Consider the following 57,671-nt stretch of genomic DNA (forward strand, 5'->3'; position numbering starts at 1 on the left):
ATTATTTCCTCCGCTTCCTCATCTTGTAATTGCAATATCAGTCACTAATATACACCATTTCTTATGTAGAAGCAACTCTTGATGCCCCATTCATTATACTGCCATAGACTTTTCCATCATAGACAATACAGTTTCTTCCATTCTTTTTGGCAAGATAAAGTGCATTATCCGCTTCCTGATATAGTTTCTTAAAATCATTATTATAAGCCGGAACAAATCCTGCGATTCCCATACTTACAGTAACATACTTTGAAACACCGTAATATGCATGTTCTATATGTTTCTGATCCAGATTATTTCTTATCTTCATAGCAAGTGAAATAAGACTTTCCTCATCCATATCCTGCACAAAAACAATGAACTCTTCTCCACCTGTTCTTGTAACCACATCCGTACTTCTCTGTGCTGAATTTTTTAGTATGCCAGCAACTGTTTTTAAGCACTCATCTCCTTTGGGATGTCCAAATGTATCATTATATTTTTTAAAATAATCCACATCAACTGCAATCATTGCCACAGATAATCTGTTTCTCTCGCAAAAAGGCCATATTGCTTTAATTCTTGCATCAAGTCCTCTCCTATTATAAAGACCTGTTAGTGCATCATGCTCAGAATAATCTTTCTTCCTTTTAAGCTGCATATTAACGCGGACTCTCTGTACTGCAAGATTATGCTGATATGCAACCAGCAGTATAGTTGCAGCCTGAATAATACAGACATCAAAAAACATTCTTAAATCCATACTGCTTACTATAGATAGTAAAATAACCACAACTGTCTGGAACATTAATATTCCTATACATTCTGCCTTAGTAAATGCAGGTATAAAAACTATGTATACACATGCTGCCAGATAAAACAGTATGCTCCCTGACTGTGCAATATCACATACAGCGCCAAACATAAGATACACAAATGTAACATAAAAATAAGCTGTATATATAGCATGAAATCTGTCAAACTCATCAAGACTATACTGCTTTCTTAAAACAAACATAAATAAAAGCTGAAAGACCTCCATAAGACCAGCCACAACAATATATGTATTTCTTGCAAAAACTCCACTCCAATTTCCAATACATGCAGCAATTACCGATACGGGCACAGCTACAGACAGTAAAACAGAAGATAAATACGCCCTCTTCATATTAATATCAGAAACCCCTCGGTTTAATTCGATCATTTTTCCCTTCGCACCCATACAATCCACTCTCCCCATTAATGAATTAAAACATCATGCTTTTAATAATACAACTTTATATACATTAAAACAATAGAAAATATGAAATAAGCAGTCATGCACAATACAACATGCACAACTGCTTATTTTTTCATAATTACAGATTAGTATATCCCATAAGGTAGTAATCAACTGCTCTTGCACAGTCTCTTCCCTGTCTTATAGCTTTAACAACAAGCGACTGTCCTGTATGCATATCTCCTGCTGTAAATACTCCCGGTACACTTGTTTCAAATCCGTCTGCTGCTGTCTTTACATTAGTTCTTTCTGTAAGCTCAACGCCAAATGCATCTGTAACATATTTCTGTGAGCCCAGGAAACCTGCTGCTATCAGTACAAGCTCACATGGAAGCTCTGCTTCTGTTCCCTCCACAGGGACCATCATTCTTCTTCCTGTCTTTTCATCAGTCTTAGACTCAAGCTTTACTGTAACAACACTTGTAAGATTACCCTTCTTATCCTTCTTGAATTCCTTAACTGTAGTTGTATATATTCTTGGATCATGTCCGAATACTGCAATTGCTTCTTCCTGACCGTAATCTGTCTTGCAGACTAAAGGCCACTGTGGCCAAGGATTGTTCTCCGCACGCTCATCTGGTGCTTTTGGCATCATCTCAAGCTGTGTTACCGACTTACAGCCATGTCTTATACATGTTCCGACACAGTCATTACCTGTATCACCACCACCGATAACGATAACATTTTTATCCTTTGCAGAAATGTATCTGCCATCCTTAAGTCCTGAATCAAGAAGACTCTTTGTAGTTGCTGTAAGGAAATCTACTGCAAAGTATATTCCATTGGCATCTCTTCCAGGAGCATTGATATCTCTTGGATTAGCAGCACCACACGCAAGTACTACAGCATCATAATCTGCCATAAGCTTCTTAGCCTTAATGTTCTCACCAACATTTGCATTAGTTACGAACTCAATGCCTTCTTCCTTCATAATATCAAGCTTTCTGTCAATTATATGCTTTTCAAGCTTCATATTAGGAATGCCATATCTTAAAAGTCCACCGATACGGTCAGCTCTTTCATATACAGTAACACTGTGTCCTCTCTGATTTAACTGGTCTGCTACAGCAAGTCCGGCAGGACCTGAACCCACTACAGCAATTCTTTTCTTAGTTCTTACCTTAGGAGGATTTGCTTTCGCATAACCTTTGGCATACGCATGTTCAATGATTGCCATTTCATTCTCTTTAGTACATACTGCCTTGCCATTAAGTCCGCATGTACATGCCTTTTCACAGAGTGCAGGACACACACGGCTTGTAAATTCAGGGAAGTTACTTGTCTTATGTAACCTGTGATATGCCTGTTCCCAGTTTCCTGTGTAAAGAAGATCATTCCATTCCGGAATAAGATTATTAAGAGGACATCCGCTAGTCATTCCCTTTATTGTCATACCAGACTGGCAGAATGGCACGCCACAGTCCATGCAGCGTGAACTCTGCTTTCTCTGCTCATCTTCTGACAGAGGTGTATGAAATTCATTAAAATTCTTTATTCTTTCCTTAGGTGAAACCGCTGTGGCTTCAACTCTTTCATAGTCTAAAAATCCTGTTGGCTTTCCCATGGTTAGCTCCTTTCATGTATGTTATAAACTTGCACTGTCCTTTTTCTACATCTTGCGCACCCTACTTGGTAGCCGCATAGAATGCTTCTATCTGAGCCTGTTCGCTGCTAAGTCCTTTTTCTTCCATCTGTACTATCATGTTAAGCATCTTCTTATAATCATGTGGCATGATTTTCTTGAACTTTGGAAGATATTCTCCGAAGTTGTCAAGTATTTCCTTGCCCTTCTTAGAATTAGTATAAGCAACATGTTCTGTTATAAGCTGCTTTAACTCAAGGACATCATATTTGTTAGAAACTGCTTCCATTGAAACGAGCTGCTTATTAACTCTCTTGTAAAGGCTTGTGTCTTCATCAAGAACATAAGCAATTCCACCGCTCATACCAGCAGCAAAGTTCTTGCCAGTCTTGCCTAATACTACTACTGTACCACCTGTCATATATTCACAGCCGTGGTCACCAGTTCCCTCAACAACTGCTGTTGCACCTGAATTTCTTACACAGAATCTTTCTCCGGCAACACCATTGATGAACGCCTTACCACTTGTAGCACCATATAATGCAACATTACCGATGATGATATTCTCATCTTCCTTATAAGTACTTCCTGTTGGTGGATATACAATAAGCTTTCCACCTGAAAGTCCCTTTCCAAAGTAATCGTTACTATCACCTACAAGTTCAAGTGTAAGTCCCTTAGGAATAAATGCACCAAAGCTCTGTCCGCCTGCGCCATTACATTTTACTGTATATGTATCATCATCAAGCTTATCATCAAATCTTCTTGTAATCTCAGCGCCAAGAAGTGTTCCTAATGTACGGTCTGTATTGGCAACATCGATTTCAAGACTTCTCTTGCTTCCTGTCTCCATGGCAGATTCGAACTTCTTAAGTAAAATCTTTTCATCAACTGTCTTCTCAAGTTCGAAATCAAATACATTTTTCTTATCATAATGTATCTTTGTCTGCTTAACATATGGATTATCAAGAATCTGTGATAAATCAATCTCTGCTGAACGTCCGCTCTTGGCAACATTCTTCTGCTCAAGCAGATCTGTTCTTCCTACCAGCTCATCAAGTGTCTTAATTCCTAAGTCAGCCATTATCTCACGGAGTTCCTGTGCAATGAATCTCATGAAATTAACAACATATTCAGGCTTACCTGTAAATCTCTTGCGAAGCTCAGGATTCTGTGTTGCAACACCAACAGGGCATGTATCAAGGTTACATACTCTCATCATTACGCATCCCATAGTTACAAGTGGAGCTGTTGCAAATCCGAATTCCTCTGCACCAAGCATTGCTGCGATAGCAACGTCTCTTCCGCTCATTAACTTACCATCTGTCTCAATAATAACCTTATTACGCAGTCCGTTCATTGTAAGTGTCTGATGAGCCTCTGCAAGACCTAATTCCCAAGGAAGTCCGGCATTATGTATAGAGCTTCTTGGAGCTGCACCAGTACCTCCGTCATAACCAGAAATAAGAATTACCTGTGCGCCCGCCTTGGCAACACCTGATGCAACTGTACCAACACCAGCTTCTGAAACAAGCTTGACTGATATTCTTGCATTCTTGTTAGCATTCTTAAGGTCGTATATAAGCTGTGCCAGATCCTCAATTGAATATATATCATGATGTGGTGGTGGTGAAATAAGCGCAACACCCGGAGTTGAAAGACGAGTCTTTGCAATCCAAGGATACACCTTCTTTCCTGGAAGATGTCCACCTTCACCCGGCTTAGCGCCCTGTGCCATCTTAATCTGAATCTCCTGTGCGCTTACAAGGTATCTTGAAGTAACGCCGAATCTTCCTGATGCAACCTGCTTGATTGCAGAGCATCTGTTAAGACCATCCGGACCAACCTTTAATCTGTCAATGTCCTCTCCACCTTCACCTGAGTTAGACTTACCATGAAGCATGTTCATGGCAATAGCCATAGTTTCATGTGCCTCTCTTGATATTGAACCATATGACATAGCACCAGTCTTGAATCTTCTTACGATAGAATCAACACTTTCAACCTCATCAATGCTGATTCCCTTCTTAGGGAACTTAATGTTCATAAGACCTCTTAAGTTCTTAACACCCTCTTCCTTATTAACAAGAGCTGTATATTCCTTAAATGTCTTGTAATCTCCTGTTCTTGTAGCAAGCTGTAACAAATGTATTGTCTGTGGGTTATACAGATGTTCTTCCTTGCCGCTTCTCATCTTATGAGCGCCTGAGCTGTCAAGAGTAGTATCTGTAGAAAGTCCAAGTGGATCAAATGCCTTAGAGTGAAGTGTCTCAACATCTTCCTGAATATCATTTAGTGACACGCCTTCAATTCTTGAAACTGTACCCTTAAAGTATTTATCTATAACATCTGAATTAATTCCAATTGCCTCAAATATCTTAGCACCCTGATATGACTGGATTGTTGAAATACCCATCTTGGCAGCAATCTTAACAATACCTGTGATAATTGCCTTATTGTAATCATCAACTGCTGCATAATAATCCTTGTCAAGCATATTAAGGTCGATAAGCTCCTGAATACTCTCCTGTGCAAGATATGGGTTAATTGCAGAAGCACCATATCCAAGAAGAGTTGCAAAATGATGGACATCTCTTGGCTCACCACTCTCTAAGATTACAGCCATGCTTGTTCTCTTCTTAGTCTGTACAAGATACTGCTGTAATGCAGCAACCGCAAGTAATGAAGGAATAGCAACATGGTTCTCATCAACACCTCTGTCTGAAAGAATAATAATATTAGCACCTTCTCTGTGTGCTCTGTCAACCTCAACAAATAAGTGGTCGATAGCTCTTTCAAGTGAAGTGTTCTTATAATATATAATAGGAATAGTCTCTACCTTAAATCCTTCAACATTCATATTCTTAATCTTAAGAAGGTCTGTGTTAGTAAGGATTGGATCATTAATTCTTAACTGTTTGCAGTTTTCAGCCTTTTCCTCAAGAATATTACCCTCTGTTCCAAGATAAACAGTTGTTGATGTAACAACCTTCTCTCTTATTGAATCAATTGGTGGGTTAGTAACCTGTGCAAATAACTGTTTGAAATAATTAAACAGTGGCTGATGCTTGTTAGAAAGTACTGCAAGTGGTGTATCAATACCCATTGCTCCTGTCTGCTCTGTTCCATTAAGCGCCATAGGAAGTATTGAAGTCTTGAAGTCCTCGTATGTATAACCAAATGCTTTCTGGAGTCTTGCTCTTTCTTCCTTAGTATGAACAGGAACCTTCTTGTTAGGAATCTTTAAATCCTTAAGCTGGATAAGATTACTGTCAAGCCACTCACCATAAGGATTCTTAGTTGCATACTCTTCCTTAAGCTTATCATCCTCTATAAGTTCACCCTTAACGGTATCTATAAGAAGCATTTTACCAGGTCTTAATCTGTCCTTTAACTTAATTCTACTCTCTGGGATTGGGAGTGCACCAACCTCTGAAGAAAGAATAAGATAACCATCGTTAGTGATATAATATCTTGAAGGACGAAGACCATTACGGTCAAGCACTGCTCCAAAGTAGTCTCCATCTGTAAATGCGATAGAAGCCGGACCATCCCAAGGCTCCATCATTGTTGCATAATACTGGTAGAAGTCCTTCTTCTCCTGTGCCATTGCACCATTATTAATCCATGGTTCTGGAATTGTAATCATAACAGCAAGTGGAAGCGGCATGCCATTCATAACAAAGAACTCAAGTGTGTTATCTAACATTGCTGAATCTGAACCATTAGTATTAACAACCGGAGTAATCTTTGACATTTCATCTTCAAGATATGGAGATGTCATTGTCTCTTCTCTTGCTAACATTCTGTCGGCATTACCCTTGATAGTATTAATCTCACCGTTATGTACCATGAATCTGTTAGGATGAGCTCTCTCCCAGCTTGGGTTAGTGTTAGTTGAGAATCTTGAATGAACAAGTGCAATAGCTGACTCATAATCAGGATTTTCAAGGTCGCCAAAGAACTGACGAAGCTGTCCTACAAGGAACATACCTTTGTATACAATCGTTCTGCTTGATAATGAACATACGTAAGTTGTATCTTCTGCTGTCTGCTCAAATACTCGTCTTGCAACATAAAGTCTTCTGTCGAACTCAATTCCTTTAGCTGCATTGGCAGGTCTTTTTACAAATCCCTGCATGATATATGGCATACAGTCAACCGCCTTTTTACCAAGGACATTAGGAAATGTTGGAACATCTCTCCAACCTAAGAATTCAAGTCCTTCCTTCTCAACAATGATTTCGAACATCTTCTTGGCTCTGTTTCTTGCCAGTTCATCCTGTGGGAAGAAAAACATTCCAACGCCATAATCGCGCTCATCTCCAAGCTCAATTCCTAATGGCTTTACGGCTTTCTTAAAGAATTTGTGTGATATCTGAAGAAGGATACCAACACCATCACCAGTCTTTCCTTCTGCATCTTTACCAGCTCTATGCTCAAGATTTTCTACAATGCTTAAAGCATCAGATACTGTCTGATGTGTCTTAATTCCATTAATACTTACAATAGCTCCGATACCACAGGCATCATGCTCAAGTTCAGATCTATAAAGACCAGGCTGTTTGATTTCATTTTCCATAAGTCTAATCATCCTTTCGTATATTCTAAAGCTTTGCTTGCACATAATATACTCCTGTTTTATAGGTTTTGTAAATATTTTTTTGTTCTAATTGTCTGATAATATGACTATTAGTGTTATTCATTATAATTATCAGACATTTTAGAGAATTGTTGCAATATTATCTCTTAAAACACAGATATTAACATTATTTATTATAATCTGATTTTTGCTTAATCTCTGCCTGTTTTTTAGATAAAAGTTGAATTGTTTCTAAATTGTGTCTCATTTTTACCTATTCGTATAAAATTAGTAAAAAAATAAAGTGACAAAACCCTGCATATTAATTTACAAGGTTTTATCACTTTATATTATTAATGATTATCAATTAGTTATTAACAGGTACTCCTCCTATCAGGAAATCAACTGCTTTCTCCTTAACAGAAAACTGTATTTCTGTATGTTCTCCTCCATATTCACCATCAAGTGTCCATGATACAGGCTGTGGTGATTCAAACCTTACAGACTCGGTCTTCCATGTACATACCCAGTCACATTTGCTTAGGTCTTTAGTTATAAAAGCATTAATAAGCGATTGGACTGCTATAGGATTGTTAAGCTCTCTTATCATGGTAACTTCAAATAATCCATCCTGCAGATTAACATCATTGCCGGTAAGATTCTTTATTCCACCAACTGAATCTGTATTGCTTATCATTCCATATACAAAATTGCCCTCAACATTCATCTCCTCAGAATATACACGCATATACTGTGGTTTAATAGTTGATAAGCTTCTGACTGCTTCAATTACATAAGCCTGATGTCCAAGTATATTCTTAAGATTCTGTGGAGTTCCATAAGAAACCCTTGTAAACGCCCCAAATGCAGCAACATAATTAAATGAGCGTTCTCCATTTACAATTCCTACATCACAAGGAAAACGTTTACCCTTTGCTATATTAACAGCGGCCTTCGTCATATTTCTTGGAATTCCCAGACTCGCAGCAAAATCATTCGTTGTTCCACTAGGAATATACCCTATCGGCGGCTTCTCTCCTTTATACTTAAGAACAGCCGCAACCGTTTCATTAAGAGTACCATCTCCACCACTACATGTTATGACATCATACCTGCCTTCATTATCTAAAATGTGCTGATAACCATCAAGCGGTGCCTTAGTCGGATATACAGTAATCTCATATCCAGCCTTAGAAAACACCTGTATTATCTTCATCAGCTGATTCTTAATCTGAGCTTTTCCTGAGTTTGGATTAAAAACAAACAGCATCTTCATCATAATCACCTGTCCCATTTATCACATAATGCATTAATCTGATCTGTAAACTTAGCCAGATCTTTATTCGTACCACCCTCATTGTGTGTAATAACTGTCATGAGACGCTTTCCAGCAGCAACAAGTCTGTCAAATACAGTTTTACCACGCTGTGTACTCGTCGTTCTTCTAGTCTTTCTTTCCTTAACTCCTTCAGAGATAACTCTGTCTGCAATAAAATCATAACTTCCGCCTGTATATGGTGCCATGGCATCATAACCATATTCTTCTTTAAGGCATTCCGTAAACTCGTCACACACACTGTCTTCGCCATGCACAACAAACACCTTTTTAGGCTTTGTGTCAAATGCATTAATCCAACAAAGAAGCCCATCTTTATCAGCATGACCACTTGAACCCTTAAGCTGTACAATCTCTGCCTTTATCTGTATCGGTTCACCAAACAGTTTAATCTCCTCTGCGCCATCAACTATTATACGGCCTGTTGTTCCAACAGCCTGATAACCGACAAATACAATTGTACACTCTGGTCTCCACAAATTATGCTTCAGGTGATGTCTTATTCTTCCCGCTTCACACATACCTGATGAAGAAATAATAACCTTAGGATTAGGATCAAAGTTAATCTGCTTTGATTCATCACCCGTAGTTGCATACTTAAGTCCTGGAAATGAAAGCGGATTAATCCCCTTTCTTACAAGCTCGACTGCTTCATCATCAAAGCAGCTCTCAACATTCTTAATAAATATGTTAGTTGCCTCAATTGCAAGCGGACTGTCCATATATACATCAAAGTCCCTGCCAACAAGATTATCTTCTTTAATCTTTCTTATAATATAGAGAAGCTCCTGTGTCCTTCCGACAGCGAATGAAGGAATAACAACATTACCTCCTCTTTCAAATGTTCTCTTGAATATATTCGTTAAATCTTCAACATAGTTAGGAGTTCCACCGTGGCTTCTGTTACCATAGGTTGATTCCATGACTACATAATCAGCGTCTGTAACATGCTTCGGGTCTTTAATTATAGGCTTGTTAATATTACCTATATCACCCGAAAACACAATCTTCTCTGTTACATCACCATTCTCTGTCTTCTCTGTTGCCCATACCTCAATACTTGCTGAACCAAGAAGATGTCCTACATCTGTAAATCTTATCTTAATTCCTTCTGCAATATCATATACCCTGTCATACTCACAGCCTACGAACTGCTTGCAGACATTAACTGCTGCATCCATATCATACAATGGAACGAATTCCTTAAGCTTTCCACCTGATCTTGCAGCCTTTCTGTTTCTCCATTCAGCTTCAAACATCTGGATATGTGCGCTGTCTCTTAACATTATCTCACATAACTGTGCTGTAGCCGATGTTGAATACACCTGCCCCCTGAATCCATTCACATACATAAGTGGAATAAGACCTGAATGGTCAATGTGTGCGTGTGTCAGCAATATGCAATCCACATCAGATGCCACAACCGGAAGCTCCTGATTCTCATATACATCATTACCCTGTTCCATACCGCAGTCTACAAGAATATTAAGACCTGCCGCCTGTAAGAAATGACAGCTTCCTGTTACCTCATGATCCGCGCCTAAAAATGTTAGTTTCATAATATGCCTCATTTCCGCGTCAACGCTATTTTTTCACGATATTTCTGATGTAATTGTAACATTTTCCTATGTAAAATTAAATACAATCATATATAAAAATTGTATTAATTCTCTGTATATTCTATATCCGTAAATGTAACATCCGCATTTCTCGAAACGAAGAATCCTGCGTATACATGCTTAGGGTCTACGGCTGTCAGCTTAAAATCAAATCCGCCTGTTAAGAACTCTCCATCGCCTAATTTTACTGCATAGCCGTCCGGATTAGACTTTATACATACTTCTACGGTATCACCCGGCTTAAGCTCTCTTCCTGTCACGCTTCCCTGCATAAGCTCGCTGTTCTTTCTTGCAAAACAACTCCATGCCTGGTCTTTATAAGTAAGGTTAAGCGGTGCTGCCGCTACATAATCGCCAAGTACATCGGGCATTTTCTTATCAATATACATGTCATCTCTTACCATAAGCCCAAATGACACCTGATTGTTATAGAAATAATCATTAATTGTCATCTTAGCCTTAAGGGTAAAGTTCACATTTACAGGAATCTTCTTATAGTACATTGCAATTCCGTCTGTAACAGCAGATATCTTGCCATCATTATTCTTAACCGCGATGTGTATTCCCCCTGGAACTTCTTCAAGTATATAATTATCAGATTCCGTTGGCAGAGTTGTAACATCCCCGAATACTGTGCCTTTGAATCCATATGCATCTTTAAAGTTCTTGCTGTCAGCAAGCTCATCGCTAAACTCTACCGGCTTGTATGAAGCATTTTTTTCAAGATATCTGTTCTTGTCTGGAAGCGGTTCATCTGCCCTTATATTAACTATATTCTCTGAAAGTCCTGATATTCCAGCCTTTTCAAGCTCCTGCATAACAAGGAACGCATTAACCCTGCCGCCCCATATATTAGTGTGTGTATTGTCAACACTTACTTCTTTATTAGATGGCCATGCGTGAAGATAAATTGTCTCTTCTGGTCCTAACTCATCATATAAAGCCTTTGTCTTTTCGGTCATATCAACACAGACGATTCCAAGGTCTCTTGCAAGGTCACGGACTGCCTGTGAATAATCCCCTCCCTTAAACTGTGCAGCGTCATCAGTTATGTGAAGCTCCTGCTTTGTCCACTCTCCTGTTGCAGTTCTTCTTACAATAGGCGTACACAGTATTGGTGTACATGAAACATCAAGTGCCGGCTTTATATAATTATCATATAATGATGCTGCAAATGTGCCTTTCTTATCCCTGCCGCCTATCGGGCTTGTATATCTTCCTGTCTCTGTTTTCTCATCATTATGTCCGAATCCGATTATAAGAAAATCTCCTGCTTTCATGCCTGCAAGAAGTTCCTTATAATTCTCTTCCTTAGTAAAGCTTAAGCTGCTTCTTCCTGAAAGTGCAAGATTATTAACCTGCACCATGCTGTTAAGATAACAGCCAAGCTTTGTTCCGTATCCATATCTTGGATAATAGTATTTGTCATCAAAAGAACTTAATGTTGAATCACCAACAACCCATAATGTACTCATCGTATGTCACCTCGTTTTAAATATATGTGTTATCATCAATATGTTTTATTAAGGTAGTTTTCGCGGAGGTGTTCTTCCATCGCAGCTATCTCTTTCTCGAACTCTCTGGCAGATATAAGCAGGCATCCCTGTCCTCTTATAATTACCTGTTCTACGCCATCTGATGTTGCCACCGTTACATTATATTTCTTTCCATTCTCATGTGCAAATTTTTCTATATAATGGTCAGCAGTTTCCGCTGTCTTCGTAAATACAACATGAATATTATGAAAATCTATAAACTCCTCATCATGTCCCGGAACTCTGTATGCGTCAAATACCGCAATCAGTTCACAACCCTTCATTGCCTGATAATTACACAATATATCAAGCAGCCTGCCTCTTGCACTGTCAAGATTGACCTGTGCAAGCTCTGAAAGTTCTTTAAATGCATGTATTATATTATATCCATCAACAAGAAGGAAGCTTTTCTTAGCCGGATTATATTCAGGTGCTTTAGGATGATTCTTAACATTTGCATTACCGCCTGTAACATATCTTCCAACTGCAGTGTCAGCTTTTCTTTTCGATAACTTTCTTCTCTCGTTATCTCCTCTGCTGTTAGAAAAATATGTTTCATTCAAGATTCTGTCTACCTCGTCTGTTCCAATCCACTCGTCAGACACTGTTCTTGAAGCCTGCTTTGCAGTCAGCTTAACCTCCCTGTCAGACTGTCCACCGGCAACCCCGGAATCCGTCACGGCTATCTCGACATGTGCATGCTCTCTTACTTCATTCCACGGCACAACATATCCCGAACCGCCTGCACAGAATACTGAATCTACCGGGTTTCTTGTATCACGCTCAGGCTCATAGCCGAATTTTTCAATAACCTCTTCTGTATTATGGCATGGTCTGTAACCTGCCATCTTAAGTGCAAGCCTGCCTGTTCCTTTTGTATAGGCATTGACCTCTGCCTGATAGTTACCAATCACTGAAACCGGACCTTCACCTGTGATAACAACATTATCACCATCAGCCTCCTGCATGTTAAATGCTGCACCCATTCTCTCGAAGTCGGTCATTGCCCTGCCGACATAATCTCTCTTTACCTCAAGTGAAAATACGTAGAATGGCTCTAACAATACTGATTCTGCCTGCATAAGCCCCTGCCTTACAGCTCTGTAGGTTGCCTGCCTGAAATCTCCGCCTTCCGTATGCTTTGGATGCGCCCTTCCTGCAACCAGCGTAATCTTCATGTCCGTGAGTTCAGAACCTGTAAGCACTCCTCTATGCATTTTTTCACACAAATGTGTATACACAAGCCTCTGCCAGTTCTTATCAAGTATATCCTCACTGCAATGACATTCGTATCTCATGCCGCTTCCCGGCTCTCCCGGTTCAAGCAGCAGATGAACCTCCGCATAATGTCTTAAAGGCTCGAAATGTCCGATTCCATATGCCTTATTCTTAATTGTCTCTTTATATACAATGCTTCCTTCACCAAATGTTACATCTACACCAAATCTTGTCCTGATAATATTGGTCAGCACCTCGATAAGCACCGGACCCATTACGCTTACATGTATTTCTTTGAAGTTCTCATCCCATTCAACATGAAGCTCAGGTTCTTCCTCCTCTAGTGTACGAAGCTTTGAAAGAAGTGCCACCGGATCTGTCCCTGCCGGAAGATTAAGCTTGTAATTAAGTACCGGCTCAAGCACAGGTATATTATCCTCTCCGCCTGCTCCAATAAACTGACCTGCCTTAGTCTCTGAAAGTCCTGTCACAGCACAGACAGTTCCGGCAACTGCTTCATTAATGCTTGTAAATTTATCTCCTGCATAGACTCTTATCTGGTTGACCTTCTCATTGCCAATAAGCATTTTTGATTTTAAAGAACCACCGCATACTTTAAGATGTGTAAGTCTTTCTCCTCTGTCATCTCTTGTAATCTTATACACCTTTGCCGAGAACTCTTCTCCGTAATCAGGACAGCTTACATATGTATCAATTCCATTTATAAGTTCCTCAACTCCGTTCATTCTGAGTGCCGAACCAAAATATACAGGAAACATTTTTCTTTCCATAATCATGCGGCTCATAAGGGCATCATCAACATGTGCAGATTCAAGAAACTGCTCAAGCGCCTCTTCATGGCACATTGCAACTTCTTCGTAATCTATATTATTAAAATCCACGCATGACTCTGACAGCCTGTTCTTTAGCTGCTCCATAATTCTTGCCCTGTTCGTTCCCTGCTGGTCCATCTTATTGACAAATATAAATACCGGAATTCCAAGTCTTTTAAGCAGACTCCACAAAGTCTCTGTATGTCCCTGTACTCCGTCCATTCCGCTTATTACAAGAACCGCTGCGTCAAGCACCCACAACGTTCTCTCTGTCTCAGCCGAAAAATCAACGTGTCCCGGTGTATCAAGCAGCGTGTATGAACTTCCATTGTAATTATAAGCCGCCTGCTTTGAGAATATGGTGATTCCTCTTGCTCTCTCCATATCCCCTGTATCAAGAAATGTATCCTGATTATCAACTCGTCCTAATTTTCTTATGCTTCCCGCACTATATAGTATCGCCTCTGACAGCGTCGTCTTTCCTGCATCAACATGTGCCAGCATGCCGATTGTTATCGGATTACTATGTGCCATATCATTTCCTTTCTCCAAGTTTTATTCCATACCTTCTTTAAGCCATCTCGCAATATTAGTAAAATCAATCTTAAGTTCTCCATTATATATATTCACCGGAACCGGCTTATCAAATCCATATATCACCGGATACACATCACTCTCAAAGAAATACACAAGGACCTTCTCCTGCGCAAAGTCCAGTATCCAGTATTCACGCACTCCAGCCTCCATATACTTGGAAAGCTTCAATGCATAATCCTTCTTCTTGGTAGACGAAGAAACGACCTCCACAACAAAATCCGGTGCACCATATATACCAAATCTCTTAATCTTAGATATATCGCATACTATTCCTACGTCCGGCTGAACCATAGTCCTCTCATCACAATCAAGCTGTACATCTACAGGTGCTATAAATGGACGACAGTTTCCACCAAGTTCCATAATATAATTAGCAATCTGCCTGTGAATCTCTCCACCAATCGACTGATGTCCGAAAGTAGGCGAAGCCATATCGTAAAAGTATCCGTCAATCAGCTCCACTCTCTGTTCATCAGGCAGTGCCCTGTAATCATCAATAGTGTATTCACCATTCTTTCTTGCCTTATATAATCCACCCGGCTCCCTTACTTCCAACTGTTCATTAAAAACCTGTTCCAGTGCTGTAAGAGTATCATATCGCGGACTCTCTGTTTCCCCAGAAAAAATCTTCTGCACTGTTCCCAGAGGCACCCCAGACAATTCAGCTATCTTGGCATATGAATATCCTTTTTCCTTCTTCTTCTCTTTCATCTCATTAATTGTCATATAACCCTCTCCAATCAAAACATGAGTATCCGTACATGATTAAATATAATTTCTATACTCATTATAAGAGTTGTATATCCATTAGTCAACCAAAATATAGTAAATAAATATCCGTTTTGTAACCGTTTTATTTCCAAGCTTACTGGTTGTAACTTAAATAATGTTAAATATCGCACTTAAGCTTAGCTCACTCACCACATGATTATTCAATAACCTACTAGATTGCCTTATCATCATAATTTCGTAGGTCATTTTTGCACTAAAAAAGAGTTTTATATTCTAAAAAACATACTAAATGACTCAAGTTCCATTAAATAGTAGGTTATTTCTTGGATTTTTCGTTGCGAATTGCTTGAAAAGCAGAAAAAACACCTACTAATCATGCGTAAAATGCAGTTATAGTAGGTGTTGGTATAGAAATTATTAAAGGTTATTCAACACGCCCATAAGGCTTGCAAGATTAACATCTACAATAGTAACCTGAAATTATATACTCTGATGGTTTAAATGTTTTTATGCCTTTTTTGAAAAGAATACCTTAGGCAGCATTTTATTAGGTCCAGGAAGCAGATTGCATACCATTTTCTTATAATCAGCATCACTCTTTCTATCCCCACTGCCCTAAATTATCTTTTTATCAGGCTTACTTTTTGCGTTAAAAACTGCAAGAAAATACTTGTCATCTACAAAGTAGAAATTATTTAAGATTATTCAAACTTATCTGTGCTAGGAAATGCCATATCCATCTACAAAGTAGAAATTATTTAAGGTTATTCAAACATGGCAGAAGATACGGCCAGAGCAATATCTACAAAGTAGAAATTATTTAAGGCTATTCAAACTAACACATATTGTATTGATCATGGAAATCTACAAAGTAGAAATTATTTAAGGTTATTCAAACAAATTATAAAGTAACAACACAAGTAAAATCTACAAAGTAGAAATTATTTAAGGTTATTCAAACATAAACCAATGAGAAAATTACTTGGATATATCTACAAAGTAGAAATTATTTAAGGTTATTCAAACCTGTAGCAAGGGCAGTAACCAATTACTATCTACAAAGTAGAAATTATTTAAGGTTATTCAAACACAACTATTATATAATTATCGGGTGATCTACAAAGTAGAAATTATTTAAGGTTATTCAAACTGAGCCAGTACCAGACACTAAGTATCAATCTACAAAGTAGAAATTATTTAAGGTTATTCAAACTCTTAATTCGTCAAATTAAACAAATTATTAAGCATATAACCTTAAAAAACAATTTATTTGTGTATTTTTTCATATTTTATTGAATAACCTTTAAATAATAATTTATCAAAGCCCATGTTTGCATTATGTAATAATAATAAAATCTTTTTCATCATTTTTTGCATATCCAAACCTTAGTACTTCACAACTTGAAGATAATTTAAAGATCATAACACTGTCTTCCTGACTAAATCTCTTCTCATACTTATTCTTCAAATCACTGATTATATTATCTAATATTCTAGTGCTATTGTCAATTTCAAAAACCGAATACTGTATCCTGTGACCGAATTTAGACAAATATTTTGCAAAAATTGTTCTTAAATTTTAAGCACCATCTATTATTAATAACTTCGAAATCATTTTCTTTACATTGTCCAAGATTTATTGATTTTCTTACCTGATAATCAACAACCGGTCTTATTGGTTCCATCAAGTCACAAACCAATGATTTTCTCATGTAAAAGCATTTATGAAATACCCCGTAATATGTGTCAAATCCATAAACCTGCAATATGGCATCCACAATATTAAACAGCATGGTATGTAAGATTGTCCTGACTTCCATATAACTTATGAAAATATATAGAAGCCGGACAAAATATAAAATCATTTAAGTTAGAAATAATTATGATATCATCCATTATTCATACCTTTTATTCTGTATAAAATCCAACCATTCAGCATGAGGTAATTTCAGGCAGTTCCTGTCAAAACCATCTTCTGTCCACTCAGACTTTATCTTTAACACCTCATATAATCCCTTAAGCGCTATACAATATGCACCATTTGCATCTGCATCTTTTGGCATCTTGCATTCTTTATCATCTGATTCTTTATAATTATCTGAGTCAAAAAATTCTCCTTCATCATTGATTACAGGTGATATTATTTTATCGTAACTTATTCCATTCTCCTGTTCCTCGGCTTCAGTATAACTGTTTCTCATCTGAACTGTAAGTTTATATAAAGATAACAGTTGTGCAAAGAATTCAGACTTTTTATCTTCATCCATCTTCTCCATATCTATCCTTATATCATGTCCATCAGCATAATTAATTTCATTATCTTCTAATAATAATTTTATTGTTTCTGTAAGATTTATTGATTTTGTTTTGCCTGTTCTCCTTGCATTGTTGAATTCACTCTGCAGTCTCTCACCATTGGTATATACTGTCCATTGTGTCTTACCCATGGTAATGTTGTAGGTATCAAAATTATTATAATCAAATCCGAAACTGAACATGTCTTTTTCGGCACAATATCTTATTTCATCAAATTGCATAAAGAACTGTTTTCTTGAAGCATTTGTTGAAATGCTCTTAAAATTAAATGCACTGATAAATCCGGTTGACGGATCTATTTTTGATGTAAATGCAGCAGGTACATAAAATATTACTCCACATTGTTTCCCAAGATTTTTTATATTATCTGGTACATATGTCAATTGATATCCTTTTAACAGTCCCCCTGGTTCATCTACAGATTTTTCTTTAGAAGCAAAATAATTCAGCTTATTAATAAGCATACTCTCGAACTTCTGGTATACCTGTCGTTCAACTTTAAAACGACCTCGCTTAAATCCATAATTCAAATCTTCCATAGCAATTATTGCATTATACTCAACTATAAGCATTGCTATCTCATGAACTACCCCCGAAATATATCCTTCTTTCAACTCTTTAATATTTCCTATAGATTTCCAGTTCTTTCTCGCATATTCTCTGGTCTTTTCCTTCTCAACCAGCTTCTTCTTATAATCATAATTATTCAATATATTATAACTTTTCTGTTTAACTATATTTCCATGAGAATCTATAACAGAAATATATATAAGATTACGCTCACCCCTGTCAATTCCAATAACATGTATATCATCATTTTGTGCTATATATTTTACAACCATATCATTTACATTATTTCGTGCTGTCACTTTATAGTTAATAGTAATTGGCGTATGTATAAAATATTTATCAACTGTATATCTGTAATCTTTAACAATATCCTTTTGGGCAGTCCTGACCTCTACTTTATCAAGATATTCCTTTGCAGCTTCTGACAAGTCACTTTCTTTAATATATCCATTATACATTTTATAAATTTCATTATATATATCATCTGGAATCGGTATTCTTACAACATCACCATTATCAAGCTGATTTTTATATGTCTTATTAACTAATACAGAATCTTTTTTATGCTTAACTGGATTTTTTACGCTTGCCCTTCTGTAAAACAATTCAGCCTGTCCATTTAATTTAATAATGATATCCTTAAGATTTTCTTCACTAAAAATGTTCTTGAAATACATAGTGTGAAGATTTTCTTTTCCTGTACTGTTCTCTGCGAAGTCCTTATTATAAATCTGAAATAAATATATCTTGCCTTCCTCATCAAGCTTATTAATATCAGCTTCACTTATATAAGTCCAGTCAATTCTATACCCCTGCATTTCAACTTCACGGTAGAATTCACTTATATCGCTATAACTATCAGTTGCAGAGAATTTAAATTCATATTTTCTCCATTCCGCATGTTTCTCTATGCTGTTCTTAAAATAATCAATTAAATCCCTACAAAAACTGATATCAAAATTCTCACTTGTCTTAATATGTTTGTGTGCATTATAACCGGAAATTATATAATCAGATGGCTTAAATGTTTCTATTCCTTTCTTTGATAAGAACACTTTAGGAAGCATTTTATTCGCCCCCGGCAACAGATTATATACCATCTTCTTATAATCATTATCGTTCTTTTTATCAGAATTTCCCTGTATAATCTTTTTATCGGGTTTATTTTTAGCATTAAAAATTGCCAGATAATACTTATTATCTCTTATTAAAATTATTGCATTATTATCAAACTCTTTACTCTGCGACCAACCATTAGCAAGTGTAGGACTTTGAAAATTAAGTTTTATTTTCTTAGAATTGTATGGTTTCTGTGTAACATAATTTCTCACCCTGTTATATAATGGCACTATATTTTCTAATATATTATAGATATCGTCTATATCTGAATAAAACATTTCATCTCTATCCAGTACTTCATCAACAATAAATGCCTTTGCCCAATGATACATGTTCATATACATATCAAGCCTTTTCTTCATTTCATCAGCTTTTTCTTCGCTCTCAATCAGACTTATATGATCATCGTATTCCAAATGTGCTGTTTCTGTATCAGTTATTATATTACTAATTTCCCTTATATATTGCTTAGCATTAGAATTTTTAAATTCATTTCGTTCTTTTTCATCTATATATTTCTCAACTAAATCATTAACATCATTAATACTCTTATATTTATCTTCTTTTACAGCTTTTTTAACTTTTTCTTCTTTAGACTTACCTTTTGCATGTATATTTTCATCATAAAAATTTTCAACGCAACCTGTAATTAAATTCCAGTTACCACTCATAAAACATGATAATGTCTCATAAAAATCTTTTGATATATATATTCTTTTCTCATCTAATTCATCATATTTATTAACGATATCTTTCAGTTTTCCAATTATATTGCCTTTTTCTGTTTCATCAATAAACGCATTAACAGCATTATATACGCTCATATCATCTTCAAACATTTTAGGTACTTCAAATGAAGTTGATGTATACGCAAGGATTTGCTTATGCAGCTTACGCATTTTGAATAAATTGTAATTATTCTTTGTCTGCTGGCAATAAAGATTCATATGTGCATTAACCACACCACATATTTCATTGTAAAAGTCTATTCCTGACTGAATTAATACCATGTTATAAAAATCCGGATTAAATATCTGATTCAATTCCCAATCACCCATTTTATCCTGATTATTTTTTTCAATTACTTCTATTTCATCCAATGCCTTTTCTGAGATTTTCTTATATGATGTCATATTAGCAAGAAAAATCAAAGAATTTTCATGCACAATTCTATAAGCTATAGATGTAGAAACAGCCTCTTTAGTAAATACATTTTTTCTCTTTTCAAAAAAATCCGTAAAATATGTGCTAAAACCATTAAACAATGCTAATGTTTCCAGTTTGCCAGCTTTGTCTTTAACATCATATTGATTATAATTTTTAATAAAATCTGGCAGTATCTCTTTCAAAAGCTTTGCGTTAAATATATTTTTGTAATTAGAATCTGATTGCAGATGTGTGCATATCTGTTCTCTCATTTTGCTCTGCTCTTTTTCTAATGCTTTCTTATTATCTTTTGATGGACTTGACTGAACCAAATTCATTAATTCAAAAAGCAGAGTAAAATCTAGATCAGTTACACCTGATAATGATTTATCTATATATTCTCTATAATAATCATCCATTATATTTTTTAACTCTGTGCTTTTCTCTTGTCTTAACTCATCTTCCTGGATAAGTCCATTCTGTATTATATGCTCCTGTGTATGCCCAACAGGTCTTAATTCATTCCTTAGTGTCTTTGCTACTGGTATAACCCCCACAAACTCTCTGTAAACTATGCTACGATTTCCATTCATATAAATATCCTCCTTTACTATGTTCAATTTTTATAAAGTGATGTAATATATACTCGATTATATTTAAAAAAATAACGCTTCCTATGCGTTACCTTTTAACAAATCACTTTAATCTACCTAAAAGTAGAAATTAATTTTATTATATTAACTTCTTATATATCCGTCAATATTATTCTTTAAATATATTTTATAGATTATATTGACATATTCTCTCTGTATTGTTATTATATATTACACATTGGTGCATCATTTTATATTTTAACTATATCTCACATATGAAACATTTAAGAAAGGCGACATATGAATAATAGCAACCGCACTACTCACCAGAAAGATGTCTCCCTTAAGACTTTCTGGCGTGATAATGAACATTTTGCAGATCTTTTCAATGCTACTGTCTTTAATGGTAAACAGGTGCTTAAACCTGACAAACTTACAGAAATGGACACTGATGTCTCTGCTACAATTCATTCCAAAAGTTACAATGAATCTATTACCAGAAACAGAGATGTAGTAAAGAAGATGTCTGATGGCGTTGAGTTCAATATTCTTGGTCTTGAGATTCAAGACAAGACCCATTATGCCATGCCTCTAAGAACTATGACTTATGATGCACTCGGCTACATAAAAGAATATAATGATATCAAAAAACATCATAAGCTGAATAAAGATTCTTTCAGTTCTCATGAAGAATTTCTTTCTGGAATTAACAAGTCTGACCGTTTCCACCCTATAATAACGCTCGTTCTTTACTATGGTGAGTCGTTATGGGATGGTCCTACCTGCCTGTCTGACATGATGATTTCCATGCCTGATAATATCAAGGCTTACTTCTCCGACTATAAGTTAAATCTGGTTCAGATACTTGATTCTGATAAATATACATTTTATAATGAAGATGTAAGAGATGTGTTTAATATTATAAGGAACATATATAATGATGATTTCGATTCAATATATCGTGAATATGAATCCCGCAATGTAGATATTGATGTAATGGAACTGATATGTAACATAACCTCAGTTCCAAAGCTTATGGACTTATGTACAGATACTGAACAAGGAGGGACTGTCAATATGTGTGAAGCAATGAAACGATTTCAGGCTGAATGTGAAAGCAAAGGTATGAAAGAAGGTATCGATTCCGAAAAAGTCAACTCTATCATCTCCATGCTAGAATTCGGCATAACCAAAGAACAGATATTAACCAGGTACACTAAAGAGGATTTAGAAAGAGCAGAAGCTGCTATCGCTAATGAGAACTAACACCATACTAATAATATTAAAGCCAGTTAATCTAGCAATTAAGATTAACTGGCTTATTTTATCTGATACCTTTATAGATTTCTGGTCTTCTGTCCCTGAACAGGCCCCAGCTCACGCGAAGGTCGGCATCTGCGTCAAGGTCGGATTCCCCATAGACAATTTCTTCCTTGTCTCTTGATGCCTGTGTCACTATCTCGCCTGTTGCATCTGTTACAAATGAAGAACCATAGAATAAAAGTGATGATTCCTGATAACCATTAGCTTCAGATGGTGTAACCTTCTCCTCACCAATACGGTTGGCAGCTACTACAGGAACTATATTGCACGCTGAATGTCCCTGCATACATCTTCTCCAGTGCGGCATGCTGTCAACCTCAAGAATCGGCTCTGAGCCAATCGCTGTCGGATAGAAAAGGATTTCTGCTCCCTGTACCGCCATTCCTCTGGCTGTCTCTGGAAACCACTGATCCCAGCATATTCCTACTCCAATTCTCGCATATCTTGTATCCCACACCTTAAAACCTGTATCTCCCGGTGTGAAATAGAACTTTTCCTGATAATAATGGTCATCAGGAATATGTGTTTTTCTGTATATTCCAAGAACACTTCCATCTGCGTCAATAACTGCAACAGTGTTATAGAACACATTTATATCTCTTTCATAAAAGCTTATTGGAAGCACAACTTTAAGTTCGGCTGCCAGCTTCTGAAAATGCTTCACAGCCGGATTCTCATCAACAGGTGTTGCAAATGCGTAATAATCATAATTTCTCTCCTGACAGAAATACTGTCTTTCAAAAAGCTCAGGAAGCAGTATTATCTGTGCACCGTTAGCTGCCGCTTCACGAACCATCTTATCAGCCTTTGCAATGTTCTCTTCTACCGACCGTGAACACTGCATCTGTATGCCTGCATACTTTACATTTCTCACACTATTTTACCTCCGGAATCTGTTGTGTAATACAGTGGATATTACCTCCACCGACTATTATATCTCGCGCATATATCCCAACTATCTTTCTGTCTGGAAATGCTTCTTTAAGCACATTTATTGCAAGGCTGTCCGCCTCGTCATCAAATTGCGGCACTATAACTGAGTCATTGGCAATATAGAAATTAACATAAGACGCAGCAAGACGCTCGCCTGCTTCTCTCATGTCCTCGCCTTCCTCAAATTCAAAGCCATTAAGTTCTTCCTCAGTTATGCACACAGGTTTCTTAGGAATAAGCATTTTTCTTACTTTAATGTGTCTTCCTTTGGCATCAGTTACATTTTCAAGAACAGAAAGACAAGCCTTGCTCATCTCGTACTGCGGGTCATTCTCATCATCCGTCCACGCAAGCACAACTTCTCCTGGTGCTGTGAATGCACACACATTATCCACATGCTCGTTAGTCTCATCGTTGTATATTCCACATGGAAGCCAGATTATCTTGCTTACATTGCAGTACTGTTTTAATTTATTCTCAATCTGTTCCCTGCTAAGCTGTGGATTTCTTCCCTTACTCAACAGACAGCTTTCAGTAACAAGCATTGTTCCTTCGCCATCTGTATGTATTGAACCACCTTCAAGAACAAATGGTGCTGCATTATATCCCTGACAGCCAAGATAAGACATAAACTGTCCGGCTACAAGGTTGTCATTGTCCCAGGCCGCGTACAGTCCGTCATATGTTCCGCCCCACGCATTAAATTCCCAGTTAATTCCACGCAAATCACGCGCTTCATATGGTGTATCCACATTTCCACTCACAACGAATGTAGGACCTGTATCTCTTGCCCATGCATCGTCTGTATCCATGACTACAAGTCTGACCGTTTCCGGGAGCATCTTTGCTGCTTCCTCTTTTCTACCTTCTGATACAATCATGTATACCTGCTCGCTTTCACTGATTACAGACGCTATCTGTGCAAATGCTTTCTTAGCCGCCTTTGCTCCATAAGCCCAGGAACCCGGTCTTTCCGGCCATATCATAATGCAGCCCTGATGTCTTTCAAATTCAGCAGGCATGCGAAAACCATCTGCTGCCGGAGTACTGTTAATATAATCCATATCTATAATCTCCCTTTGAAATCTTCATAGCCAAAATGCTTCCATACCTTACATTCTCCATCACTATCCATAATTACAATATCCGGCAGCTGGATTCCGTTAAATGTATTGTTCTTAACCATTGAATATATAGCCATATCTTCAAATACGAGTCTGTCCCCGACATTGATTTCCCTGCCGAATTGATAATCACCTATGATATCTCCTGCAAGACATGTATAAGATGACAGTCTGTATCTGTATCTTCCATTCTTCGCCGGTTTCCATATACCTTCTTTTACGTCCATATCAAAATCAATCTCTATGTCCTTATCAATTCCATACTCATCTTCCATGTCCGATATTTTCAATCCACCACGAAGAGGTGGTGTATATGGCATTTCCAGTACATCTGGCATATGACACGCTGCAGATGCATCAAGTATAAGAGTTGTTATTCCATTTTCAACCTTATCAAGCACTGTAGTCACAAGATATCCTGCATTAAGTGCAACAGCTTCCCCCGGTTCAACATACACCTGCACATCATATTTCTTTTTTACATGACTGATACATTTTTCAAGAGTTTCAATGTCGTAATCTTCACGGGTTATATGATGTCCGCCGCCAAAATTAACCCACTTCATATCTTTCATGAGAAATCCGAATTTCTCTTCAACAGCCTTTAATGTTGCCTCTAAGTCATCTGAATTCTGCTCACATAATGTATGAAAATGTATTCCTTCCATACCTGATAACACATCAGGTTCTTCCTCAAGTGCAGCTTTCAGGTTCTTAAGTGTAACTCCAAGTCTGCTGCCCGGCGCGCATGGGTCATATATTGCATGGTCACCCTGTGTAGAAAACTCTGGATTAACTCGAAGTCCAAAGCTTACTCCAGCCTCAATACATCTGGCTTTATGCTTCTTTAACTGTGAAACTGAGTTAAAGACAACATGGTCACATATATTTACAAGCTCATCCATATCCTCATCAGTAAATGCCGGTGCAAATACATGATTTTCTTTTCCCATACACTCAGCACCAAGTCTGGCTTCATATATTCCACTTGCCGTAGTTCCGCTTATATATTTTCCAATCAGCGGATATTCTGCATATGCTGAAAATGCTTTCTGCGCCAGCAGTATGTGGCAGCCGGTATCTTCTTCTACTTTATGAAGTATCTCAAGATTATGAATAAGCATTTTTTCATCTATTACATATGCCGGTGTCTTTAACTCATCAAATCTCATAATTAACCTCTCTTTTTAGTCTACTAAAACAGGATTTTCATCGACAACCCATGGAAGACCGTACTTATTAAGCGCATCCATGTATGGATCCGGATCAAATTCATCTGTTGTGAATACTCCCGGCTTATTCCAGAGTCCCTTTGCAACAAGCATTGTACCAATCATAGCAGGTACGCCTGTTGTGTACGAAATAGCCTGTGAACCTACCTCACGGTAACATTCCTGATGGTCACACACATTGTAAATATATACCTTCTTCTCCTTGCCGTCTTTGATACCTGTGAAGATACAGCCGATATTAGTCTTACCTACTGTTCTTGGTCCAAGTGAAGCAGGGTCTGGAAGAAGTGCCTTTAAGAACTGGATTGGAACTATCTCCTGTCCGTTGAATTCAACCGGGTCAGTTCTTAACATTCCGACATTCTCAAGGCATTTCATATGTGTAAGATAGCTCTGTCCAAATGTCATGAAGAAACGTATTCTCTTAACATGCGGAATATTAGCAGCAAGTGCCTCTATTTCCTCATGGTGAAGCAGGTACATATCCTTCATTCCTACTCCCTCAAAATTATACTCTCTCTTTATTGACATAGCAGGAATCTCAACCCAGTGACCATCCTCCCAGTATGAGCCTGGTGCTGATACCTCACGAAGATTAATCTCCGGGTTAAAGTTAGTTGCAAACGGATATCCATGGTCGCCGCCGTTGCAGTCTAATATATCAATTGTATGTATCTCATCAAAATAGTGTTTCTGTGCATAAGCTGTGAATACGCTTGTTACACCCGGGTCAAAACCAGTTCCTAAAAGTGCTGTAATTCCGGCTTCTTTATATTTTTCTCTGTAAGCCCACTGCCATGAGTAGTCAAAATATGCTGTAAATCCAAGACGCTTGCATCTCTCCTCATATACCTTTCTCCACTCAGGATTGTCTGTATCCTCACACTCGTAATTAGCAGTATCAACATAAGGAACTTTACATGCAAGGCAGGCATCCATAATCGTAAGGTCCTGATATGGAAGTGCCACATTAAGAACTACATCCGGCTTGAATTCATTGATAAGCGCAATAACCTCATCTGTGTTGTCAGCATCAACCTTTGCTGTTGTGATGTTAGTACTTGTCTTACCCTTCAATTCGTCTGCTAATTTGTCACATTTGCTCACTGTTCTGCTCGCTATGCACAGGTCTGAAAACACCTCGCTCACCTGACATATCTTGTGGATTGCTACTGAAGCAACTCCTCCGCAACCAATTACTAATACTCTGCTCATCTTTCTTCCTCCTGTTCTAATAATTCTTCAACATACTTTGGCAGCATGAATGCACCTGTATGAAGATTAGTTGTGTAATATTCTGTATGTATATTTCTTCTCTTCCACTCTGCCGGCTTGAAATCCTTAAGCGGATGATATTTCTTTGACGCAAATCCAAACAGCCAGTATCCTGACGGACTTGTTGGTATATGTGCCTGATACACGCGGCTTATTGGAAATGTGTGGAACACCTTCCTGTGCATGCTTCTGCATGCATCCTCATCTTCATCATAGAAAGGACTTCCATGCTGGTACACAAGTATTCCATCCTCCTTAAGTGCCTTATAACAGTTACCATAGAATTCCCTTGTAAACAGTCCCTCACTCGCACCAAACGGGTCTGTTGCGTCATTAATTATAAGGTCATACATATCCTGCTTGGAGCGTAAGAACCTTAATGCATCTGAATTATAAATGTGCACTCTCTCATCTTCTAATCCTGATGCCGTCTCTGGAAAATACTCCCTGCACACATCAACAAACATGTTGTCCTGTTCAACTATGTCAATATTTTCGATATTGTCATACTGCAACAGTTCCTTTGATACACCTCCGTCACCGCCACCGATTATCAATACATTTTTAACATCTGGATGGACTGACATTGGCACATGCACCACCATCTCGTTATAGATGAAACAATCCTGTTCTGAAAATATAACACTTCCATTAAGTGTCAGGAATTTTCCGAACTCTGGCGACTGAAATACATCTATTCTCTGATAGTCGCTCTCTCCAGAAAACAGTTGTTTTTCAACCCTGATATCAAACTTCACATGTGGTGAATGAAGTTCTGAAAACCAAAATTCCATAGAAACTTTCTCCCTTCTATATTTGACCGATTGAACAAATCGGACATTTACATTCTTAATACATTCAGTGTCTGCAATGTTGAATCTTCCATTCCCTGCATTGAACAGCCCTTCTCTACTGAATACTGAATATAGTCTATTATCTCGTCTGTGATTTCTTCACCCGGCGCAAGTATAGGAATTCCTGGCGGATATGCCATTACGAACTCCCCTGATATATGTCCTGCTGCCTCACGGATTGGAACTTTAATCTTATCGGCATAGAAGGCTTCCTGTGGTGAAGCAAGTACCCTTGGAAGCAGCATTTGTCTGTCTACTTCAAAGCGTTTTTCTTCTTTTGAATACAGACGGCTGATTTCAGCCAATGCTCCGACAAGTCTTTCTATATCCTGTATTCTGTCACCAATTGATATGTACGCCATTATATTTCCAATGTCGCCGAATTCTATCTGGATATCATACTCATCTCTTAAGATATCATACACCTCAATTCCATCAAGTCCGATATCCCTTGTATAAACACAAAGCTTGGTAACATCATAATCATAGACTGTTCCACCATTAATCAGTTCTTTTCCGTATGCATAATAACCCCCTACCATATTAATCTCATCTCTTGCATACTGTGCCCACTCGCTCACCTTTGCAAATGACTGTCTGCCGCGCAGGGCAAGATTTCTTCTTGATATATCAAGGCTTGTCATAAGAAGATATGACGCGCTCGTTGTCTGCGTAATATTAATAATTGTCTGTACATAATCAGCATTCATACCATTATTGGTAAGAAGGATCGAACTCTGCGTAAGCGAACCGCCTGACTTATGCATTGATATTGCTGCAAGGTCTGCTCCTGCTTTCATTGAATTCATAGGAAGGTTGTCACCAAAATACAGATGCGTTCCATGTGCCTCATCGGCAAGCACCTTAAGTCCATATGAATGTGCTATATCACATATTCCTTTAATGTCTGAACAGATTCCATAATATGTAGGATTATTCACCAAAACCGCCACCGCATTCGGATGCTCCTGTATTGTCTTTTCAACCTGCTGCACAGTTACTCCAAGCACTATTCCAAGCTTTGCATTAATTTCTGTATTAAGATAAACAGGAATCGCACCACACAGAATCAATGCATTAATTACGCTTTTATGCACATTTCTTGGAACGATAATCTCATCTCCAGCCTTACATACAGATAACACCATGTTCTGTACTGCCTGCGTAGTTCCTCCTACCATGAAAAATGCGTGTTCTGCCCCAAATGCCTCTGCTGTGAGCTCCTCTGCCTCCTTAATAACAGAAACAGGGTGGCACAGGTTATCAAGTGGCTTCATTGAATTAACATCTATTCCAACACATCTTTCTCCAAGTAAATCTACCAGTTCTGGGTTGCCTCTTCCTCTCTTATGTCCCGGAACATCAAACGGAACAATTCTTTTCTTTCTGAATTTCTCAATTGCTTCGTAAAGCGGCGCACTCGCCTGTCTTTTTAAGTCCATAATCTCCCCCTGTTCTCATCGCTGCTCGCGCTCGCAGCTTTATTCCAGAGCTTCGCTCTGTCATTGTCGCGGCGCTCCTCGAATATCCGTGAAGAAATCCCAATTCATGCAAGCATGATTGTGATTTTTCACTTCTATTCTCATCGCTGCTCGCGCAAAAAGGCGTGATTGATTTAAAATCAATCACGCCTGTATAATCATATTCTATCTTCTTTTTGATTACTGTATTGCCAAATACAGAAAATCTGACCTTTCAGAGTTTATCCAAGTAAGTCACTGTTACCGCTCTTATTGACCGTTTCACAAGATGATATGCTCTCTCGCATGATAATTTTAAAATCAACTTATAAAATTTGAGCTTCTAACTCAATCAATAATGTGTGCCCTCGTCACACTCGGCAACCGACCCGCCCGTCCGCAAGGCTTAACATGTAAACATGTGGTCTGTATTTGCGATATCTTTTTATATCCAAAATACCTTTAAAATATAATATAACTGTCTGCTGGTGTCAATAACATTTTTTATATTTACCCCATATTTTACCTGAACTTTTCGGATATATTACATTATTAACCCTGAAACCTAAAGACATTATTTCCTTTTTTATTTGTTACCATACAACTTCCGTGCTACCACAAATGCTTCCTCAGGAATCCCCATTTCTCTATACATTTCCTTCCAGTCTTCTGTAAGTTGTCCTTTTAATTCGAGCTGTGTTTTCCTGTTTATACCCGAAAATACCCCAAACCATTTACGGACATCCGGATTGCTTTTGTAAAAACTGCCACCCTCACGCTTTATCTGCATGTCCATAACTGCTGTTATCTGTAACATAAGATGCAATTCACCGGTTACATCAGACGCCTCCATGAGAACATCAGGTCTTTTATTGTAAAAGTCCATAAAGTACTGCATAGCACCCTTTGTATCCTCTTTTGCAAGATAAGACGACAAAACTGCTTTCAGCTCCCTTGTTTCGGCTTTTTCGCCAACCATTCCAACCTTGCATTCCTTTACCTTGATATTGTTTACTCTCACCCACACAAGCAATAAGAATTCAGATATAAAGCCAAACACACGCCTGTGGTATGAATCCTTATCAGTCTCCATATCAATGCGTTTCTGAACCTCAAAAAATATGGTAAACAGCCACTCAGCATATTTATCAAAAAGCTCTTTAGAAGTGACTATCATATTTCCAAAATATGTCTCATTGCCATTAACAAGCTGTATAAATGTATCATAATACTCGGGATATAATTCCTTAATAACTTCACCTGTCATGTCAAGCGCAGTTACATTATGATTAGCAGAAAATCCGTAATGATATGAATTATTAAGAACGACTCTCTTGGTTGTAACAAGTTCGTACTCCTTAAAAATCTGCTCATACTGCTTTTCATTCATAATATGCTCGTTCTCATCAATAAGATATCTTCTGTAATGGCATGTTCCAACATAATTAATATCATGCACATTTTTCCATATCCAGTATAATCCTGTAAGTTCACTGTAATAACCGTTAAGAGCCGATATATTATCTCCTGTATCGTCCCGAAGATACCCCAGTGGTGAATTAATGGCTGTACCTACCTGAAGCGGCACATACATATTATCATCAGGCTTTGTAAAATATTTATGTGTAAGTGTGTAAATTGTTAAGTCCATATTCACCCTTTATGCCAGAAATCCACTGGCTCATACTCCTGCAATTTTGCAAGAAATCCAAGTTTTCCAAGCTCCTCCTGAATTAAATCCAGTGTCTGTTCGTCATCCGCAACAATTGTATGATAATGATATCCTGATGTCACATTCATCAATAGGCTGCTCTTTCCATTTGCAATTTCCTCAAGATATTTCCTGATATCACGCCTTGAATGTATATTCATCTCCGCTCTTATAACACCATATACCTTGTGATATACGAAAACATCTCTTATCCAGCCACCCATGTCAACTATTGCTCCGAGTTCTGCTTCCACCTCATCATCTCCATGTTTAACCTTAAGTATACGGCTGTACTCCTGCTTATCATTAAGCACATAGCCTCTGTTAGTTGAGAAAACATCTATATTCTTCGCGCGGATAAGCGCTATATCCTGCACTATAACCTGCCTGCTTACATCTAATATCTGTGCAAGCTGTGTACCCGGCACAGGACTTGACGAATGTTTTAATATATCTACTATCTGATTTCTTCTCTCTTCTCCATTCATTGCTACAACTCCCCGGTTCACCCCGACAATGATTACTCCTGTACAGGATGAAGATTTTTTAATGAAATGTCCATAATTGGTGCAGAATGTGTAAGTGCACCACTTGATACAAAGTCTACACCAAGGTCAGTAATTTTTGCAATGTTTTCTTTAGTTACATTTCCAGAAACTTCAACTAAAGCTTTTCCACCAATTATATTCATAGCCTCTCGCATATCCTCATGACTCATATTATCAAGCATAATAATATCAGCGCCTGCCTCAACAGCTTCACGCACCATTGAAAGGTTCTCAACTTCAACTTCTATCTTTCTTACAAATGGTGCATATTCCTTAGCCATTGTAACTGCCTGCTTAACTCCGCCTGCAGCACCTATATGGTTATCCTTAAGGAGTACTCCGTCTGTAAGATTATATCTGTGGTTATTACCACCTCCGATTCTGACAGCATACTTCTCAAATATACGGTTATTAGGTGATGTCTTTCTTGTATCAAGAAGCTTTGTCTTAGTTCCTGCAAGCAGCTTCGCAACACCATTAGTATATGTCGCAATTCCACTCATTCTCTGGAGATAATTAAGTGCTGTTCTTTCTCCACACAGAAGAACTCTTATATCTCCTCTTACAACTGCCATCTTCTGACCTTTCTTAACCTCATCCCCGTCTTTTGCAAAAAATGTAATCTCTACATCTTCATCAAGCAGTTCAAATGTTCTTGCAAATACCTGCAAGCCACATATTATTCCGTCCTGCTTGCATATAAGCTCGACTTCTCCAAGTTTTGGTTCTGGCATAACACTGTTAGTTGACACATCCTCACTTGTAATATCTTCTTTAAGTGCTCCAAGAATGAGCGGATCCACATTTAACTTTAAAGTAACTTTATCAAACATATCATTTCTCCATTTCTATATATTATGCGTAATTCTTCTTCTGGCTTTCTTCATAGGCTTTATCTGCCTCTTCAATCTTTTTATTGACTAATTTTGCATATTCTCCGTCAATTTTCGACTCATCTGCATATTTTTCTGCATCAAATGTATCAAAATATGTAATCTCATCCTGTGTCGGTTTTACAACTGCATTTTCAGTAATATCAAGTGCTGCCCTCTTTGCAAACACAAGACTTTCAAGAAGTGAGTTGCTTGCAAGCCTGTTTCTTCCATGAACTCCGTTGCAGGCTGTCTCACCTATTGCATACAGGTTATCCATTGTTGTTCTGCTCTCATGGTCTACCTTAATTCCTCCCATGAAATAGTGCTGTGCAGGAACAACCGGAATACACTCTTTTGACGGGTCATATCCCTTATCAATACAATACTGCACTATATTAGGAAAATGCGTTTTTAATTCTTCTTCAGGTATTGTCCTTAAATCTTCCCATACAAAGTCTGTATTGTCCTTTGCCATCTGTTTTCTAATCTCTTCTGTAAGCAGGTCTCTTGGAAGCAACTCATTAACAAATCTTTTTCCATTCTTATCATAAAGCTTTGCGCCTTCACCCCTTACCGATTCAGATATAAGAAAGCTTCTGTCTTCCTCTTTGTCAGAATAAAATGTTGTTGGATGAATCTGGACATAATTAATATCCTTTAATTCTACTCCATGCTTTATAGCAATTGCAATTGCATCTCCTGTAAGATGTCTGAAATTCGTTGAATGTCTGTATAAACCACCAATTCCACCTGTAGCAAGTACAACATCTGAAGCTTCTACCTTAATAAGCTCTCCATTTTCTGTCCTTATAACCGCACCAAGGCATCTGTTATCTCTGCTTATTATATCAAGCAGTCTTGTGTATTCCATAATTGTCACATTGGGAAGAGTTCTCACCTTCTCTAACAGATGACTTGTTATCTCTTTACCTGTAATATCTTCATGGAATATTATCCTGTTAGATGAATGAGCTCCTTCTCTTGTGTATGCAAGACTTCCGTCAGCCTCTCTTGCAAATCTTGCTCCACAATCGACAAGATCTTTTACTACATCTGCTGATGAACGGATCATTATTTCAACAGATTTCTTATCATTTTCATAATGGCCGGCTTTCATTGTATCTTCAAAATAACTGTCGTAATCTTCTTCACATTTTAGCATACACATACCGCCCTGTGCCAGAAATGAATCACTGCTCTCACAATCAGACTTTGTTATCATAAGAATCTTCTTATCAGCAGGCAGATTCATTGCCATATACAGACCAGAACAGCCACATCCGGCTATCAGCACATCTGTTTTAATTGTATTATTCATAGGATACCTCCATTCTTTCTGCGCATACTACAATCTTATTTTGCAAGCTCAAGCATTCTTGTAAGTGGCTTCATTGCTTTCTTTGCAACTTCTTCATCTACAAACACTTCATTATTTTCCTGTTCAAGAACATCAAGCACCTTATCTAAGGTTACCATCTTCATGTTGACACATACCTGGTCAGGCTTTAATGTATACAGTTTCTTGCCAGGTGCCTTTTTTCTTATCTCACCAAATACACCATCAACTGTTGCAATTATGAATTCCTCACAATCTGTATCTACAACATAATCAATAATTCCTGATGTACTGCCTATGTAATCAGCATATTTTAATACTTCCTCTGTACATTCAGGGTGTGCTGCAAGCTTTGCCTGTGGATATTTCTTCTTAATTTCAACGACCATATTCTCTGTTATCGCGACATGTCTTGGACAGAAGCCTTTATTAAGAATCACATTTTTCTCTGGCACCTGCTTTGCAACGAATCTTCCAAGATTCTGATCAGGAATAAAGAAGATGTTTTTATTAGGAAGGTTCTTTACTATCTTTACTGCATTTGATGATGTCACACAGACGTCTGAATAAGTCTTTAGCTCTGCTGTTGAATTGATGTAACAGACAACTGCAAGGTCATCATACTGTTCACGCATCTTAAAAATTTCTTCCTTAGTTGCCATATGTGCCATTGGACAATCAGCCCCCGGCTCTGGCATAAGCACCTTCTTTTCCGGATTAAGAATCTTAGCACTCTCACCCATGAACTCAACACCCGCAAATACTATAATATCCTGATCTACCTTAGTAGCTACCTTGCTAAGATAGAATGAATCCCCGACATAATCAGCAACTTCCTGAACATCTTCATCTACATAATAATGTGCAAGAATAACTGCATTCTTCTCTTTTTTCAACTTTAAAATATCACTTGTAACTGACATATTGCTTCTCCAATCGTTAAGGTTTACATATGCTTGACTTGCGTTTTACATACATTGTGCTAGAGTATACCACGAATGTTTACATGTGACAAGACAGTTGTAAAATTTTCTGTACAGTTAATGTAAAAGCCATTCCTGATGCAATATTTAGATTAAATGCAAAAAGCCCCGGGGGAATCATTTCTTAATTGATTTCTCCGGGGACTTTTTCCTAATCCATTACCTATTCATTATGAATTTTCAATCATATCAAAACTTATAAATCTTCTTCAATATGTTCTCTTCCCTGTGCGATTATGCTTCTTACATGATCGTCTGCCAGTGAATAGAATATTGATTTACCTTCTCTTCTGTTCTTTACTAACTTGTTCTGCTTTAATATTCTTAACTGATGAGATATTGCAGACTGTGTCATATTGAGAGCCTGTGCTAAATCACATACGCACACTTCTGCCTCAAATAATACATACAGTATTCTAATTCTCGTTGAATCACCGAATACCTTGAACAATTCTGCAAGGTCGTATAATTCATTCTCATCTGGCATTGTTTCATTAACTATCTTTAATAAGTCCTCATGTATTTCTATTGACTCACAGCATTCACAATCTGCCATTATATTACCTCTTTCTTTATAAGTTCTTTACGAATAATGCTCTTATTGCATTGATTACAGCAATAACCATTACACCTACATCTGCAAATATTGCTACCCACATGTTTGCTATACCTATTGCACCAAGCACCAGACATATAAGCTTTATGCCTATTGCAAAATAAATATTTTCATAAACAATACGTAAGCATTTTCTTGATATCTTAATTGCCTTGGATATCTTTAACGGGTCATCGTCCATCAATACTATGTCAGCTGCTTCTATAGCGGCATCACTTCCTAATGCGCCCATTGCTATTCCGATATCTGCTCTTGAAAGTACCGGTGCATCATTAATACCATCACCTACAAATGCAAGCTTTTTCTTTGATTTCTTATGTTCTAACAGCTCCTCAACCTTAGAAACCTTATCTGCCGGAAGCAATTCACTGTACACAGCATCTATATTTAATTCTTTAGCTACAGCATCTGCTACATTCTTTGCATCACCGGTAAGCATTACTGTCTTACGTACTCCAGCTTTCTTAAGTTCTTCTATAGCCTGCTTTGCATGAGGCTTTAACAAATCTGATATTAGTATAAGTCCTGCATATGCCCCGTCAACTGCCACATGAACCTGAGTTCCGGCCTCGTTGCACTCTGCATATTCAAGACCGAGTCTTCTCATAAGCTTTCTGTTACCTGCAGCCACTTCTCTTCCTGATACATTAGCCTTAACACCTTCACCACTGATTTCCTCAACATCTGTAACTAATGTCTTGTCAATCTCTTTTCCATAAGCTTTCTGTAAACTCTTGCTTATAGGGTGTGTTGAATAGCTTTCTGCAAATGCAGCATATTTTATAAGTTCATCTTTGTCAATAGTGTTATTATATACACCACTGACCTCAAATACTCCCTGTGTCATAGTTCCTGTCTTATCAAAGACAACAATGTCTGTCTCTGCAAGTGCTTCAAGATAACTTGAACCTTTTACAAGAACACCCTGATTACTTGCTCCACCGATTCCTGCAAAGAAGCTGAGCGGAATACTTATGACAAGTGCGCAAGGACAACTTATTACTAAAAATGTAAGTGCTCTGTATATCCACATTCCCCACTGAGGAGATACTCCTAAGAATATCATGCTTACAAGTGGTGGAATTATAGCAAGTGCCAGCGCACCGTAACAGACTGCAGGTGTATATATCTTTGCAAATTTACTGATAAAGTTCTCTGAACGAGATTTCTTGGAACTTGCATTCTCTACAAGATCAAGTATCTTAGATACTGTGGAATCACCAAATTCCTTAGTTGTGCGGATCTTAAGCACACCTGACATATTAATGCAGCCGCTTATTACTTCATCACCAGCCTTTGCCTGTCTTGGAAGGCTTTCACCTGTAAGTGCACTTGTATTAAGAGTTGTATTACCTTCTTCAATAATACCATCAATAGGAACTTTCTCTCCCGGCTGGACAACAATAACTGTACCAACCTCTACTTCATCAGGATCTACCTGCTCAAGCTTTCCATCAACTTCAATATTGGCATAATCAGGTCTGATGTCCATAAGCTCACTTATGTTCTTACGGCTCTTTCCAACTGCAATATTCTGGAACAGCTCACCAATCTGATAAAAGAGCATAACCGCAATTGCTTCTGTAAAATCACCATCATCTACAAGTGCAATTATAATTGCACCTACAGTTGCAACTGCCATAAGGAAATTCTCATCAAATACCTGTCTGTTAAGAATTCCCTTAATTGCTTTCCTTAAAATATCATATCCAATAACAAAATAAGGAACCATGTACATTATAAAAAGAACAATCGTAGGAATATCAACAAATGTGCTTATCACCTTAAAAGCAATCATAAGGACTGCTGCGATAATGATTCTTGTAAGCATCTTTTTCTGCTTTTTATTCATATTCTACTCCAATCTGCCAGAACAACTCTCACGGCTTTCTATTACAGATATATCTCGCAATCATCTTCTACTTTCTTGCAGTTCTTAAGAACATCCTGCATAACAGCCTTAGGATCCTGTCCTTCTTCAAATTCAACAATCATCTTAAGTGCCATAAAATTAACTGTGGCATCCTTAACACCTGCTGTATTCTTAGCTGCATCTTCCATCTTATTAGCACAGTTTGCACAATCAACATCAATCTTATAAGTCTTCTTCATAATATTCTCTCCTTAAAAACATTAAATAATCAAAGCTCTTTCATATGAACATTCATTCATATGTTCATTTTCATTATAACACCTATAAAACTTCTGTCAACAAGAATTCACTATATTTTTCCGCAAACATTTTATGTCCTTTCTCATCTAAATGCTGTCTGTCAACTTCACTTGGTTCAGCAGCACCAGCGGCATCAAAATAATAAAATCCATTTTCCTTTGCTATCTTTTCATATTCCCATGCAAGCTGCCTTGAAACATTTTCAGAACTTTCATTAAATTCAGGATCAAAGCCTTCTTCACCTACACCTTTTCCAAGATGAATCGGAGAAATTATAACTATCTTTGCATGTTCTCCTGCTGTCTTGTTAGCCTTTCTTGCAACTGCCTCCATTCCTTTTGCAATTGTCTTTGCATCAGCATGAAATTCAGTCTTGCAGTCATTCGTACCAAGCATTATAGCTATAACATCTACCGGCTTATGTGATTCAACAACTACTCCAATAAGATCAATGCCCTTTCTTGCATCTCTTACAGCATCTGGAAATATAGTTGTTCTTCCGCACAGTCCCTCTTCAATAATATTATATTCATTTCCAAGAAGATTAGCTATTCTGCCTGTCCATCTTACATCATAATCATATCTTCCTGATTTATCAGGCTTATATCCATAAGTATTAGAATCCCCAAAAAACAAAATATTTTTCATTGCCACATCCTCCCACAAAACATCTGTTAAATATACTGTTATCTTAATTCATACTTACTTTGTATGTTTATATGTTATAACTTCTTCGTGGCTTTGTCAACAAGGAATCACTATAAAAAATGCTCAGCCCTCCAGCATGTTGTGTCAGTCTATATTTCCAAGTGATATTTTACAGTATAGCATGCTTGATTTTTTATGAGCTGTGTGGGAGTTAAAGCTGCTATATACAAAAAATCAGTGCTAAAAAACGCGTTCAAGCGAAGCGCGTTGTTTTTTAGCACTGTAATATATTCTGTATATGGCAGCTTTTACTCCCACTAGGCGAATAAATCCATGAAAGCATGTTGTACTGTAAAACATCACTTGGAAATCTTCATACCTAACACAACCCTACTGCTCTCTTTGCAAGCCTGTCAGCCTCTTCATTTCCTTCAACCCCTGAATGTCCCCTGACCTTCACGAATCTGATATTAATTGAATCCCTGACAGATGTAATATAATTATAATATTCTATTGTTCCTTTTTTGTTTCGTTTCCATTCTCCCACAGCCCATGCCTTGATACCTGCATAATCATAGAATATAGAAATATCTTTAAGTCCAAGCTCTATTGCTTTTTTTACAGCAGACATGCTTCCAAGAATCTCTCCTGCGACATTACGCATTGAAGCCATCTCTTTATCACTGCCATTACCTGACAATTCATATCTTACACCATCATGCATAAGAAAACCGCCATATCCATACACTCCCGTTACAATATTAAAAGAACCATCAACAAATGCATAATCATTGTCAGGCATTACATCTTCCATATTGCTACTTCCGGTCTTTCCATTAATCTCCTGTACAGCTTCCCTTCCCATATAAGCCTTCGCCTCTTCCATAGACATGAAGCTCTTATATTCGGCAGCTGGAAAACCATGTACATTCTTCTTACATTCGTCCCATGTCTGATATATTCCGGGAACTTTACCTACACGCACAGCATAATATTTCTTAGCCATATATATTTCCCTATTCTGATTAATAAACTCGGATTACTCCGGCAATCTCTTTTACCACTGAAAGTCCGTTAAATACTGTCATTGCATCATTAAAATTCTTCTCTGCAACAACATCTGTAATAATAACAAGTTCAGCAACACCGTCCTTACGGCTCTTCTGGACCACCTGCGCAATACTTACATCATTGTTTCCAAGAACACTTGCAATGTTAGCAAGAACCCCCTGCTTGTCTAATGCTTCTATTCTTAAGAAGAATTTGCTCTTGGTTTCAGATATATCCTTAACAGGAAGCTCTTTGTAGCATGAGCAGCCAATCTTGCCGCATGAGCCATGAACTATGTTACGGCATACATCTATAATGTCCCCCATAACAGCAGAAGCTGTTGGCATCTGACCTGCGCCCCTGCCCATAAACATAGTATCATCACTTGCCTCACCATGAACAAATACTGCATTAAATGAATCTCTTACTGTAGCCAGAGGGTGATTCTCGTCAATAAGCATAGGATGAACCTTAACTTCTATTCCATCCGGTGTATTTCTGGCAAGTCCAAGAAGCTTGATAACATATCCGAATTCCTTAGCATACTTAATATCTTCTGCTGTAATCTTAGTAATACCCTCTGTATATACCTGATTAAATGTTACCCTTGAATTAAATGCGATTGATGACATAATAGCCATCTTTCTTCCTGCATCATATCCTTCAACATCTGCTGTAGGGTCTGCCTCTGCATATCCTAATTCTGTAGCCTTTGCAAGAGCGTCCTTATAATTCATTCCTGATTCAGTCATCTTTGTAAGGATATAATTAGTTGTTCCGTTAACAATACCAATAATCTCTGTGATATTGTTGCCAGCCATGCTCTGCTTTAATGGTCTGATTATTGGAATTGCTCCCGCAACAGCCGCCTCAAACTGAAGGTCAGCATGCATTTTGTCTGCCATTCCCATAACCTCTTCACCATGCTCAGCAAGAAGATCCTTATTGGCAGTAACAACCTGCTTTCCAGCCTCAAGTGCCTCAAGAATATACTGCTTTGCAGGAGTAGTTCCACCCATAAGCTCTATTACAATCTCAATATCCTTATCTTCAATAATATCCTTCCAGTTGTCAGTCAGTAATTCTCTGTCAATTGGATCACGGTCTTTATCAAGATTTCTTACAAGAACCTTCTTAACTACAAGTTCTGCACCCGTCTTACTAATCACATCATCTTTCATACTCTGACATAACTTGTATACACCTGTTCCAACTGTTCCTGCTCCTAATATAGCCGCATAAATCTTTCTGCTCATTACTTTGTACGCCCTCATTCCTGTTTATTATGTTAAGTTTATTATATTAATCTGTGATACATTTATTTCATATCTACAGCATCAACCTGATCCTTAAAGTTCTTTATAGCCTTCCCAGCCTTCTTTGTTACAGATACAATTCTCATAAGAGATATAAAATCCCATAACCCCTCTATCATCAGAGCAATTCCAATAAATACTATAAGTGCTGATGATGTTGAAAATGGATTCAATAATGCAATGATGCCAATAACAACCATTACAACTGCACCTATAAGCTCAATCCACCATTTGTCTGACTCAAGATGGTAGAAATCCACAGCATACTGAAGTTTAAGGATTCCATCAACAATAATAATAATTGCAAGTGCTGTTCCTAAAAAAACCGCAATAAAACCTGGTTTAATCACGAAAAACATACCAAATGCAAGAAGCGTAACTCCCTGTACAAGACCATATGATCCAAGAATCTCACTTCCCGCAATCCTGAAATAATTGATAAGTCTTAATACTCCCCAGACACATAAGGCAACTCCAATTCCTTTACATATGATTTCCTGGGATGCTGTTGGAAATATTACCAGCAGTAAGCCAAGAACAAACAATGCAATTGAAACAATAATAATCTCAAACTTAATTGTCTTTAACTTCTTATAAATACTGTTCATATGCTCCATCTCCTTTTCACTCATTTCAAAGTTCCGTAGTTCTTTTGTCTTTTGATTATACACAAAAAAGAACATCACTTCAAGACATGCATTTTTCTGCACTTTAATCTGTCTGTGATGTTCTTTATTATTATTTAATATTAAGTTAACATATACAGATTACTCTGCTCTTGACATAGCCTGCTCGTAGTCTCTTGTTCCAACCCAGATTTCCTTAGTATATGGACACTTCTTCTGTTCAATAGAGCGCTTGATAATAACCGAAATACATACCACATTCGCTATTATTGCAAGCATTGCAACAACTCCCTGTGCTGTCGGGTTAGCTGTTATACCAAAGTTGGCAATTGCATCTCCTGCACTTGCACCTGTAGTGTGACATGTAATTGCTGCGTTATAAAGATCAAGTGCCTTAACACCAGCCTTAGTTGCTCCACCATATAATGATGGCAATACACTGAATGTATTGCTTAACTGGAATAATGGTAATACCTGTGCAAACATGCACCATGTCGCAAGTGTCATGGCTCTGTTCTGAATCCATCCACCCTTATTCCATAATGCATTAGCAAATGTAGGAGCAAGAAGAAGAGCTACACCACAGTACCATGTATGTGTTGGAAGATTACAATATGTATACTCAAAATTCCAGATGTCATAAGCAACGATAAACCATATTGTCATATCCGGCCAGAGCATATCATCCTTTTTCTTAGATGAGTAAATTCCCCACCAGCCTGTCATACAGAAGATATTAATAAGTCCTGCAATTCCATTAACAATATTCCACCAGCCACCATAAAGGAATACACCTTCATTAGATGCCCACCATGCACCAGAAAAATCTCCAGTAATCTGGTAAGCTCTTATGGCTGATTCAAAATCAGATACTACCGCAATAAGAATATTAATAGCAACAATTACGAATGGCCAAGGTTTAAACCATTCTTTCTTTCCAATTCCCCACTTATACTTAATCATGAGGAAACCGACAACTCCGATATCTGCTGCATAAAGCTTAGCATAATGGAACCATCCGTTCATATACTCATATGTCTGATTGCTGTGACCGCCAAACAGACCTGCCTGAATTGTTATGAAATAGATTGTGAGTACAGCCGGAATGATAACGAATAACACGATACCACCAATCTTAGTACGACGACCTATCTCATTAAGAATTACTAATCCTGCAAACACAAGCACCCAACCCAGTAACTGAGTCATGGCTGTGCTGCCATAAAGTTGAAATAACATTGTTCACGCCTCCAATCGCTTGATTGATTTTATAAGTATTTTACACTTTTTTAATAAATATTTCAAGTAAAAATGATAGTCTATATGGGCTATCCTAAACATTTTAATATCTGCGATTTCTTGTTGTTGACAACTGCAAGGTTTTGCAAGGCCGAACGAATATTTTTCTGAATCACTGCCGCCCTTATTCCTTCGAATGGTTTAAGAAAGCTGTTAATTCCAAGTTCTTTAGCATTCTGTTCCAGTCTTGTAATTGAAGTAAACGCTGCAGACCACTGTGTATTATTAAGTGTCTGTTCTAGTCTTATGAAGTCATAACACGCCATATATTCCCTTACATCCTTTATATATACGGTCATAACAACTTCATTCTCTATATCTTTATCCTTGAATTTTGAATTAGAAATATCTATTCCGAGTCTTCTAAGATTCGCGATTATTTTCATCAATACCTGTTCGCGGGCTGACATACTAACACTTCCCCTCACACTCAGCTTTCTTATATATTCTTGGCAGTACATTATTATGCTTTAGTTTTACTTTTTCCTTCAGGAATAACATATATCCATATAAGTGAACTTACAAACAAAAACATTGGATAAAACAGCTTTGGTAGAATCTGAAATGCTGTAATGCTATATCCAAGCTCTGAAACCGCTGATATGGCAACCAGCATCTGAGCACCATATGGTATTATTCCTTGAAATATACATGAAAATGTATCAAGAAGCGAAGCCGCTTTTCTTGGAGTAATATCATAATCATCAGCCATCTCTTTTGCAATAGGGTTAGCCATTACAATAGCAACTGTATTATTAGCTGTAGCAATATCCATTGTTCCAACTAAAAGTCCCATTCCAAGCTGTCCGCCTTTTTTCCCTTTAAATAATCTTCTTATTCCATTAAGTAAAGCATCAAATCCACCATATTCTTTAATAAGTGAACACATTACAGATACAAGAACTGCAACCATACATGTCTCAAACATTCCTGACGCACCACTTCCCATATTAAGAAGCAGAGTCTCCAATGTAACCTCTCCCATAACAAGCATAATAACTATTCCCGAAATAATACCTGTTATAAGTACAACAAAAACATTTACACCAATAATTCCACCCGCAAGTACAAGCACATATGGAATAATCTGAAAAAGATTATATGAATGTGCAATCTCACCATGAATATCTGTACTAAAAGAAAGCACAAGAATTATAACAAGGGTCACAATTGCTGCCGGAAGTGCTATCCAGAAATTCTCCCTGAACTTGTCTTTCATGGCACAGCCCTGACCATTACAAGCTGCAATAGTAGTATCTGATATAAAAGAAAGATTGTCTCCAAACATTGCACCACCCATGACAGATGCAACACATAATGCCATACTAAATCCTGATGCTTCTGATACCGCAACCGCTATTGGTGTAATAAGTGTTATTGTTCCAACAGATGTACCCATTGCAGTAGATACAAAGCAGGCAACAATAAAAAGTACCGCTACTGCAAACTTTGCAGGAATAATGCTTAACATAAAATAAGCTACACTCTCTGCACTGCTTCTTCCTACAACTCCGACAAATATTCCGGCTGTAATGAATATCAGAAGCATTGTAACAATGTTCCTGTCAGCCAACCCTTTTGCCATTACATCAAGCTTTTCATCAAACTTAAGCTGTGAATTCTGCATGCACGCTACTAGTATTGCAGCCATAAATGCAACAATAATTGGTACATTATAGAATCCCATTGGAATCTTCATGACATATTCAAATATAATTCCAGTTCCAAGATACAACACAAGAAAAACAAGTATAGGTACCAGCGCAACCGGATTAGAATTCCTATCCTTTTTCATAATACCAATTAATCCTCGCCCATCTTAGCAAGCTTGGCAGCCTGGTCGGCAGCGATACATGCATCAATAATATCCTGGATGTCTCCATCCATAATCTTGTCAAGCTTATATAATGTAAGACCAATTCTGTGGTCTGTTACTCTTCCCTGTGGGAAATTATAAGTTCTTATCTTCTCAGCTCTGTCACCTGTACCAATCTGGCTTCTTCTTGCATCTGCCTCTGCGTCATGTGCTTTCTGAGTCTCAATGTCATATAACTTGGCTCTTAAAAGTGCAAATGCTTTCTCCTTATTCTGTATCTGTGACTTCTCTGTCTGTGAATAAATAACTATTCCTGTTGGATAATGAGTAAGTCGTACAGCAGAATCAGTTGTATTGACACACTGTCCACCATTACCTGACGCTCGCATAACATCAATACGGATGTCCTTCTCATCAATGTGGATATCAACCTCTTCTGCCTCTGGCATAACAGCTACAGAAGCAGTAGAAGTCTGTATTCGTCCGTTAGATTCAGTTACCGGGATTCTCTGTACTCTGTGTACACCAGACTCATATTTCATGATAGAGTAAGCTCCCTGTCCCTTAACCATGAATTCTACTTCCTTCATTCCACCAATACCGGTTTCATCGCCACTTAATACTTCAACCTTCCAGCCTCTTGCCTGTGCATAGTGTACATACATTCTGAAAAGCTCTGCTGCAAAAAGTGCCGCCTCTTCTCCACCTGCACCCGCTCTGATTTCAACAACAATATCCTTATCATCATTAGGGTCTTTAGGTAAAAGAAGAATCTTTAATTCATGCTCTAATTCTTCTACTCTTGCCTTAGATTCATTAAGCTCTTCCTTCGCCATCTCTTTAAGTTCTTCATCTGTCTCTTCATCAAGAATAGCAAGACTGTCCTCAATATTCTTCTTACAGTTCTTATACTCAGTATAAGTTTCTATAAGTGGTGCAAGACTACTCTGTTCTTTCATAAGCTTTTTGAACTTTTCCTGATCATTAACCACATCAGGATTACCAAGTTCAGCAGTTATATCTTCATATCTGTTGACTGTATCTTCAAGTCTATCAAACATACTCTGTCACTTTTCCTTTCTACATCAATTATATACAATTACTTTCTTCCCATAACAACACGGTCAAAACCAGCAAGATCTTTCACGACAGTTATATCCTTAAAGCCAGCCTTTTTCATTATATCAGAAACATCTGCCGCCTGCTCTGCTCCTATTTCATAACAGAGATATCCATCAGTTTCAAGGAAGTCTCCCGCCTGTGCAGTTATTTTTCTATAAAACATAAGTCCATCTTCCATTCCATCAAGTGCAAGTATAGGATCATGTAATCTGACTTCCTCCTGAAGTCCTTCAATAACCTTAGTTGGTATATATGGAGGATTAGAAACTATTGTATTAAATGTTATATCATGATTTAATTCTTCGAATAAATCACTTCTCATAAAATCAATATTTTCAGCCTCAAGATTATGTTTATTACTCTGTGCAACATTTAGTGCCTTTTCTGAGACATCAACTCCAAGCACTCTGCATTCAGGAAACTTCTTGGCAAGTGTAATTCCTATGCATCCTGAGCCGGTACACATATCAAGAATATAATCTCCACTTCTTGTCACCTTAATCACTTCACCAACTAAAATCTCTGTATCCTGTCTTGGAATAAGGACATCACTGTTAACCATATATTCATAACCATAAAACCATGTTTTTCCAAGGATATGCTGAAGTGGTATATGAGAAGCTCTCTGTTCTATATATTCCTCAAACATGAGAAAATTTTCTTCCGACAATAAACTGTCACCATTGATAAGATAAAAGGTTCTTGTCATGCCATTAATAGCGGATAACAATTCAAAACTGTCATGCTCTGCATTGTCAATTCCTTTATCTTTCAGCATCTGTGTTCCCCAGTTTACGGCCTGTCTAATTGTCATCATATCTACTTATCTTCCAGCCTTTTCTGTTTAAACATAGGAACATCTTCCGGATATTGCTCTTCCGGTTCCTGTCCAGCTTCAAACTCAAATCCTGCAACAACTTCTTCTTCAGATAATTCTTCTCCTTCTTCAGCTTCAGACTGGTTATCTATAACATAAGAAGCTGTATCCATGAATTCAAATCCCTCTATAGCTGATGGAGCATCATGTCCATCTTCACCATATCCATATGAATCTTCTTCTGAATCACTATCATCAAATGAATTATCATAGATAGTACTTTCTGACTCATCACTTACTTCATATACAGAAGAGAAAGTCTCTCTGTCAGTATCATCCATTCCAAACTCTTTTCCAGCCTGGATATATCTTTCCTCAGCAGTCATCTCACTAACAGGTTTCTCTTCTTCCTGTTCCTCTACATCAATTGTTCTTGTCTGTTCATTACCATGAATAAGACTTCCTGATATAGCCAGTTCTGCCTCAGAAGCAACAAGTTCTTCAACAGGATTCTCTGCTTCTGCATAATACTGTGCAAGGAATTCCTTCCAGTCAAATACTTCCTCAACAGCCCTGATAGCAACTTCTATCATATCCGTATCAGGTTCTCTTGTAGTAAGCTTCTGGAACCACATTCCCGGCTTGCTTAATGCTCTTACAAATGCGTTATCATTCTTTCCAGCCCATCTTATGACCTCATACGATACTCCGGCAATGACCGGAATAAGAAGGATTCTGATAACAATCTGTAATGCTGTATTATCAACCCTTATAAATATAAAAAAGATAATACTTATAAACATAACAAAAAATAAAAAGCTTGTTCCACATCTTTTATGATATCTTGAACTGTTCCTGACATTCTCAGGTGTAAGTCTTGCACCATTCTCTATACAGTTGATACATTTGTGCTCTGCACCATGATACATAAAAGTTCTCTTTATATCCTTCATCATTGATATAAGAGAAATATATATAACAAATATAAGCAGTCTTACAATTCCTTCAATAAAATTAAGCAGTGTCTTGGAAACTATGTATTTCGATACCAGCTTAGTTGCAAGATACGGAAGCACCATAAACAAGCCTATTGCAAAAAATATAGAAAGAATAACTGTCACAGCCATAAGCACTGACTCAAATTTATCTTTAAGGAGATTCTTGCCTGCTTCATCAAGCTTGGTTTTCTCCTGCTCTGCAGGATCATCATAAAATGATGCAGAATAATTAATTGTTGAAATTCCCGTAACCAGCGAATCAATAAAATTAACAATTCCTCTTATTATCGGAAGATTAAGCCATGGATGCTTTTCTGTTATAAGCCTGCTCTCTCTAACGACAACCTCAATTTCATTATCAGGTTTTCTGACAGCAATAGAATATTTATCCTTATTGCGCATCATGATTCCTTCAATTACAGCCTGTCCCCCAATTCCTGATGGCTTCATATCACATAACCATACCTTTCTAAAATGTTTTGTATACATTCAAAAAAAGTTGAGGTCCCGAAAAACCTCAACCTTAATTCAAAATTAATTGTTTGATACACCATACTTCTTGTTGAACTTATCAATTCTTCCACGAGTTGATGATGCCTTCTGCTGTCCTGTGTAGAATGGATGGCACTTTGAACAGATTTCTACGTGGATTTCTTCCTTAGTTGAACCTGTTACAAATTCGTTACCGCAGTTACAAACAACCTTTGCCTGATAGTAATCTGGATGGATTCCTTCTCTCATGATTTCACCTCTTTACAAATTATTAAGTATTACAATTGCGAATTCCGCCTTAGGTTCCCTTTCTGTCCCGATGGGACCTATGCGCATTAGACACAATGACCTCTTTATCTGTCATAAACAGCTTTCATATTGTATCACGATGTTACATTATATGCAAGCACTTTTTCAAAAAGTTATAAAAATGCTACAGAAAGAAAGTATACTTTAAATATAATGATTCTTAATTACTGTTCTTACAAGTTCTTCATTATTCTTGGTTTTAACAAAAAGGTCAAGAATTCTCTCTGCTGCCTCATCCGTCTTTAAACCGTTAAGTGCCTTTCTCATAATATCAACAGCTTCCTGTTCTTCTTTGTTAAGCAGTAAATCTTCGCGTCTTGTACTTGACTTTGCTATATCAATAGCTGGAAATACTCTCTTTTCTGACAATTTTCTATCAAGGACAAGTTCCATATTACCCGTACCCTTAAACTCCTCGAATACAACATCATCCATCTTGCTTCCAGTCTCAACAAGTGCTGTTGCCAAAATTGTAAGACTTCCACCCTCACGCATATTTCTTGCCGCACCAAAGAATCTCTTAGGCATGTGGAGTGCTGCCGGATCAAGACCTCCGGAAAGAGTTCGTCCACTTGCCTGAACTGTAAGGTTATATGCCCTTGCAAGTCTTGTAATACTATCAAGAAGTATTATAACATCTGTCTTCTGCTCAACAAGTCTCTTAGCTCTTTCAATAACCATCTCTGATACTCTCTTATGTCTTTCTGGCAACTCGTCAAATGTTGAATATATAACTTCTACATTATCTCCAACTATTGACTCTTTGATATCTGTTACTTCCTCTGGTCGTTCGTCAATAAGAAGAATCATAAGATGCATCTCTGGGTTATTCTTAGTTACTGCATTGGCAATCTGCTTAAGAAGTGTTGTCTTACCCGACTTAGGCTGCGAAACAATCATGCCTCGCTGTCCTTTTCCTATAGGAGATATAAGGTCAACCATTCTCATTGCCACTGTACTTGAATTCTTTTCAAGATGAATTCTTTCATTAGGGAAAATTGGCGTAAGGCTTTCAAATGCCGGTCTTTTCTGTGCAACAGAAGGATCCTTACCATTAACGCTTTCCAGATACATAAGTGCCGAAAACTTTTCACCCGATGTTTTCATTCTCTTAGGTCCCTGAATAATATCACCTGTCTTTAAATTAAACTTTCTTATCTGTGACGGAGAAACATATACATCATTCTCTCCGGGAAGAAAATTCTCACATCTTATAAATCCATATCCTTCTGACAAAACTTCAAGAATACCATCTGCCATAGGCATATCCTGTTCCTGCTTTGACTGCTCCGACCCCTTATGTGACTGTGCATGATAATTATCTTTATGTTCTTCTTTAACATACTGTTCAGACTTCTGATGTGAATATTCTGATGTCTTATGATTGTTCTGTCCGTCAGCTTCATCTTCTGCAACAACACTTGCAACTTCAGCCGGCTCGTTCTTTTCCTCGCCTTCTGCCGCTGCGATAATTGCCTCTATAAGTTCACTCTTTCTCATTGTCGAGATATTCTTAATATTCTTATCCTTTGCAAATTCACGCAATACACTAACTGACAATGTTTCTAACTTTGCCTTCATATAATCCACCTCTGTATTCATCTAAAAATCAATAGGGAAAATGATGCAGAAAACGCATCAAAGATGTATTAATTATACAACATATTATTCTAAAAGAAAAGACTAAAAATGCTTTTTTTAGTCAGAGCAATATGTTATTATATATAATGCTGTTAAAAGCACTAATTATTGAAAGGAAGATTAGATATCATGACTAATGCAGAGAAAGCCTTACAGCTCCATGAAGAGTGGAATGGTAAATTTGAAACAACTCCTAAAATGAAGATTCAGACAAGAGAAGATCTTGCTCTTGCTTATACTCCTGGTGTAGCAGAACCTTGCAAGGTTATTGCCAAGGACAAAGAAGCAGCTTATAAGTACACTATCAAGTCTAACACTATCGCTGTTGTATCTGACGGAAGTGCTGTACTTGGACTCGGTAATATCGGTGCTCATGCCGCTATGCCTGTTATGGAAGGAAAAGCTGTTCTTTTCAAAGAATTTGGTAACGTTAATGCTGTGCCTGTCTGCCTTGATACACAGGACACAGAAGAAATCATCAAAACTGTAGTTAATATTGCACCTGCATTTGGCGGTATCAATCTTGAAGATATATCAGCTCCAAGATGTTTTGAAATCGAGACAAGACTTAAAGAGCTTCTGGACATACCTGTATTCCATGATGACCAGCATGGTACAGCTATCGTTGTATTAGCAGGTATTATTAATGGACTTAAAGTTACAGGCAAGACTAAAGAAGATTGCCAGGTAGTAGTCAACGGTGCCGGTTCTGCCGGAGTTGCTATCACAAAGCTTCTTCTTACATATGGTTTTAAGCATGTAACAATGTGTGATAAGTCTGGTATCCTTTCTAAGGCTTCAGAAGGTCTTAACTGGATGCAGCAGTCAATGATGGAAGTAACTAACCTTGAGAACAAGACTGGTTCTTTAGCTGATGCACTCCGTGGTGCAGATATATTTGTCGGAGTTTCTGCTCCTAACATCGTTACAGCAGACATGGTTAAGACTATGAATAAAGATGCTATTATATTTGCAATGGCCAACCCTGTTCCAGAGATTATGCCAGATGTTGCCAAGGCAGCCGGTGCCAGAGTTGTTGGTACAGGCCGTTCTGATTTTCCTAATCAGGTTAATAATGTAATCGCTTTCCCTGGCATTTTCAAGGGTGCTCTCGAAGGACGTGCCAGACAGATAACTGAAGACATGAAGCTTGCTGCTGCGCTTGCAATTGCTAATCTTGTTCCAGATGACGAAGTAAGTGATGTTAACATCCTTCCAGAAGCATTTGACCCAAGAGTTGCTGATGTCGTAAGTAAAGCTGTAATCGACCATATAGAGAAGTAATTATGCTTCCATATTATTATTCTGTAAGTGAATATCTTAAAGACACTTATGGTAAGAAATTATACAAATTAAGTCTTTCCGGAAACATGACATGTCCCAACAGAGATGGAAAACTCGATACAAGAGGATGCATATTCTGCAGCAGTCATGGTTCCGGAGATTTTGCTGTCAGTGATATTGACAAAGCAAAGGAAATAGTATCTAATAAATACTCTGGCACTGAATATATTGCGTATTTTCAATCCTTTACTAACACTTATGCTGATGTAAGTTATTTAAGAGATTTGTTCATGCCGGTAATAGAAAGAGATGACATAAGAATTCTCTCCATCGCAACCCGTCCGGATTGTCTTGATGATGATGTACTCAGTCTTCTCGACGAGCTTAATCATATAAAACCAGTATGGATTGAATTGGGACTACAGACCACTAACAATTCAACTGCCAATTATATCCGCAGAGGATACAATTTGTCAGCATATGATAATGCAGTTAATAATTTACTATCAATCAGAATTGCACCTATCGTCCATATGATTATCGGGCTTCCAGGTGAAACCATCAGTGATTACACTGCTACCGCAAAATATATTGCTCAAAGCGGTGCATCAGGAATCAAGATATCTTTATTACACATTTTAAAAGATACAGATCTTTATACTGATTATTGCAATGGTTTATTTAATGCCATGACTATAGAAGATTATCTTTATGCAATTGGAGCAATTCTTCCTGTATTGCCTGAAAATATGGTAGTACACAGACTTACAGGGGACGGACCTAAGAACATTCTTGCAGCGCCGTTATGGACCACTGATAAAAAAAGAGTCCTTAACACTCTGCATCATTACCTCAAAGAAAATAAGATTTATCAAGGAAAAGATTTATGAACACTGATTCTACTACATTATACAAATTAATGATTTTATATATGCTGAACAAAGTTAATTTTCCTTTGTCCAATACTCAGCTGTCTTCTTTTATGCTGGACAAGCAATATACTGATTATTTTACATTCCAGAAAACTATCAGTTCACTTGTTGAAGATGGATTTATAAGAGGTACCACTCATCAGAGCAGCACCCATTATACCTTAACCAAAGAAGGCGAAGAAACCATTGCTTTTTTCTATACCAAAATCTCAACTGCAATAAGAGATGATATTGAAACTTATCTTGCTGATAATAAATACGAACTAAAGAATCAGGCTGGAACTGTAACTGACTGTTACAAGCTTCCTAATGGAAATTACATTGCACACTGTCAGGTAAAAGAGGGAGATACAACTTTGATTGAGCTTAATCTTAATGTCCCAATTGAAGAGCAGGCGGAAATAATATGCGCAAGATGGCGCGAAAACAGTCAGGAATTATATGACTATATCATTCATAAACTTATGTAAAAAAGCGTTCTGCTGGTAATCAGCCAGTCAGAACGCTTTTATTATTCTTGTATAATTGCAGCACTTTCAGAATCAGTCTCATTTTCTTCCTGTGGCAGTACATATGAATCTATAAGCTGCCATAATTCTTTAAGTCCCTGCTTAGTCTGTGATGAAAAAGGAATAAGAATATCTTCCTGCCTTAATCCAAGTCCTGTTCTTACAGCTTTCACCTGTTTGCTTATCTGGCTTCTCTTAATCTTATCCAGCTTTGTTGCAACAATTACAGGTCTGTAACCGTTATTTACAATCCAGTCATACATCATTCTGTCATTATCAGATGGGTCATGACGGATATCAATCAGCAAGAACACCTGCTTTAACTGGCTGCTTTTTCTTAAATATTTCTCAATCATCTTGCCCCATTTGGCTTTGACAGCCGGACTTACATTGGCATATCCATAGCCTGGAAGGTCAACCAGATACATGCTGTCATTAATATTATAGAAATTAATAGTCTGTGTCTTACCCGGCTGTGATGATGTTCTTGCATATGATTTTCTGTTCATTAACGCATTAATGAGCGATGATTTACCAACATTTGACTTACCTGCAAATGCAACCTCCGGAAATGGGGTTTCAGGAAGTGTACTTGTAACTCCGACTACTATATCCAGATTAACTTTTTTTATAACCATAATCCGCTGCTCCTTTCATTTAACGCATTAATGCCTGTGCAAATACTTCAATAGCATTATTCACATATATTATATTCATCCCTTCAGTTATCTCTGTGTCAAGTTCTTCAACATCCGACCTGTTATCCCGAGGTACAAAAACATTTGTTATACCCGCTGTCTTACTTGCAAGAAGCTTTTCTTTAAGACCTCCTATCGGAAGAACCTTACCTCTTAATGTAAGCTCTCCAGTCATTGCAACATCTGCTCTTACAGGAATTCCAGTAACCGCAGACAATACTGCCGTTGCCATTGTAATGCCAGCAGAAGGTCCGTCTTTCGGAGTTGCACCCTCTGGTATATGAAGATGGAATGCATGATTCTGGAAATATTCAGCATCCACTTTATATCTGCCTTTTTCTGTTACTGATCTGATATAAGAAACAGCTATGCTTGCTGATTCTTTCATTACATCACCCATGTTACCTGTAAGCTTGAACTCGCCTTTGCCCGGCATTGTTATAACCTCTATCTCAAGAGTATCTCCACCTGCCTGTGTCCATGCAAGCCCTCTTACTATACCAACTTCACCCTTTGTATTCTTTTTGTCCGGTCTGTATTTAACTTTTCCAAGATAATCTGTAATATTCTTATCAGATATATTAACTGTTTTCTTTACAGTCTTATCTCTTGTTCCATCAGATGTGAACACTCCGGCTTTGTATAATTCTCTAACCGCTTTTCTTACAATCTTTGCAATCTGCCTTTCAAGACCTCTCACACCAGCTTCTCTTGTATACGAATTAATAATTGTTCTTATAACTTTATCAGTGAACTTTACATCAGATACAAGCAGACCATTCTCTTTAATCTGTTTCTTAATAAGGTGTTCCTTAGCAATATGAAACTTTTCATTAGCTGTGTATGAACCAACTTCAATAATTTCCATTCTGTCAAGCAATGGACGGCTTATATTAGACAGATCATTAGCTGTTGCAATAAAAAGCACATTTGACAAATCAACCGGCATCTCTATATAGTGGTCGACAAAATTAACATTCTGTTCGCTGTCTAATACTTCAAGAAGTGCAGCTGATGTATCGCCCTTATAATCACTGCTTATCTTATCTATCTCATCAAGAAGCATAAGAGGATTATTAACTCCGGCACTCTTAAGTCCCTCAATAATTCTTCCAGGCATAGCTCCAATATATGTTTTCCTGTGTCCTCTTATCTCAGCCTCATCTCTTACACCACCCAGACAGATTCTTACATACTCCTTGCCAAGTGCCTTTGCAACTGATCTTGCTATAGATGTCTTACCTGTTCCCGGAGGTCCTGCAAGACATATGACAGGTGCTTTTCCACTACCTGTTATGTTTCTTACCGCAAGTGATTCCAGAATTCTTTCCTTAATATCTTTCATTCCATAGTGGTCCGAATCAAGCACTTTTGCAGCATTATCTATATCTTTGTTATCTTCAGTCGACACATTCCATGGTAATTCAAGACATGTCTCTATATATGTTCTCTCAACATTAGCCTCAGCATTATTACCAGCAAGTGATTTCAGTCTCTTAATCTCCCTTTTTAGCTTATCCTTTACATACTGCGGTGAATCAAGCTTTTCAACGTCCGCCTCATATTCTTCAGCCTCTGTTATGGTTCCTCCATCAAGTTCTTCATTAATCGCTGCAAGTTCTTCTCTTAATATGTAATCCTTCTGGTTCTTATCTACTCTTTCTCTTACAATATTGCCAAGTTCTTCTTTAATAGTATAAGCATTTATCTCATTTACAAGCAATGTTGCAGCAAATGTATACATCTGCTCATAGTCTTCTGCCTCCAGAAACTGCTGTCTTTTATCAAAATCCATCATAAATTCCTGAGCAAATTCCGTCATCAGTTTTTCTGCATCATTATAAGAAAGCCATCTCTTGACTGTATCCTTTGCAAACTTCGGATTAACATGTGCATACTGTGTCAAAAGTTCTCTCATTCCTACAATTATAGCTCTCGACACCATTTTATCAGGCTTCTCAAATCCTTGCATAACACTTACATCAGCAAGCATCATTCCTGACGCTTCTTCAAATCTATTTACAAGTGCCTTTTCAAGCCCTTCTACCTGAACCCTTAAAATTTTGCCTGGCATCTTTATTATCTGTTTTATCTTAGCAATTGTTCCTACTGTATATAAATCTGCTATCCCTGGTTCGCTCACCTGCGAATCTCTCTGTGTTACAAGATATATAAGTTCATCAGCTGCCATACTTGCTTCTACAGCTTTTACAGACTTCTTTCTGCTCACATCAAAGTGCATTACCATCCCCGGAAAAACAGTGACATTTCTTAATGGAATAGCTGGATAATGTCTATCATATTTGTTACTCATATATTCCTCTCTATCTAAAAAACGGACCGTCCATCATGAACAGCCCGCCTGAATTAATTTCGTTACTGTGCTTTTTTTACAGCATCCGTTCTGTATTCTAACAGAGGCTTTGCGCTTCCTTCTACAGCTTCCTTAGTTATTATACATTTTGATATTGTTTCATCTGACGGAATCTCATACATTACTTCATTCATGACAGATTCTAAGATTGAACGTAAGCCTCTTGCTCCTGTCTTTCTCTCAAAACTCTTATGGGCAACTGCCTCAACAGCTTCATCCGTAAACTCAAGTGCTACTTCATCAAGTCCAAAAAGTGCCTGATACTGCTTTATAATAGCATTCTTAGGCTCTTTTAGAATTCTCACAAGTGCTTCCTCATCAAGTGAATCTAATGAAACAACAACCGGAACTCGGCCTACAAACTCAGGAATAAGACCGAATTTGATAAGATCCTGTGGAAGTGCCTTATGGAACATCTCTCCAACATCGTCGTTGCTCTTTTCCTTAAGTTCAGAGTTGAAACCAATTGAACTCTTATCCATTCTTGATTCAATAATCTTCTCGAGTCCGTCAAATGCACCACCACATATGAAAAGAATATTAGTTGTATCAATTGGAATAAGCTCCTGCTGTGGATGCTTTCTTCCTCCCTGTGGTGGAACTGATGCTATTGTTCCCTCTAATATCTTAAGAAGAGCCTGCTGTACGCCCTCGCCAGATACATCTCTTGTTATGGAAACATTTTCTGACTTCTTAGTAATCTTATCTATCTCATCAATATATATAATACCATATTGTGCTTTTTCAACATCATAATCCGCAGCCTGAATAAGCTTCAAAAGGATATTCTCAACATCCTCACCTACATATCCGGCTTCCGTAAGAGTTGTAGCATCTGCAATTGCAAAAGGTACATTAAGAAGCCTTGCAAGATTCTGTGCAAGAAATGTCTTTCCTGAACCTGTTGGTCCAAGCATAAGAATATTACTCTTCTGTAACTCTACATCCAGATCAGACTGTGACATTATCCTCTTATAATGATTATATACAGCAACCGCAAGAACCTTCTTTGCTTCATCCTGTCCTATAACATAATCATCAAGAAATTCTTTTATCTGCTTTGGCTTAAGCAGGTTGATATTCATTCCATCAACCACTTCTTTTGCATCTGCCTCTGTTTCAAACTCTTCATCAAGGATATCGCTGCATATTTCTACACATTCATCACAAATGTAAACGCCATTATGTCCTGCGATCAGCTTTTTAACCTGATCCTGTGTCTTATTACAGAATGAGCATCTAAGCTTCTCGTCAATATTTCTGCCTGCCATACTATCCTCCAAATCACTATAAATCCTTTAAATAAAGGTTCGCTTATCACACAAAAACAAGGGAGACACCTGCAAATGTATTATCTGCAGGCATCTTCCTTATCATAAGCAATTATTATCTCTTCTCTACAACACTGTCGATAAGTCCATATGCAACAGCTTCCTGTGCTGTCATATAGTTATCTCTCTCTGTGTCGCGTGAAATCTCTTCAACTGACTTGCCAGTATTAGCTGCCAGTATTTCGTTTAACTTATTTCTTGTCTTAAGTATATTCTCAGCAACGATTCTGATTTCAGTTTCCTGACCTCTTGCACCACCTGATGGCTGATGAATCATAATCTCTGCATTAGGAAGAGCAAGTCTCTTTCCCTTAGCACCGCCTGAAAGAAGGAATGCACCCATACTTGCAGCCATACCTATACAGATTGTAGAAACATCACACTTGATGTACTGCATTGTATCATATATAGCAAATCCTGCTGATACAGAACCTCCCGGGCTGTTAATGTAGAAATGTATATCCTTGCTCGGATCTTCTGCTTCAAGGAATAACATCTGCGCTACCACAAGATTAGCAGAAACATCTGTTACCTCTTCTCCTAAGAATATAATTCTGTCTTTAAGCAGACGTGAATAAATATCATATGATCTTTCGCCTCTGCTGTTCTGTTCAATGACATAAGGTACAAAACTCATTACACAACCTCCAATATACTAAAATGTTTCTTTAAGATTCAATTACTTTTCAACAACTGATCCTACGATAACATCTACAGCCTTCTGAATTGCAAGATCTTCCTTAATCTGCTTCTTCTCATAGTCTCCCATGAATTCCTTAATCTGATCAAGTTCCATCTTGTATGCTTCAGCCATCTTCTTTAACTCTGCTTCGAAATCTTCGTCTGAAGTCTCAATATTCTCAGCCTTAACAACTGCTTCAAGAACAAGTCTTGACTGAATTCTCTTAACAGCCTCCGGCTTCATTTCTT

General features: G+C 37.6%; 47 protein-coding genes (1 of these 47 running past the window's edge). 5 read left to right on the forward strand and 42 right to left on the reverse strand.

What is annotated here, in order from left to right:
* Positions 1 to 61: 61 nt before the first annotated feature.
* The 8 genes from EUBELI_RS13630 to EUBELI_RS06860 all read right to left on the reverse strand — a co-directional run bounded on the left by EUBELI_RS13630 (position 62) and on the right by EUBELI_RS06860 (position 15,286).
* Entirely contained in the window at positions 62 to 1,201 is a 1,140-nt protein-coding gene (locus EUBELI_RS13630) for a GGDEF domain-containing protein (RefSeq protein ID WP_049777930.1), read from the reverse strand.
* A gap of 136 nt (positions 1,202 to 1,337) precedes the next feature.
* Positions 1,338 to 2,822 (reverse strand): glutamate synthase subunit beta, encoded by a 1,485-nt coding sequence (locus EUBELI_RS06830; RefSeq protein ID WP_012739638.1) that lies wholly within the window; start codon positions 2,820 to 2,822, stop codon positions 1,338 to 1,340.
* Positions 2,823 to 2,883: 61 nt separating this feature from the next.
* A complete protein-coding gene (gltB, locus tag EUBELI_RS06835; protein ID WP_041688670.1) occupies positions 2,884 to 7,422 on the reverse strand; it encodes a glutamate synthase large subunit in 4,539 nt (1,512 codons plus the stop codon).
* 367 nt (positions 7,423 to 7,789) lie between these two features.
* The gene (locus EUBELI_RS06840) at positions 7,790 to 8,701 is read right to left on the reverse strand and encodes a diacylglycerol/lipid kinase family protein (RefSeq protein ID WP_041688169.1); all 912 of its coding nucleotides are present in this window, start codon (positions 8,699 to 8,701) and stop codon (positions 7,790 to 7,792) included.
* A 2-nt stretch (positions 8,702 to 8,703) separates the two neighbouring features.
* Positions 8,704 to 10,317 (reverse strand): MBL fold metallo-hydrolase RNA specificity domain-containing protein, encoded by a 1,614-nt coding sequence (locus EUBELI_RS06845; protein WP_012739641.1) that lies wholly within the window; start codon positions 10,315 to 10,317, stop codon positions 8,704 to 8,706.
* Between the two features lie 104 nt (positions 10,318 to 10,421).
* On the reverse strand, positions 10,422 to 11,852 hold the full coding sequence (locus EUBELI_RS06850) for an SGNH/GDSL hydrolase family protein (RefSeq protein ID WP_012739642.1): 1,431 nt from the start codon (positions 11,850 to 11,852) through the stop codon (positions 10,422 to 10,424).
* 35 nt (positions 11,853 to 11,887) lie between these two features.
* The gene (locus tag EUBELI_RS06855) at positions 11,888 to 14,497 is read right to left on the reverse strand and encodes a translation factor GTPase family protein (protein ID WP_041688674.1); all 2,610 of its coding nucleotides are present in this window, start codon (positions 14,495 to 14,497) and stop codon (positions 11,888 to 11,890) included.
* 21 nt (positions 14,498 to 14,518) lie between these two features.
* Positions 14,519 to 15,286: a Uma2 family endonuclease gene (locus EUBELI_RS06860; protein WP_012739644.1), complete on the reverse strand. Its 768-nt coding sequence runs from the start codon at positions 15,284 to 15,286 to the stop codon at positions 14,519 to 14,521.
* A 983-nt stretch (positions 15,287 to 16,269) separates the two neighbouring features.
* Here EUBELI_RS06860 and EUBELI_RS14960 point away from each other — a divergent pair.
* Positions 16,270 to 16,407: a group II intron reverse transcriptase/maturase gene (locus EUBELI_RS14960; protein WP_408606597.1), complete on the forward strand. Its 138-nt coding sequence runs from the start codon at positions 16,270 to 16,272 to the stop codon at positions 16,405 to 16,407.
* 221 nt (positions 16,408 to 16,628) lie between these two features.
* Here EUBELI_RS14960 and EUBELI_RS14965 read toward each other — a convergent pair whose 3' ends face one another.
* From EUBELI_RS14965 to cas12a, 3 genes are read right to left on the reverse strand one after another with little or no spacing between them, the layout of a single operon-like run.
* Positions 16,629 to 16,859: a CRISPR-associated endonuclease Cas2 gene (locus EUBELI_RS14965; RefSeq protein ID WP_081458297.1), complete on the reverse strand. Its 231-nt coding sequence runs from the start codon at positions 16,857 to 16,859 to the stop codon at positions 16,629 to 16,631.
* On the reverse strand, positions 16,837 to 17,157 hold the full coding sequence (locus tag EUBELI_RS14970) for a CRISPR-associated endonuclease Cas1 (RefSeq protein ID WP_081458298.1): 321 nt from the start codon (positions 17,155 to 17,157) through the stop codon (positions 16,837 to 16,839). Before EUBELI_RS14970 ends, EUBELI_RS14965 begins: the two co-directional genes overlap by 23 nt.
* 30 nt (positions 17,158 to 17,187) lie before the next feature.
* Positions 17,188 to 21,036 (reverse strand): type V CRISPR-associated protein Cas12a/Cpf1, encoded by a 3,849-nt coding sequence (gene cas12a / locus EUBELI_RS06870; protein ID WP_012739647.1) that lies wholly within the window; start codon positions 21,034 to 21,036, stop codon positions 17,188 to 17,190.
* 300 nt (positions 21,037 to 21,336) lie between these two features.
* Between cas12a and EUBELI_RS06875 the strand changes: the two genes are divergently transcribed.
* A complete protein-coding gene (locus tag EUBELI_RS06875) occupies positions 21,337 to 22,302 on the forward strand; it encodes an Rpn family recombination-promoting nuclease/putative transposase (protein WP_012739648.1) in 966 nt (321 codons plus the stop codon).
* A 58-nt stretch (positions 22,303 to 22,360) separates the two neighbouring features.
* On the opposite strand, the gene aguB is transcribed toward EUBELI_RS06875, so the two are convergent.
* From aguB to rho, 26 genes are all read right to left on the reverse strand, one after another.
* Complete coding sequence (gene aguB / locus EUBELI_RS06880) at positions 22,361 to 23,233, reverse strand: N-carbamoylputrescine amidase (protein ID WP_012739649.1); 873 nt, start codon at positions 23,231 to 23,233, stop codon at positions 22,361 to 22,363.
* Between the two features lies 1 nt (position 23,234).
* Positions 23,235 to 24,356, reverse strand: a complete 1,122-nt coding sequence (aguA, locus tag EUBELI_RS06885) for an agmatine deiminase (RefSeq protein ID WP_012739650.1) — start codon at positions 24,354 to 24,356, stop codon at positions 23,235 to 23,237.
* A gap of 2 nt (positions 24,357 to 24,358) precedes the next feature.
* A complete protein-coding gene (nspC, locus tag EUBELI_RS06890; RefSeq protein WP_012739651.1) occupies positions 24,359 to 25,588 on the reverse strand; it encodes a carboxynorspermidine decarboxylase in 1,230 nt (409 codons plus the stop codon).
* A 15-nt stretch (positions 25,589 to 25,603) separates the two neighbouring features.
* A complete protein-coding gene (locus EUBELI_RS06895; protein WP_012739652.1) occupies positions 25,604 to 26,863 on the reverse strand; it encodes a saccharopine dehydrogenase family protein in 1,260 nt (419 codons plus the stop codon).
* A complete protein-coding gene (speE, locus tag EUBELI_RS06900; protein ID WP_012739653.1) occupies positions 26,860 to 27,717 on the reverse strand; it encodes a polyamine aminopropyltransferase in 858 nt (285 codons plus the stop codon). Before speE ends, EUBELI_RS06895 begins: the two co-directional genes overlap by 4 nt.
* Before the next feature lie 47 nt (positions 27,718 to 27,764).
* The gene (locus tag EUBELI_RS06905) at positions 27,765 to 29,219 is read right to left on the reverse strand and encodes an aminotransferase class I/II-fold pyridoxal phosphate-dependent enzyme (RefSeq protein WP_012739654.1); all 1,455 of its coding nucleotides are present in this window, start codon (positions 29,217 to 29,219) and stop codon (positions 27,765 to 27,767) included.
* Positions 29,220 to 29,823: 604 nt separating this feature from the next.
* Complete coding sequence (locus tag EUBELI_RS06910; RefSeq protein ID WP_012739655.1) at positions 29,824 to 30,888, reverse strand: DUF4422 domain-containing protein; 1,065 nt, start codon at positions 30,886 to 30,888, stop codon at positions 29,824 to 29,826.
* 2 nt (positions 30,889 to 30,890) lie between these two features.
* Entirely contained in the window at positions 30,891 to 31,436 is a 546-nt protein-coding gene (locus EUBELI_RS06915; RefSeq protein ID WP_012739656.1) for a transcription repressor NadR, read from the reverse strand.
* Positions 31,437 to 31,468: 32 nt separating this feature from the next.
* On the reverse strand, positions 31,469 to 32,329 hold the full coding sequence (gene nadC / locus EUBELI_RS06920; protein ID WP_012739657.1) for a carboxylating nicotinate-nucleotide diphosphorylase: 861 nt from the start codon (positions 32,327 to 32,329) through the stop codon (positions 31,469 to 31,471).
* 22 nt (positions 32,330 to 32,351) lie between these two features.
* Positions 32,352 to 33,689 (reverse strand): L-aspartate oxidase, encoded by a 1,338-nt coding sequence (locus EUBELI_RS06925; RefSeq protein ID WP_012739658.1) that lies wholly within the window; start codon positions 33,687 to 33,689, stop codon positions 32,352 to 32,354.
* Between the two features lie 35 nt (positions 33,690 to 33,724).
* Complete coding sequence (nadA, locus tag EUBELI_RS06930; RefSeq protein WP_012739659.1) at positions 33,725 to 34,630, reverse strand: quinolinate synthase NadA; 906 nt, start codon at positions 34,628 to 34,630, stop codon at positions 33,725 to 33,727.
* Positions 34,631 to 34,886: 256 nt separating this feature from the next.
* A complete protein-coding gene (locus tag EUBELI_RS06935; protein ID WP_012739660.1) occupies positions 34,887 to 35,246 on the reverse strand; it encodes an ArsR/SmtB family transcription factor in 360 nt (119 codons plus the stop codon).
* 16 nt (positions 35,247 to 35,262) lie between these two features.
* Entirely contained in the window at positions 35,263 to 37,158 is a 1,896-nt protein-coding gene (locus EUBELI_RS06940; protein ID WP_012739661.1) for a heavy metal translocating P-type ATPase, read from the reverse strand.
* A gap of 41 nt (positions 37,159 to 37,199) precedes the next feature.
* Positions 37,200 to 37,418: a cation transporter gene (locus EUBELI_RS06945; RefSeq protein ID WP_012739662.1), complete on the reverse strand. Its 219-nt coding sequence runs from the start codon at positions 37,416 to 37,418 to the stop codon at positions 37,200 to 37,202.
* A gap of 82 nt (positions 37,419 to 37,500) precedes the next feature.
* Complete coding sequence (locus EUBELI_RS06950) at positions 37,501 to 38,127, reverse strand: GDSL-type esterase/lipase family protein (RefSeq protein ID WP_012739663.1); 627 nt, start codon at positions 38,125 to 38,127, stop codon at positions 37,501 to 37,503.
* Positions 38,128 to 38,506: 379 nt separating this feature from the next.
* Positions 38,507 to 39,133 carry a ribonuclease H1 domain-containing protein gene (locus EUBELI_RS06955; RefSeq protein ID WP_012739664.1) on the reverse strand — a complete coding sequence of 209 codons (627 nt, stop codon included), beginning with the start codon at positions 39,131 to 39,133 and terminating at the stop codon, positions 38,507 to 38,509.
* Between the two features lie 19 nt (positions 39,134 to 39,152).
* On the reverse strand, positions 39,153 to 40,433 hold the full coding sequence (locus EUBELI_RS06960; protein ID WP_022097763.1) for a homoserine dehydrogenase: 1,281 nt from the start codon (positions 40,431 to 40,433) through the stop codon (positions 39,153 to 39,155).
* Between the two features lie 62 nt (positions 40,434 to 40,495).
* Positions 40,496 to 41,101, reverse strand: a complete 606-nt coding sequence (locus EUBELI_RS06965; RefSeq protein WP_022097764.1) for an HdeD family acid-resistance protein — start codon at positions 41,099 to 41,101, stop codon at positions 40,496 to 40,498.
* A 159-nt stretch (positions 41,102 to 41,260) separates the two neighbouring features.
* Positions 41,261 to 42,358, reverse strand: coding sequence for a DUF5692 family protein (locus tag EUBELI_RS06970; RefSeq protein WP_012739667.1), 1,098 nt, complete (start codon positions 42,356 to 42,358; stop codon positions 41,261 to 41,263).
* Positions 42,359 to 42,447: 89 nt separating this feature from the next.
* Positions 42,448 to 42,828, reverse strand: a complete 381-nt coding sequence (locus EUBELI_RS06975; protein WP_041688173.1) for a hypothetical protein — start codon at positions 42,826 to 42,828, stop codon at positions 42,448 to 42,450.
* 53 nt (positions 42,829 to 42,881) lie between these two features.
* Positions 42,882 to 44,213 (reverse strand): Na+/H+ antiporter NhaC family protein, encoded by a 1,332-nt coding sequence (locus tag EUBELI_RS06980; RefSeq protein ID WP_012739669.1) that lies wholly within the window; start codon positions 44,211 to 44,213, stop codon positions 42,882 to 42,884.
* 8 nt (positions 44,214 to 44,221) lie between these two features.
* Positions 44,222 to 45,295, reverse strand: coding sequence for a peptide chain release factor 1 (gene prfA / locus EUBELI_RS06985; protein WP_012739670.1), 1,074 nt, complete (start codon positions 45,293 to 45,295; stop codon positions 44,222 to 44,224).
* Positions 45,296 to 45,333: 38 nt separating this feature from the next.
* A complete protein-coding gene (gene prmC / locus EUBELI_RS06990) occupies positions 45,334 to 46,173 on the reverse strand; it encodes a peptide chain release factor N(5)-glutamine methyltransferase (protein ID WP_012739671.1) in 840 nt (279 codons plus the stop codon).
* A gap of 2 nt (positions 46,174 to 46,175) precedes the next feature.
* A complete protein-coding gene (locus EUBELI_RS14885) occupies positions 46,176 to 47,621 on the reverse strand; it encodes a DUF1385 domain-containing protein (RefSeq protein ID WP_081458317.1) in 1,446 nt (481 codons plus the stop codon).
* A gap of 84 nt (positions 47,622 to 47,705) precedes the next feature.
* Positions 47,706 to 47,912, reverse strand: a complete 207-nt coding sequence (gene rpmE / locus EUBELI_RS07000; RefSeq protein WP_012739673.1) for a 50S ribosomal protein L31 — start codon at positions 47,910 to 47,912, stop codon at positions 47,706 to 47,708.
* Positions 47,913 to 48,116: 204 nt separating this feature from the next.
* A complete protein-coding gene (gene rho, locus EUBELI_RS07005; RefSeq protein WP_041688175.1) occupies positions 48,117 to 49,553 on the reverse strand; it encodes a transcription termination factor Rho in 1,437 nt (478 codons plus the stop codon).
* Positions 49,554 to 49,742: 189 nt separating this feature from the next.
* Here rho and EUBELI_RS07010 point away from each other — a divergent pair, with 189 nt between their 5' ends.
* From EUBELI_RS07010 to EUBELI_RS07020, 3 genes are read left to right on the forward strand one after another with little or no spacing between them, the layout of a single operon-like run.
* A complete protein-coding gene (locus EUBELI_RS07010) occupies positions 49,743 to 50,897 on the forward strand; it encodes an NAD(P)-dependent malic enzyme (protein WP_012739676.1) in 1,155 nt (384 codons plus the stop codon).
* 2 nt (positions 50,898 to 50,899) lie between these two features.
* A complete protein-coding gene (locus EUBELI_RS07015) occupies positions 50,900 to 51,787 on the forward strand; it encodes a TIGR01212 family radical SAM protein (RefSeq protein WP_012739677.1) in 888 nt (295 codons plus the stop codon).
* A 29-nt stretch (positions 51,788 to 51,816) separates the two neighbouring features.
* Positions 51,817 to 52,299, forward strand: coding sequence for a DUF4364 family protein (locus EUBELI_RS07020; protein ID WP_278245947.1), 483 nt, complete (start codon positions 51,817 to 51,819; stop codon positions 52,297 to 52,299).
* 41 nt (positions 52,300 to 52,340) lie between these two features.
* Here the strand turns inward: EUBELI_RS07020 and yihA are convergent, their stop codons facing one another.
* The 5 genes from yihA to tig all read right to left on the reverse strand — a co-directional run.
* On the reverse strand, positions 52,341 to 52,976 hold the full coding sequence (gene yihA, locus EUBELI_RS07025) for a ribosome biogenesis GTP-binding protein YihA/YsxC (RefSeq protein WP_012739679.1): 636 nt from the start codon (positions 52,974 to 52,976) through the stop codon (positions 52,341 to 52,343).
* A 19-nt stretch (positions 52,977 to 52,995) separates the two neighbouring features.
* Complete coding sequence (gene lon, locus EUBELI_RS07030) at positions 52,996 to 55,350, reverse strand: endopeptidase La (protein ID WP_012739680.1); 2,355 nt, start codon at positions 55,348 to 55,350, stop codon at positions 52,996 to 52,998.
* Positions 55,351 to 55,412: 62 nt separating this feature from the next.
* The gene (gene clpX / locus EUBELI_RS07035) at positions 55,413 to 56,681 is read right to left on the reverse strand and encodes an ATP-dependent Clp protease ATP-binding subunit ClpX (RefSeq protein ID WP_012739681.1); all 1,269 of its coding nucleotides are present in this window, start codon (positions 56,679 to 56,681) and stop codon (positions 55,413 to 55,415) included.
* Positions 56,682 to 56,796: 115 nt separating this feature from the next.
* A complete protein-coding gene (clpP, locus tag EUBELI_RS07040; protein ID WP_012739682.1) occupies positions 56,797 to 57,378 on the reverse strand; it encodes an ATP-dependent Clp endopeptidase proteolytic subunit ClpP in 582 nt (193 codons plus the stop codon).
* Positions 57,379 to 57,420: 42 nt separating this feature from the next.
* On the reverse strand, positions 57,421 to 57,671 hold the end of the coding sequence (tig, locus tag EUBELI_RS07045) for a trigger factor (protein ID WP_012739683.1). 1,039 nt of this gene lie beyond the right edge of the window; the window shows 251 of its 1,290 coding nt (coding positions 1,040-1,290); its start codon lies beyond the right edge, outside the window; its stop codon occupies positions 57,421 to 57,423.

The sequence above is a fragment of the [Eubacterium] eligens ATCC 27750 genome (assembly GCF_000146185.1).
GTDB classification, from domain to species: domain Bacteria; phylum Bacillota; class Clostridia; order Lachnospirales; family Lachnospiraceae; genus Lachnospira; species Lachnospira eligens.

Coding starts and splice junctions, on each gene's coding strand:
- EUBELI_RS13630 (WP_049777930.1), bottom strand. CDS start 1,201: ATGGGTGCGAAGGGAAAAATGATCGAATTAAACCGAGGGGTTTCTGAT.
- EUBELI_RS06830 (WP_012739638.1), bottom strand. CDS start 2,822: ATGGGAAAGCCAACAGGATTTTTAGACTATGAAAGAGTTGAAGCCACA.
- gltB (WP_041688670.1), bottom strand. CDS start 7,422: ATGGAAAATGAAATCAAACAGCCTGGTCTTTATAGATCTGAACTTGAG.
- EUBELI_RS06840 (WP_041688169.1), bottom strand. CDS start 8,701: ATGATGAAGATGCTGTTTGTTTTTAATCCAAACTCAGGAAAAGCTCAG.
- EUBELI_RS06845 (WP_012739641.1), bottom strand. CDS start 10,317: ATGAAACTAACATTTTTAGGCGCGGATCATGAGGTAACAGGAAGCTGT.
- EUBELI_RS06850 (WP_012739642.1), bottom strand. CDS start 11,852: ATGAGTACATTATGGGTTGTTGGTGATTCAACATTAAGTTCTTTTGAT.
- EUBELI_RS06855 (WP_041688674.1), bottom strand. CDS start 14,497: ATGGCACATAGTAATCCGATAACAATCGGCATGCTGGCACATGTTGAT.
- EUBELI_RS06860 (WP_012739644.1), bottom strand. CDS start 15,286: ATGACAATTAATGAGATGAAAGAGAAGAAGAAGGAAAAAGGATATTCA.
- EUBELI_RS14970 (WP_081458298.1), bottom strand. CDS start 17,157: ATGATTTTATATTTTGTCCGGCTTCTATATATTTTCATAAGTTATATG.
- cas12a (WP_012739647.1), bottom strand. CDS start 21,036: ATGAATGGAAATCGTAGCATAGTTTACAGAGAGTTTGTGGGGGTTATA.
- EUBELI_RS06875 (WP_012739648.1), top strand. CDS start 21,337: ATGAATAATAGCAACCGCACTACTCACCAGAAAGATGTCTCCCTTAAG.
- aguA (WP_012739650.1), bottom strand. CDS start 24,356: ATGGATTATATTAACAGTACTCCGGCAGCAGATGGTTTTCGCATGCCT.
- nspC (WP_012739651.1), bottom strand. CDS start 25,588: ATGAGATTTGATGAGTTAAAGACACCGGCATATGTAATAGATGAAAAA.
- EUBELI_RS06895 (WP_012739652.1), bottom strand. CDS start 26,863: ATGAGCAGAGTATTAGTAATTGGTTGCGGAGGAGTTGCTTCAGTAGCA.
- speE (WP_012739653.1), bottom strand. CDS start 27,717: ATGGAATTTTGGTTTTCAGAACTTCATTCACCACATGTGAAGTTTGAT.
- EUBELI_RS06905 (WP_012739654.1), bottom strand. CDS start 29,219: ATGGACTTAAAAAGACAGGCGAGTGCGCCGCTTTACGAAGCAATTGAG.
- EUBELI_RS06910 (WP_012739655.1), bottom strand. CDS start 30,888: ATGGACTTAACAATTTACACACTTACACATAAATATTTTACAAAGCCT.
- EUBELI_RS06915 (WP_012739656.1), bottom strand. CDS start 31,436: ATGAATGGAGAAGAGAGAAGAAATCAGATAGTAGATATATTAAAACAT.
- nadC (WP_012739657.1), bottom strand. CDS start 32,329: ATGTTTGATAAAGTTACTTTAAAGTTAAATGTGGATCCGCTCATTCTT.
- EUBELI_RS06925 (WP_012739658.1), bottom strand. CDS start 33,689: ATGAATAATACAATTAAAACAGATGTGCTGATAGCCGGATGTGGCTGT.
- nadA (WP_012739659.1), bottom strand. CDS start 34,630: ATGTCAGTTACAAGTGATATTTTAAAGTTGAAAAAAGAGAAGAATGCA.
- EUBELI_RS06935 (WP_012739660.1), bottom strand. CDS start 35,246: ATGGCAGATTGTGAATGCTGTGAGTCAATAGAAATACATGAGGACTTA.
- EUBELI_RS06940 (WP_012739661.1), bottom strand. CDS start 37,158: ATGAATAAAAAGCAGAAAAAGATGCTTACAAGAATCATTATCGCAGCA.
- EUBELI_RS06945 (WP_012739662.1), bottom strand. CDS start 37,418: ATGAAGAAGACTTATAAGATTGATGTTGATTGTGCAAACTGTGCTAAT.
- EUBELI_RS06950 (WP_012739663.1), bottom strand. CDS start 38,127: ATGAAAAATATTTTGTTTTTTGGGGATTCTAATACTTATGGATATAAG.
- EUBELI_RS06955 (WP_012739664.1), bottom strand. CDS start 39,133: ATGGCTAAGAAATATTATGCTGTGCGTGTAGGTAAAGTTCCCGGAATA.
- EUBELI_RS06960 (WP_022097763.1), bottom strand. CDS start 40,433: ATGAGCAGAAAGATTTATGCGGCTATATTAGGAGCAGGAACAGTTGGA.
- EUBELI_RS06965 (WP_022097764.1), bottom strand. CDS start 41,101: ATGAACAGTATTTATAAGAAGTTAAAGACAATTAAGTTTGAGATTATT.
- EUBELI_RS06970 (WP_012739667.1), bottom strand. CDS start 42,358: ATGTTATTTCAACTTTATGGCAGCACAGCCATGACTCAGTTACTGGGT.
- EUBELI_RS06975 (WP_041688173.1), bottom strand. CDS start 42,828: ATGTCAGCCCGCGAACAGGTATTGATGAAAATAATCGCGAATCTTAGA.
- EUBELI_RS06980 (WP_012739669.1), bottom strand. CDS start 44,213: ATGAAAAAGGATAGGAATTCTAATCCGGTTGCGCTGGTACCTATACTT.
- prfA (WP_012739670.1), bottom strand. CDS start 45,295: ATGTTTGATAGACTTGAAGATACAGTCAACAGATATGAAGATATAACT.
- prmC (WP_012739671.1), bottom strand. CDS start 46,173: ATGATGACAATTAGACAGGCCGTAAACTGGGGAACACAGATGCTGAAA.
- EUBELI_RS14885 (WP_081458317.1), bottom strand. CDS start 47,621: ATGAAGCCATCAGGAATTGGGGGACAGGCTGTAATTGAAGGAATCATG.
- rpmE (WP_012739673.1), bottom strand. CDS start 47,912: ATGAGAGAAGGAATCCATCCAGATTACTATCAGGCAAAGGTTGTTTGT.
- rho (WP_041688175.1), bottom strand. CDS start 49,553: ATGAAGGCAAAGTTAGAAACATTGTCAGTTAGTGTATTGCGTGAATTT.
- EUBELI_RS07010 (WP_012739676.1), top strand. CDS start 49,743: ATGACTAATGCAGAGAAAGCCTTACAGCTCCATGAAGAGTGGAATGGT.
- EUBELI_RS07015 (WP_012739677.1), top strand. CDS start 50,900: ATGCTTCCATATTATTATTCTGTAAGTGAATATCTTAAAGACACTTAT.
- EUBELI_RS07020 (WP_278245947.1), top strand. CDS start 51,817: ATGATTTTATATATGCTGAACAAAGTTAATTTTCCTTTGTCCAATACT.
- yihA (WP_012739679.1), bottom strand. CDS start 52,976: ATGGTTATAAAAAAAGTTAATCTGGATATAGTAGTCGGAGTTACAAGT.
- lon (WP_012739680.1), bottom strand. CDS start 55,350: ATGAGTAACAAATATGATAGACATTATCCAGCTATTCCATTAAGAAAT.
- clpX (WP_012739681.1), bottom strand. CDS start 56,681: ATGGCAGGCAGAAATATTGACGAGAAGCTTAGATGCTCATTCTGTAAT.
- clpP (WP_012739682.1), bottom strand. CDS start 57,378: ATGAGTTTTGTACCTTATGTCATTGAACAGAACAGCAGAGGCGAAAGA.